Below are 57,671 nucleotides of genomic sequence, written 5' to 3'. Positions count from 1 at the left end.
CAGCATCTGGCTCCGTCCGGTGCAGCCGGAGAACACCCACTTCGCGATCCGGGACGCGCTGTTCGAGCTCAAGAATTTCGTCGAGAAGGGGATTTCAAAGGAGAACTTCGAACAGACCCGGAAGTTCGTGGTCAACTACTCGAAGCTCTGGTCCTCGACGATGAGCCGTCGGCTCGGATATCTGATGGACTCCGAATTCTACGGCTCCGATTATTATATCGACCGGATCGAGCGCGAGCTGGGCACACTCACCGTCGAAGAGGTGAACGCGGCGATCAAGAAATACCTGAATCCCGATAACATCAAGATCGCCGTCGTCGTCGACGAAGGAAAGGGCCAGGAGTTTTACTCCGCCCTGGCGAACAACACTCCCTCTCCGATCAAGTACGCCTCACCCGTATCGCAGAATATCCTCGATCAGGACAAATTGATCGAAGTGTTTCCGCTTTCGGTGAATAAGGCGAAGTCGAAAGTGGTCAGCGCGAAGGACCTGTTCGAGCGGTAAGCCGGGACGCGACCGTGAATGAAAATCAGCGTCCGCGTCAAGCCCAACGCCCGGAAAAACGAAGTAACAAAACTTGACGAGAAGACGTATCTCGTCAGCGTGACCGCTCCTCCTGTCGACGGAAAAGCAAACGCCGGGGTGATCGAGCTTCTCGCGGCGTATTTCCGCAAAGCCAAGTCCAGGATCGTCATCCTCAAGGGAGCCTCCGGACGCCAAAAACTCGTCGAGATCACCTGAGCCCCCGGCTGTCATCCTGAGCGAAGCGAAGGATCTCAGGTTTCGATAAGGAAGATTCTTCGTCGCTTCGCTCCTCAGAATGACAATTACCGCGGGCTGACCTTCAATGACCAAGACAAATCTCAAGGGCCTTACGCTTTCGGAGCTGGAGGAGTTCGCACTCTCCGTCGGCGAGCAGCGGTATCGCGGGAAGCAGCTCTTCGACTGGATCTACACCAAGGCGGCGGCCTCCTTCCACGAAATGACCCCGCTCTCCGGGACCCTCCGGGAGAAGCTGGCCGGACTGGCGTCGATCGACTCGCTCGAGCTGGTCGAAGAGCAGAAGTCGGGAGCCGACGGCACGACAAAGTTCTTGTTCGGGCTGGCGGACGGGAAGAAAATCGAAAGCGTGCTGATCCCGCCGCGAACCGCCTTCCGGGGCCGTGAGGCGACCGGAGAAGAGGAACAGAAGCGATTGACTCTCTGCGTCTCGACGCAGGTAGGCTGTCCCCTCGATTGCGCGTTCTGTGCGACGGCGACGATGGGGTTTCACCGCAACCTCTCGGCCGGGGAGATTGTCGACCAGGTGCTCCAGGCGCGGAAGCATTCGGAGACGCGCATCACGAATCTTGTCTATATGGGAATGGGCGAGCCCCTCATGAACTACGACCACGTGATGAATTCGATCGACATCATCACAACCGGGCTCAAGATCGCCGCGAAGAGGATCACGGTTTCCACGGCGGGCTGGGTCCCGAAGATCCGTCAGATGGCCGACGAGGGACGGAAGGTCAAGCTTGCCATTTCCCTCCATACGCTCGACGACGCGGCGCGCACGGAATTAATGCCGGTGAATTCGAAATTCGGACTCGATGAACTGCTCGATGCCGCGGCGTATTACTACCGCCGCGTCAAGCAGCGCATCACGTTCGAATATATCCTCTTCGACGGCTGGAACGACCGGGAAGAGGATATCGAGAGGCTGATCAAGCTGTCGAAGCGCCTGCCGTGCAAACTCAATATCATTCCGTTCCACGACATCATGTTTACGAACCCCACCGGACTGGCCGCGACGCTCCATCCCACGCCTCCCGCAAGAATCGAGCGGTTCGTCCGGCGCCTGAGGGACGCCCACATCACAGTCTTTGTCCGGAGCAGCGCCGGGGAAGACATCGATGCCGCCTGCGGGCAACTTGCGGTGAAACTCGAGGCCCGCGGCAGGACCGGACGCGGGGCGGCTCACCGGGCACGGCCCGCGCTCAAACCCGCATGACCTCGCGCGCCATCCCCCTGCTTTTCCTGTTTGTCCTCCCGCTCGCGCGGGCGCAGGAAAACGTCCAGCCCGTTTTCCATCCCGAGCGCGACCGCACATACCATGTCCTTCATTACAAGCTGAACATCACCGTCGACGAACAAGCAAAGACATGCGCCGGCGAGGTCGCCATCCGACTCGTTCCGCTCCGGCCGCTGTTCGACGAACTCCGTCTGGACGCCGCCGAGATGAAAGTCTCGGGAGTGAAGCTCGGCCGTGAATCGTGCGACTACCGCCTCGAGGGCGAAGGGCTGATCGTCGATCTGAAGAAGCCGTACGGCCCCGCGGACACGCTGGCGTTCGTTGTCTCGTACTCCGTCGCTTCGCCCCGGAAGGGGCTCTACTTTGTGGGGCCCGACAGCGGCTATCCGGACAAGAAATGGCAGGTCTGGTCGCAGGGCGAGGCGGAGGACAATCACTTCTGGTTCCCCTGCTACGATTATCCCAACGATTTCTCGACCAGCGAGATGATCGTCACCGTCAACGACCGGTTCACCGCCATCAGCAACGGCCGCCTGCTCGACGTGCGCCGCGACCGGAAGAGCCACACCGCCACGTTCCACTGGCTGGAGGGGAAGCCGCACGTTTCCTATCTGATTTCGCTTGTCGCGGGCGAATACGTCGAGGTGAAAGATTCGTGGGGGACCGTGCCGATCAGCAGTTACGTCACGAAGGAACAGGAGCCGGACGCGATGCGCTCGTTCGGAAAGACGCCGAAGATGATCGAGTTCTTTTCCGCGAAAACGGGGGTTCCCTACCCCTGGGAAAAGTTCGCCCAGACCGCCGTCGAGGATTTCATCTACGGCGGCGAGGAGAACGTCAGCGCGGTCACGTTGTCGGATGCCACGATCCACGACGCCCGCGCGCACCTCGACTACTCGAGCGACGGGCTGGTGGCGCACGAGCTCGCCCACATGTGGTGGGGCGATCTGCTCACCTGCCGCGATTGGTCGCACGCCTGGCTGAACGAAGGGTTCGCCACCTATTTTCAAAACGCCTTCACGGAATATGACCTGGGAAAGGACCGCGCGGCGAAGGAGATCCTGGACAACCAGGCGATCCTCCGGAATCTGGACGACCACGCGACCCGGAGGCCGACGGTCCTCAACAAATATGTCGCCCCGATGGAGCTCTTCGAGTCCCACATCTACGGCAAAGGGGCGGTTGTCCTGAACATGCTCCGTTTCATTCTCGGCGAGGAGCCGTTCTGGAGCTCGATCCGCCATTACGCGAACAAGTTTGCGTTCCGGAACGTCGAGACAAACGATTTCAAGGTGGCGATCCAGGAAGCGACCGGCGCGAACCTTCACTGGTTTTTTGACGAGTGGCTCTACAAGGCGGGGTATCCCATGTTCGACATCACATCGAAGTGGGATCAGGAGTCGCGGAGCCTCCGGATGACGGCGAGGCAAATTCAGCGCATCGATTCGCTTACCGGCCTCTTTACCACCCCTGTCGAAGTCCAGGTCTGGGTGCATGACGAGCCGGTGACGTACCGCATCACGATATCAAAACAGGAGGAGACGTTCTCCTTTCCGGCGTACCAGCAGCCGCAGCTCGTGATCTTCGATAAGGGGAGCCGGATCCTGAAAAAAGCGATCGAGCGGAAATCGCTTGAGGAGTGGATCTATCAGCTCCGCCATGCGGAAGACGGTGTGGACCGCTTTCTCGCGGTCGACGAGCTGCAGGGGTATGTCGACTCCGGGGTGGTCCTGAAGGCGCTCAGCCGTGCGATGCTCGACGACCGGTTTTCGGAAGTCCGGCGCGAGGCGGCCTGGGCGATCGGAGACGAGAAAGCCGTCGACGTGTCGGATACCCTGATCGCCGCGTACGGCGACCTCGACTCGAAGGTGAGGAACGCGAGCGTGACCTCCCTCGGCCGGTGGAAGGGGGAAAAAGTAGAGAGCATGCTGCGCCACGCCTTCGAACGCGATTCAAGTTACGATGTCGCGGCGTCCGCCCTCCGGTCGCTCGCGAAAGTCGATTCGTTCCACCGCAACAGCTACTGCGAAGCGGCGTTGAAACGGCCCTCACGGAACGAGGTGATCCGGATCGCCGCTCTTCAGGTGTTGTCGGAAGCGGGCGATGATAGCGCGTTCCAGATCGTCAAATCATACACCCGGTACGGCGTCGACCGGGCGGTGCGCATACCGGCGATCGGCGCGCTGGCGAGCGGGTGGAAAAAACGATCCGGTGTGGTGGACTATCTGATCGGCCTGCTGGGCGACCCGAGTTTCCATGCGCGGCGCGCGGTGATCGCGGCGCTCTCGGCGGCCGGCGACGCCAGGGCGGTCGAGCCGCTCCGGCAGAGGGCCGCGGCGGAGGCGGATGGACGCGTCGCGAAAGAAGCCCGCGATGCCGCGGCGAGGATCGAACAGCTTCTCAAAAAAGATTCCGGGAAGGATTCGAAATGAGAATCATATTATTGGGACCTCCCGGCGTCGGAAAGGGGACTCAGGCCAAGCTCCTCTCGCAGGAGCTGAATCTCCCCCATATTTCCACGGGCGACATCCTCCGGGAAGCGGTCGCCGCGGAAACGGAGCTGGGGGTGAAGGCCAAGACGCTGATCGATTCCGGACGCCTCGTTCCGGACGATATCATGATCGGCATCATCCGCGACGTGCTGGGGATGGAACGCTCCGCGGCGGGGTTTATCCTTGACGGGTTTCCGCGCACCGTGCCGCAGGCCATCGCCCTGAAGGGTCTTCTGGACGATCTGAACGTCTCCATCGACCGGGTAATCAACATGGAGGTCGACGAACAGGAAGTCGTGCGCAGGCTCGGGAGGCGGCTGATGTGCAAGACGTGCGGGCGCATTTATAATATCGCGGCGAACCGTTCCGGCACGAGGAAAAAATGCCAGAACTGCGGGGGCGAGCTAATTCAACGGGAGGACGACAAGCCCGAGACGGTCTTGAAGCGCCTCCGCGTCTATGCCGAGTCGACGGCGCCGGTGAAGGATTTCTATGCTTCAGTGGGACTCCTTCAGAATGTCTCCGCGAAAGGGAGCATCGAAGAGGTCAAGGCCGCCATCCTCGCGCTGCTCAACCATCGCTGATGTTCTCGTGGTCCGAACCTGACCGGCTTCCCCTGATAGTCGGCCACCGCGGTTCCCCCTCCCTCGCCCCGGAAAACACACTCGCATCGTTTCAACAAGCGCTCGACGACGGCGCCGACGCCGTGGAATGCGACGTCCGGATGACCGGCGACGGCAAGATTGTGGTGATCCACGACGCCGGCCTCCGGCGCACCACCGACGGCAGGGGGCTCGTGGCCCGGCACACTCTTCGCGAGCTCCGGCTGTTGAGCGCGGGGCGATGGTTCCACAGAAGATTTGCCCCGGAGCGGATTCCCGTGCTCGACGAACTCCTCGAATTGACCGCGGGGCGCTGCGGGGTGAATATCGAAATCAAAGTCGACGCGCGGGTCCCTATGGCGGAGGTCGTCGACCGCTGCTGCCGGATCGTCCGCGAGCACCGGGCGCAGGAGCGGGTGTTGATCAGCTCCTTTTCCCACCGCGTCGTCAGAAACGCCTCACTTGCCCGGCCCCGGATCGCCACCGGGCTTCTCTATCACCCCTTGCGTCATCTCGTGAAGCGGCCCGTGCTGTTCACGCGGTCGCTCGGAGCGCGCTACCTGATCATGAACGGAACTTCGCTCCGGAAGGGAATCGTGGCGGAGGCGCATGAGAGGAACCTCTTCGTCGGGGAGTACGTCGTAAATTCTGCGAGACGGTGGAACCGGTCCCGCCGCTTCGGCGTGGACGCGATCTTTACCGATTCGCCGGCGACTCTTCGACGAATGTCATCCTGAGCGAAGCGAAGGATCTCGCGTTTTTCTGGTTCCCACGCTCTGCGTGGGAACCCAGTCCGTGGCGCTCTGCGCCGCAACCTGGTTGGGGCGCGGAGCGCCCCAGTATGCGTTCCGCCGCGGAGCGGCGGAACGAGATCCGGGGTATAGGTAGCCGCAAGCTTTAGCTTGCGGGTTTTTGATCGTGGGGATGTGTCGTGGCGTCAAAAAGACCGCAGCCTAAAGGCTGCGGCTACCAAGGCCAAAGGCATTCGAACGCAATGGAAACGGAATAAACCCGTACCAAAAAAAAGTCCCGCTCGAAGCGGGACTTTTTTTTGAATCCATCCGAAGGATCAATTACCCGGAGGCGGCAGGAACAACTGCGTATAGAGCCGCAACTTGATCGTAAAATGAAGGCTCGACGTGCTGGCCGTGCCGGCCGCGACGATCGTGACCACCGGAAGCGTGTGCGATTCCCCGTATGATTTGAGGATCGCGATCAGGCGGGAAACCCCGGCCTGCACGAAGATCGGTCCGCCGGTGATTGTCGCGTCAAAAATCGACCGTTCGCTCGCGAACGCCGAGAGCGGGAGCCCGACGACATCGATAAGGCTGTCCCCGTCGATGAGCGCCGATCCGCTGAACGTTGTCGCCGGGTTGGTGCCCTCCGTGCTGTCGATTTGAAGCGTGATATTATAGACTTTGATGGAATCGATCTCTTTGTCGACATCGGAGGCCACTTCGCCGAGATCCACCGCCTCGACGGTCGCAAAGACCGATCCGACCGCATCCACCCTGAGCGTTCCGGTCACAGGCGGTCCGTCGAACAGAAGCGGATTGATACCGAGATCACAATTGAGGCCCGCCAGGGCGATCATCACCAGCGCAACGAACATCAGAAATTTAATTGTCATGAGTTTCTCCTCGTTTTCTTCAAGTGTTCAATCACATTCCAAACGCGATTCCACCGCTGACGACCGTCACTTTCCCGAGATTGATGTCGGCATTCAGGTGGAGGATGACGAGATCCAGGGTGACTCCCCCGGTGACGCGGAACTTATTTTCCCCGTCGATATCGAGATTCACCGTTTGCGGGGTTGTCGAGCCGGTGTAGGTGTAGTTCACCGTCAACGACGAGCTCTCATACTGCATTCCGCCGTAGAGAGTCGCGACTGAAAAAGACTTGCTGATCTGTGCGCCGAAGGCAAGGCCGTGCGCGTCGATGATGTCTCCCACGGTGACCTTGTCGTACGAGATTCCAGCCGAGAGATCGGCCGGAAACTCGGGAATATAGCGGCTGATGCTGTGTCGAACCCCTATTCCGAAGAGCGTCGTCTTCGGAAAGTCGCCGATCGAGGGGAGCGGCACGTAGCGGATGGCAGCCTGAGTCCCGTATATGTTCCCGATCGTCAATTGCGGGACGCCGAGAGGGATAATGCTCGTCTTCACTTCGCCGCTCTGGAATTGGTATTGGGTCCCGCCGGGCCCGGCAACAGTCGCACCTTGTCCCCCGAAGAGGGTGGCCGTCTGAACTTCGGTCTGCGGAAACGGCTTTGGAGGAATTGCGTTGTACACCTTCTCCGCATCGCCGACCAGCGTGCCCATTCCGACGATTCCGATCTGGAGATGGAGGCCCATATCCCCGATCTGGGCGCTGTTATAAAAGCCCGAATTGAGATTCGCGCCAAGTCCGTTCACGAACGGCTGCAGGTACCCCCGTACATTGTCGGAGGAAAGTTGTTTGATGGCGTCCTGGAACGGGTCCTGCGCCCTGCCGGCGGACCCGAACAGGATCAGCGCGCATGCGAGGGAGAAGAAACGTACAATCGATTGTCGCGTAGAGTTCATCGCGATATCCACTCCTGATTAATGGAGAGAAACTCCGGGTTTTGATTCCCTTTTGATTACGATTGGGAATGTACAAAAATCTCCCTCTAATGTAAACACTTATTATCGGGGGTATGACGCAGCTAACACGCCTCCCGGAGGCGCAAACCCGGGGGGCCGGTGTGACGCAGCACGCGGCGCCGTTGTTTGTTACCGGGGACTTTCCTATATTCCGTCCGTTTATAATGAAAACGCAGATTCCAAGTCGGGTGGCAGCTCTTTCTCTCGCGATCGTCCTGATCGTTTCGTGTACAATTGTGGTTTCCCCCGGATGCGGTCCAAGCAGGCGCGATCTCCAGGAGCAAGCGGCAGCGCAGGCCGCGATGGCCGAAAAAAACTTCAACGACAGAAAGTATTCCGAGGCCCTGGCCGCAACCCGGGAGGCCATCAGGCTCAACACCGACCTGAATGAAGATTCGGTGCTCGCGGACAATTATCTCCTCCTCGCGAACTGCCAGCGTCAGATGGGAGATTACGACAGCGCGCTTGTCGGCTTCCAGAACACGATCGAATATTTCCATTCTCTCAACGATCAGCACCTCGAGCGCCGGGCAAGAATTGCGCTGGCCGGCTTTTATGGAGAAATGTTCCGGGATGCGGATGCAATCACGATCGCTTCGGACGCGGCAACCTCCGCGAAGGTGTTCTCCGACTTCGGCGACGCCTACCGGGCTCTGATGATCGTCGCCAGATCGGCATACCGGCTGGGGCGGTATGAGGATGAACAGGCGGCCCTTGCGGAACTTGCCCGGATCGACACCCAGGCCCACGGCGGCAGGGACCGCCTCCTGTTGCTTCGCATGAAGATGGAAGCCTCCAGGGGAGCGGGCGATCCCGGTTCTTCGGGGGAGATCTTCAACCGGTGGAGGGAGTTTGCCGGGTCAAAAGGAGATACCGCAAGCCTTGCCGAGGCGTATTACCAGAGAGGATTGTCGTGGCTGGCGTCGGGCCGGGCCGACAGCGCCTTTTTCGCTCTCTCGAAAGGCTTCGGATTCGCGAGCAAACGGCGGAGTCTCCTGCCGCTCCAGGAAGAGATCCTCACGGCCCTTGGAAATCTGTCATACCGGGGGGAACGGTATGACGACGCGCGCAGGTACTACTCCGATGCGCTCGAGCTGGCGAAGAAAACCGACTCGTTTGCGCTGAGAACGATCCTCGGATTGGCGATCGTGGCGTGTGATTCAAAGCCGGGGGGGAGTCTCAGCCAGTCGACCGCCGCGGAGCTCGTAAAACGGTGCACTGTTGTCGCAGGGGAGTGCGGTCAAAACGGCTTCCGCCCGGGAGAAGCTCTCGCGAACTTCATCTCGGGCAGGTTATTGGAATCCACGGCCGATCAGGCCGCGGCGATGCCTGCTTACCGCCGGGCGTTCCTCCTTTCGGGGGAAGCTTCCGCCCCGCCGGAGGGAAGGGCGCTCGATTTCATCGACACCTACCTGGATGGAGAGGGGGCCTCCTGGGCTGATCCGCTCATACGCGCCTATTGCGGTTCCGGTCAGGCAGACAGCGCGTTTTCGGTTCTCGAGCAGAGCAACCTGGCCGACCTTTCGGATTTCTTTTCCCGGATCCAGTTCAAGCCCGCGGACCAGAAACTGAGCCAGGGGATCGCCTCGGTCCAATGGAACCTCTACGGCTTGCAGCTCCTCCGGCAGGATCTGCTCGAGGAGCTCAGCTCCGTCTATCGCCCGAATCCGGAGCGGCTCGCATCGCTCAACAAGGCCTACCCGGAGCGCGCGTCAAAGCTCAGCAGGTCTGTGGGCGAGCTCGCTGCCATCAATTCCAATTATCCCTGGCTGCTCCGTCCGGGCCGTCTCCAGCTCGCCGCCGTCCGGGACACGCTTCCGAACAATGCCGTTCTGGTCGAGTTCGCTCCGACGCGCGATGCGCTCTATCTGCTCGTGGTCAACCGCCGCGGCGCGGTGCTCCGGAAGGCCGCCGTCAACCGCGGATCCCTCCTCTCGTTTATTCGGGACTACAACCGGCTCGCCGGCGAGAACCGGCTCAACAGCAACGGGACATGGATTACGGACCCCGCGGTCCAGACGCGGCTCAACGGGCTTTCCTCGGGTCTGGGAAAATTGCTTCTCTCCCCGATCGTCCAGGATCTGGCGGGCGCCGAGAAATTGTACGTCGTGCTTCCGCAGGAATTCGGATGGCTCCCGTTCCACACCCTGCGGTGGGACGAACGGCCGCTCGCGGCCCGCATGAACGTCAGTTATCTTCCCACTGCGGCGGCATTGCTCTTTTCCTCCCTCCCGGAGCATCCCGCCAGGAGGGTGCTCGGGATCGGGCATCCGGGCCGGACCTCGTGGGATGTCGAATACGAGCTCAAGGATATCCGCGGCTTTTTTGAGGGGGCGCCGATGCTATTCAATTCGATGGCGACGCTCAATCACATGATGGATTCGCTCTACGACGTGATCCATATTTCGGCGGAGTTTCAACTCGACAGGGCGGTCCCGGAAAACTCAAAGCTCCTGCTCGCGGACGGGATCACCCCGTTCGGGGTGCGGGGAGCCTCTCTCGGAGAACTGCTCGCCGTGCCGAAGCCGCAGGCGCTTGTCCTGAGCATCATTTCCAACAGGCCGGGCGCGTTTTCCCGGTACGCTCCGCTCATTTTTCTTGCGAACGGAACGAGGACCATCGTCGCGTCGGAGTGGCAGGTCGACAGGAAGGCAAAAAAGTTTTTCGGAGAAGGCTTCTACACCGCGCTGCTGGGGGGCGTGTCGATGGGCGACGCGTACCGCCACGCGATAGAGGCTCTTCTCAAACAGGGGGAATTTTCGCTGCTGCAACGATGGGGGGCGTACTACCGGTTCGGGAGGTGAGCGGGGCTACTCTCTCACGATCTTCACGCTGCCCAGTCCGGCGTCGATCTTAATGTTCATCTTTCCCGCGGCCGTGCGGTAGTTCGAGCTGTAGTAATTGTTTTCCTGCAGTTCGGTGAAGTCGCGGGCCAGGTCGATGTGCGCGATCCAGCTCTTCTCGTAGATGATCCTGGCGCCGACATCCTCCGGAATTCTCACCGTGAGCGAGCCGAGCCCGACGTCGATGTCGACGTCCACCTCCTTCGTCAGCCTTCCCCCGAAGTCGAGCACGTAGCTTCCGACTCCGCCCTCGAACTTCATGTGGTTGAAGTTTGAGTTGCACAACCCCTCCGCGTTGAACTTGCTGAGGCCCGATTCGATCGTGAGGTCTTCGATGGTACTCTTGTTGGGGCGTTCGAACGTCATCCAGACCGAGCTTGCGCCCGCGGAGATCTTGAGGTCTTTCACCTTCATTCCCGAAAAATCGAACTCTCCTTTCCCGAGCCCCAGGCTGATATCGAAGGAAATCGGGACCGCATCCGTGAGGTTGATGTTCCAGGCTTCGGAATTGAATCCCTCAAAGTTGACGCTGCGCTTGTGCGAGTTCAGTTTCGCGTCCGTGTGGGTGTTGATGGAGACGTACCCGATGCGGTCCCGGACGGAGTAATCGATCAGGTCCGAGACGCCCTGTTCGCGGCTCGTTTCGACGCCGGCATCGAGGATGGTGGCCGACTCCCCTTTGGCGATTGCGACGTTGCCAAAACCGGCACTGAGGGTGACCTTCAGCTCCCGCTCGTCTCCGAGCGCAATATCCTTGTGATAGTGGTGCGAGGCGAGGAAGACGAAGCCGCTCACCAGGAGAATCGCCGGAATCGACAGGAACAACAGGGGAAAGGATAGGTGTTTTAGAGGCATACGATCTCTCTCCTTCTATGTTACGCCGGAGAGGGGCTCAAAGTTTCAATAATGCGTGATCTTGTCGCGCAGGTACTTGTTGAGGAGCTCGCGTGCCCGGAAAATGTGCGCTTTTACCGTTCCGATCGGAAGGTTCAGCATTTTCGCGATTTCGGCGTAGTCCCGCTCCTCCGTATGCCTCAGAATGATCACCCGTTTGTATTTTTCGGGGAGCGAATTGATCGCCTCCTCGATGATATTGGCCCGCTGGCGCTGGATAATCGATTTGTCGGGCTCGAACGTCGTATCCGGAAGCTCAAAGCGGTAATCGCCCTCCTCAAGCCCCACCGGCTTGTCGATCGAAAACGTGTCAAGCTTCCTCTTGCGGATATAATCGATGGTGCTGTTGGTGGCAATCTTATAGAGCCACGTGGAGAAGGCGAATTCTTCATTGAAGTTCTTCAGCGAGGCGAACGCCTTGACGAACGTCTCCTGGGTCAGGTCTTCAACCTGTTCCCTGTTGTGAACGATCCGGTAGATCAGGTTGAAGATCGGATCGTGGTACTTCTTCATGAGTTGTTTGTAGGCCGACTGGACTCCGCGCAACGCGTCGTGGATGAGCTTCGTATCTTCTTTGCGGGAATCCTGGCGGCCGGCCTCGGATCGCTTGTCGCGATCTTTCGGAGCGGGGGGTTGCTTCGGGGCGGGAGTCCCCGACGGCTTCTTTATGTGCTTCGGTGGCATTCCATGATGCTGTTGCTTCGAGCACCGTAAACATAAGGAAAAATCGACCGAGAGGCAAGGTCGGTAGTGCCTCCCATTGTCATCCTGAGCGAAGCGAAGGATCTCGTTGGTCCGACTGACGAGATCCTTCGGTCGCTGCGCTCCCTCAGGATGACATATATGGTGAAAGTGATGCACTACCCAGTCAGCACCTGAGTTGTATAATGTGCGGATTTTGGTTAATTTGAAGAACACAGTCACACGATCGCACGGCGAATGTTCATCAGCTTCGAAGGAGTCGACTATTCCGGCAAGACCACCCAGGCACAACTCCTCGCGGAGCGATTGCGCAAGGACGGGAAAGACGTGCTCTTTCTCCGGGAACCGGGGGGCACCGCTCTGTCGGAGAAAATCCGGTCGATTCTGCTCGACAAATCACGGCTCGATATCGCCCAGAAGACGGAACTGTTTCTCTTTTCCGCAGCGCGGTGCCAGCTTGTCGGCGAGGTGATCGTGAAGGCCCTCGAACGCGGTACGACGATCATTTGCGACCGTTTTTTCGATTCCACCACCGCCTATCAGGGGTACGGGCGGGGCCTGAGCCTTGAAGAAATCGGGATCGTGAACAGGATTGCGACGTCGGGGACATCTCCCGACCTCACCATTTTTGTCGATATCGAAGTGTCAGAGATTCCGAAGCGGCTGGCGGCCGCCGGACTTGCCAGGGACCGGATGGAATCGGCCGGGGACCGCTTCTATGAGAGGGTCCGGGAAGGGTATCGCGCGATGGCGGCGGCGGAAACGGGAAGGTTCGTCACCGTAAACGGGCAGAGGCAGGCCGGCGTGATCCACGAAGAGATTTGGAATGTGGTACAAAAGCGATTTAAATAAACTGGAGAGAGTCATGAGACGATGGTTTTCGGTACGGCCCCGGGTGGTCATGCTTGCGGTTGGCGCAGTCCTGCTCGCAGGGAGCGGGATCTTTGTCGGATTTGGGCTCGCCGACACGGATTACTTCTTCAAGATCAATAAGAGCATCGATATCTTCGGACGGGTTTACAAGGAAGTGACCCTGAATTATGTGGATGAAGTCGATCCGGAAAAGTTCATGGAAGCCGGCATCGACGGCCTCCTGGGCACGCTCGATCCCTATACCAATTTCATCAGCGAGAGCGAATCCGATGAGGTCGAGCTGATCACGACGGGAAAGTACGGCGGCATCGGCGTGACGATCGGGTTGCGCGACGGGAATATCACGGTCATCACGCTGATGGAGGGATATTCCGCCCAGCGGCAGGGAATTCAGCCCGGGGACCACATCATTGAAATCGACGGAAAGTCGATCGTCGGCTCCAAACCCGAGTCGGTCCGCTCGATGACGCGGGGCGAGCCCGGGACGGAGCTTCGCCTGAAGGTCGAACGGGAAGGCGAAGAGAAACCGCTGGAATTCGTGCTTGTCCGCGAGGAGATCCAGCTTCATAATGTCAGCTACTCCGATTTCGTCGGAGACGGAATTGGTTACGTCCGGCTGGAACGGTTTTCACGCGGCGCGGGCGACGAGCTGAGGCTCGCCATCAAGGAGCTGAAGCTCAAGGGACCGGTCAAGGGACTGATCCTCGACCTTCGCGATAACCCGGGCGGCCTCCTGGACGTCGCCGTCGATGTCGTGGAAAAATTTGCGGCGAAGGGAAGCCTGGTCGTGAGCACAAAGGGCCGGAAACCGGAGTCCGAGCGAAAATTCTTCGTCACGGAGGAGCCGATGCTCCCCGATGTGCCGCTGGCGGTTCTTGTGAACCGGAACAGCGCCAGCGCGAGCGAAATCGTCGCGGGAGCGATCCAGGACCTGGACCGGGGGATCATCCTCGGCACCCGCTCGTTCGGAAAGGGGCTCGTCCAGACGATCACCCCGCTTTCCTATAACACCCAGCTGAAAATCACGACCGCCAAGTATTATACGCCGAGCGGCCGCTGCATCCAGGAAATCGACTACATGCACAAGAACAGGGACGGGGTGTTCGCCACGACTCCCGACAGCCTCCGCCGGCTCTTCAAGACCGCGAAGGGCCGCAAGGAGTTTGAATCGGGCGGAATCCAACCCGACACCGCAGTGCCGGAACCGGTGAGGAGCGACGTCTACAGCGAGCTCCTCAGGAAATCGATGTACTTCAAATTTGCGACGCGGTTTGTGTCGAATCAAAAAGAGGCTCCGGCCGCACTGGACGGCGACAGCCTCTTCCGGCAATTCAAGGACTTTGTGGCCGGACAGAAGTTCACGTTTCAGGACGACGGCGGAAAGAAGCTCGCGGAGTTGACGGACGCGGCGCGGAAATTGCATTACAGCGAGGCGGTGATGGCCGAACTCGACAAACTCGGGAAGGATGTGGACCGCGAGAAATCGATGAGCCTCGACCGCGACCGGGACGGGATCGTCAGCGCGCTCAAGGTCGAAATCATGAGCAGGTACAAGGGGGAACACGGAAGAATCGAGACCTCGCTCCTCGACGACGTCCAGTTGAAAACGGCTCGAAGCCTGCTGACGGATGCGAAGGGGTACTCCCGGCTCCTGAGCGCCCAGCGCTGATCGATTGTCATCCTGAGGGAGCAAAGCGACCGAAGGATCTCATCCTGAACGCAGAGGTACGGGTAGCCGCGACCTTAAGGTCGCGGGCGGATGGACGCAGCCTAAAGGCTGCGGCTACCCGGTCCGGTAGCCGAGCTCCATCAGCTTCGCCTGGATCAGGAGGAGAATCCGGTTGAAGTCCCCCCGTTCGTGCACGAAGTCGACTTCATCCGAGGGGACGACGAGCAAGGGCCCGAGCCGGTAGGAGCCGATCCAGTCGTGGTAATGACCATTGAGCTGTTCGAGGTAGGAGCGGGGGATGGTCTGTTCGTACTCGCGCCCCCGTTTTGCGATCTGCGTGAGGAGGGTCTCGATCCGTGCGTCGAGATAGATCAGGAGGTCGGGGGGCTGGAGATACGCCGTCATCACCCCGTATAATTCCCGGTAGTTTGTGTAGTCGCGCGCGTCCATTTTTCCGATCAGGTGGAGGTTTTTCGCGAAGATCTCGGCGTCTTCGTAAATCGACCTGTCCTGGATGACGTCTTCCGATCCCTCGACGATGTTCTTGTGGTCATTGAACCGCTTCGAGAGGAAGTAGACCTGGAGGTTGAACGACCACCGGTTCATGTCAACGTAGAAGTCGGCGAGATAGGGATTGTCCTCGACGGATTCGTACAGCGCCTTCCATCCGTAGTGCTTGCTGAGCAGTTGCGTGAGGGAGGACTTCCCGGAGCCGATATTTCCCGCCACCGCAACGAAGATTTTCGACTTCTCCACTACACAATTCCCTTTCTGCCAAACGTCTCGATCTGCGAGACCGTGTAACCCAGATCCACGAGTATTTCACGGGTATGCTGGCCGAGGCGGGGGGGCGGAGAGTCGGCGCCGGATCGCCACCCGGCGGCCGAGAAAGGACTTCCGACCATCCTCAGCGCGCCACCCGCAGCACGCGGAATCGTCGACAGCATCTTCCGCTCGCGAAGGACGGTCAGCCTCAGGGCGTCCCGGATCGAATTGATCCGGCCCGCCGGCACGTCGGCCCGCTCGAGGCGCCTGATCCATTCCGCCACCTTCCTTGATTTCATGAGAGGTACGAGGATGCGCTCCAACGCGGCCCGGTGTTTCACCCTCTCCGCATTCGTCCTGAAGCGCGGGTCGCTCGCGAGCTCTTTACGCCCCGCGGCCGAGCAAAAACTCTTCCAGGCGGATTCGCTCCCCACGGCGACATTCAAATAGCCGTCCTTCGCGGCAAACGTTTCATAGGGAGTGATCGTCGGATGACGGTTCCCTTTGCGTGATACGGTATCGTTGGTCGACAAAGCGATTTGGGCCTGGTAGGCGAAGAGCGAAAGAAGACCGTCGAGGAGGCTGATGTCGACATGGCGCCCCTTTTCGGTCCATTCGCGATCGATCAGCGCCAGCAGTATTCCTTCGAACGCGAGCATTCCCGCGGTCACATCTGCGAGCGATATTCCGGCCTTCAGCGGCGGGCCTTTGGAGAATCCCGTGACATCCATCAGGCCTGATTCCCCCTGGATGATGAGGTCGTAGGTCGGCTTGTGGCTCTTGCTGCTCTTCTGGCCATACCCCGAGATCGAACAATAGATCATGCGCGGATTCATCCTCCGGACATCCCGGTATCCGAATCCAAGCGATTTCATGACCCCCGCCCGAAAGTTCTCAACGAGCACGTCGCAGAGTCCGATGAGCTCTTGCAATACGCGCTTGCCCTGTGCCGATTTCAAATTGAGCGTGAGGCTCCGTTTGTTCCTATTCACGCTCAGGAAATAAGCACTCTCTCCGTGAACAAAAGGAGGACCCCAACCCCGGGAGTCGTCTCCGCGCCCCGGCTGCTCAATCTTGACCACGTCTGCCCCCATGTCGGCGAGTTTCATGGTGCAGAAGGGGCCTGAAAGAATCCGCGTAAGATCAAGGACGCGAATACCGGAGAGAGGAAGAGAGCTCTTCACGCTGCGAGCTCTCGCCGGCTTTTGCCCATGAACCCGTAATAGGCGGCGAATGCGATTCCGAACCCCACAAACCAGGCATAGCTGTAGACGTGCATGAAGAACGGCCCGACCGAAGCCGCCGGCGCCGCCCCGATCGTCCCGAGGAATCCCGGCACGCTCGGCGCCACCCCGAGCACAAGGGCCGCGATCGCAGCCGGATTGTAACCCCCGCGGTACGTATAGGCGCCCGGATTCAGATAGAGATCGAGCGGCCGTAATTGCATCCTCCGTATGACGAAATAATCGCAGATGAGGATTCCGCCGATCGGCCCGAGAAGCGCCGAGTAACCGACGAGCCACGTGAAGATATACCCGCTCGGATCGGCGACCAGCTTCCACGGCTGAATAAGAATACCGATGATCCCCGTGATGAGCCCGCCCGTCCGGAAGCCGATTTTCGAGGGCCAGAGGTTGGAGAAATCGTTGGCGGGGCTGACCACGTTCGCCGCGAGATTGGTGGCGAGCGTGGCGAGACAGAGTGCAAACAATGATACCGCAAGGACAACGGGGTTGGTGAATTTCGTGATGAGAACCACCGGATCCCAGATCGGGCTCCCGCCGTAGATGACGATGGTTGCGGATGTGACCGCGACCCCGATGAAAGAATAGAGAGCCATCGTCGTCGGCAGCCCGATCGCCTGCCCCAACACCTGGTCCCGCTGGCTCCGGGAGTAGCGCGTGAAGTCGGGAATGTTGAGCGACAGCGTCGCCCAGAAACCGATCATGCCGGTCAGAGACGGGATGAAGACCGCCCAGAACTGACCTTCCTTCGGTCCCCCGGCGGCGAACTGCGACGGCTGGGAAAGCATCGGACCGAATCCTCCGGCCCGCTGATAGGCCCACCCAAGAAGGGCCAGCCCGAGGAGAATCAACAGAGGGGCCTTGATGTCGAGCAGGAAGCGGATCGACTCGATTCCCTTGTAGATGACAAACATGTTGATCCCCCAGAAGAGGAGGAAGCAGGCGAGCTGAGCGATGTTGATGCCGGAAAGGAATGTCGGGAGTGCGTCCCACGCCGGGACGTAGATCGTGACGATCTTGTAGATCGCCCACCCGCCGATCCAGGTCTGGATGCCGAACCATCCGCAGGCCACGAACGCGCGGAGGAGGGCGGGAATATTCGCGCCTTTGACCCCGAACGAAGCACGGCAGTAGACGGGGAACGGAATCCCGTATCGCGTGCCGGCATGGGCGTTGAGGATCATCGGAACGAGGACGATCGTGTTTCCGACGAAAATCGTGAGCACAGCCTGGTACCAGTTCATCCCCTCGGAGATGAGGGCCGACGCGAGCATGTAGGTGGGAATGCATGCCGACATGGATATCCAGAGCGCCGCAAAATCGTACACGCTCCACTTGCGCTGAGCGACGGTGGTGGGGGCTATGTCCGGATTGATCAGCGGGCTGTTGTTGAGCTGAGCGGTGTCGACTTCAACCAGCTCGCTTGATTCGGGAAATTTCATGACCGTGATGAGGTCCTCTGTGACGGCGCGCCGGGCGTCCCCGCGCGGGGTTTCCCTGGTTCGGCGATCACTTCGCCGCGGAGAGAATGCGTTTCAAACCGACCGCGTCGACTTTCAAAAGATCGACCTTCGGGAGCCGCGGGGTGAGCTCGATCCAGTTCGGATCCGCCTTGAACACCGCCTTAAACAGAGGCAGCGATTCCTCCAGCCTCCCCACGTTCACCAGGGCGACCGCGTGCCAGTATTTCATCTCGAGGTTGTCCGGAATCATTTTCTCCGCGGCGCCGTACTCGCGCAAGGCTCCTTCGACGTCGTGCTTTTCGACGGCGAGATCCCCGTTGTTTTCATGCTCGTAGGCGCGCCATATGTTCACCAGCCGCCGGAGCTCCACGAGGGGAGCGGCGTTGTCTTCGACGCGGAGATCCATCTTCCTGTCTGTCCAGGGCTTGCCGGTCGGTTTTCCGGCCACGATCAGGATGGCGGCCGACTGTTTTCCCCGGATATCGCCGCCGGCGGACTGCGCGGCGTCGAGCGCCGCGAGCATCCGGTCGGCAAGGTCTCCCTTTGTCTCGCGGTACGCCTTCGCCATCGCCGGCCAGACCTTGTCGTTCAGCATGAGATTGGCCTCGACCGTGAACTGTTCGCCTTCGATATGCCCCGCGGCGGGAATGCATTTGGACCCGGTGTGCGCCGCGACGCGCCCCATCGCGTCGACCATGGCGACCTGGCGGACCGCCTCGCCGGGATCGGAGGCAAGAATTCCGTCCAGGGCCTGCCGGGCGGTTTTGCCCGCCCGCATCATCTCGAGCCCCAACGGTCCGTACGCCGGATCGACAAACGATTGGGTCGCGACGGCGCCGACACCGGCCTCGGCCCACGGGACAAGGGGCCCGACGGAGAACCAGTGCGATTGCACCGCGACGCCCATTTCCCCCGTCACGGAATCACGGGCGACAATCGAAAACGTATGGAGAGGGCGGACCTGGCAGAATGCGGGGGCCGCAATCAGGAAAAGAACAACGTGAACGAACGAGCGGGACATTCGGCACCTCCGGTTGATTCGAAACTTCACCTCCACGCGCCGCCGAACGCGTCGCGTTTGATAAATTTCCCGCGCCCCGTCCGGCCGAGCCACTTTCCCTTTTCAATGATGACTTCGCCGCGGGAGAGAACGGTTTCGGTGTTTCCCTTGACTTTGAAGCCCTCGAACATCGAATAGTCGACGCGCATGTGGTGGGTCGATGCGGAGATCACATGCTCCGCATTCGGATCCCAGATGACGATGTCGGCATCGCTCCCGATCCCGATCGTGCCCTTCTTCGGGTACATGCCGAAGATCTTCGCCGGGGTGGTCGATGTGATCTCCACCCATCGGTTCACCGAAATGCGTTTCTTGTTGACTCCCCCCTCGAACAACAGGTGCAGCCGGTTTTCGACGCCGGGGCCGCCGTTGGGGATCTTGGTGAAATCGTCCCTGCCGATCTCCTTCTGTTCCTTGAAGCAGAACGGGCAGTGATCGGTGGAAACCACCTGGAGGGTGTTGTTTTTCAACCCATCCCAGAGCTTATCCTGGTGCCATTTTTCCCGGAGAGGCGGAGTGAAGACATACTTCGCCCCCTCGAAGTTCGGACGGTCGAGGTCTTCTATGGAGAGAAACAGATACTGGGGGCAGGTTTCCGCGTACGAGAGGAGGCCCCGGTCACGCGCTTCGGCCACCCGCTGGAGGGCGTCGTGAGAGGAGAGGTGCACGATATAGACCGGCACTCCCGCCATTTCCGCGAGCGCGATCGCGCGGTTGACCGCCTCGGCTTCGGCCGTCGTGGGGCGCGTGAGTCCGTGGTAGATGGGGGCTTTCTTTCCGTCGGCGACCGCCTTTTTGACGATGATGTCGATGGCGCTTCCGTTCTCGGCGTGCATGCAGATCAGGCCGCCGTTCTCCGACGTTTTTCGCATCGCTTTGAAGATGGTCGCGTCATCCACCATCAAGACCCCGGGGTACGCCATGAAGAGCTTGAAGCTCGAGACGCCGTTCCGCACCATATCGTTCATGTCTTCCATGTGGGCGTCCGGCAGGTCGGTGATGATCATATGGAGGCCGTAATCGACGCAGGCCTTTCCTTCCGCCTTCTTCCACCAGGTGTCGAGCGCCTCACGCATCTTCGTCCCCTTCGCCTGGATCGCGAAATCGACGAGCGTCGTGGTCCCGCCGAAGGCGGCCGCCCTCGTGCCGGTTTCGAAATCATCGCTGGAAACCGTTCCGCCGAACGGCATGTCGAGGTGGGTATGGACGTCGATCCCGCCGGGGATGGCGTACTTTCCCGCGGCATCGATCGTCTTGTCCGCCTTCATCGGAAGGTTTGTGCCGATTGCCGTTATGGTATCGCGCTCGATGTAGATGTCGGCAGGGTAGTCCTGCTCCGCCGTGATAATGCGCGCATTCTGGACAAGGACGGACATGGAGGATCCTCGCGAGCGGTGGTAAAATTCAGATTATTGCGTACGTGACAGGGGAGTTCGAGCCGGTCCTGATGGGGACAAAGATAGGAAACCCCGGCGTTAATGTCAATCAAGAGAGGGGGTCCTGATCAACACAACCTGCCGGGGCTCCTATTGTCTTCCGGGCTGATGCCCCCCTCAATGGGGGGGGCAAAGGGATTACCAGTCCGGCTGATCGTTCCGCTTTACGGCTCGAATTGTATCGGAATGTATGTGCCGGAAGGGGATGATGCGCCTACCATGCTCAGATATGCGGAGAGCTGACCCCGGTTTTGAACCGTGTCGATCAGCGCGCTCCATAATGCGTCGGCCCGCCTGGGCTCTCCCAGTTTCTTCGTCGGGGTAAACCCTTTGACCGGCTTTTCGAAATCGGCGTCGCTTGAGGCCTTCACTCTTTCGAGCGTTTCCTCGTGAACGCGCTTGTAGCTGGAGATGATCTCCGGAAGAGTGGCAGGAGCTTTGGGCCCGGGTTTGAGGTTGACAAGTCCCGCGACTCCCCCTCCGATCAGTTCCCTCTCCTCCGCGACGATCGTCCAGGCGATTTCCTTCGGGGATCTTGAGCGCTCCGTCGGCTTCAGATCCAGAATGTCCGTAGGAATTGCGCCCAGGACGGCGAGGTTCGTTTCATATTCCCGTTCCCATGCCTTCAGAAAGATCTGTTTCTCGGTCATAGCATGTGCCTTCCTTTCCTGATGGAAAGTGGTGGGTTTCAGTTGTTTTACGTCTACCGGTTCGAACTACCGCAGGCTCGCCGGGCCATCACCTCCTTGGAACCCCCTCAGAATTAGTAATATTATACGAACTTTCGTCAAAGATAGCGAATAAAGGCAGGATTGTCAATAGGCCTGAACGGAATGATTTAGGGGATTTTTCGAGGTGAATTGCCAAAAAGAACGAGTTTTGGCAATTCGTCCTGGTTGAGGAGGGACCCGGCGTGGGAAAAAAACCGGGTTTCAGTATCGGGAAATCGACCCGACCCTGAAACCCGGAATATTCAATCAGAATGCGGTCTTGTTACATCCAGGGCTCGTCAGCCGAGGGACCGTAAATGGACGGGACCCTTCCGCCGGCGATCCGCAGATAGACGGAGAGCTGTCCCCGGTGGTGAACCGAATCCATGATGCTGCTCCAGAGGACATCCGCCTTGCGCATGTCTCCTACTTGCTTCGGGCCTGTCGGGAACTTGATCATGTTATTGAACTCTGCTTCGGGCATCTGCCGTATCTTTTCGACCATCCCCGTGTGGGTTTGCTCGTAGGAGGAAATAATTTCCTGCAACGTCGCGGGCGCCTGCGGAAGGTTCTGGAAATCGATGTTTCCTTTCAGGGTGCCGCCGATCATGGCCATTTCCTCGGTGACGAATGTCCATGCCAGGTCTTTCGCGGTACGCGACTTCTCCGCCGGTTTCATGGCGAGCTTGTCGGCGGGGTATTCCTTCAGAACCTTCAGCGTCGTCTGGAACTCACGCTCCCAGGCCTGAATGAACTGATCCTTCTCTGTGATGGGCATAGCGGACTCCTTTCCTGGTTGGTGGTGGTATCGGTTGCCTCTCATCACTGAACGAGGGGATCCCCCCGGAAGGTTCCCGCCGAGGCGGGTCCACGGCTGCTCGTCCCGGCTCAGTGGATCTCGACGCCGTGCTTCTGCTGGAATTGCCGGAGGGATTCCCAGGCAAGCGGCTGGGGGAGCTTCTTCATGAGCTCGTTCCATGTGATCGCCTCGGAACCGTCGTCTTTTCTGACCATGGAAATGCACGATTCCACCGGGCAGACGAGGAAGCACAACGCGCACCCGACACAATCGGACTGGCGGACCCTCGGCTGGTTCTTTCCGTTGTGGGGCATCAGGTCGATGCACTGGTGGGCGCCGTCCTCGCAGGCGATGTAGCAGAGGTTGCACTGGATGCATTTCTTCTCGTCGATTTCCGCGACGGTTTTATAGAGCAGGTTCAGGTTTCCGAAATCGGTGACGCAATGCACGGCCCGTCCACGGAACTCTTCGATCGTGCGAAACTTCTTCTCCTCCATCCAGTTTGAGAGCCCTTCCACGAGGTCGTTGATGATCCGGAACCCGTAGTGCATGACCGCGGTGCAGACCTGAACGCTGGCCGAACCGAGCAGGATAAACTCCGCCGCGTCACGCCAGGTTGAGATCCCCCCGATGCCGGAGATCGGAAGACCCACCTCGGGATCCCCCGCGACCTGGGCGACCATATTGAGCGCGATCGGTTTGACGGCCGGTCCCGCATACCCCCCATGAGTGCCTTTTCCGTCCACGGAGGGGGTCAGTGTCAGGGAATCGAGGTCGATGCCCATGATGCTGTTGATCGTATTGATGAGCGAGATGCCGTGGGCGCCCCCCTTCTTCGCGGCGCGCGCCGGGAAGCGGACATCGGCGATGTTGGGAGTCAGTTTCACGAGGACCGGGATCGTCGAAACCTCCGTCACCCACTCGGTGATCATCGTGCAATACTCGGGGATCTGGCCCACAGCGGCGCCCATGCCGCGCTCGCTCATCCCATGGGGGCAGCCGTAGTTCAGCTCGATCCCGTCGCAACCGGTGTCGATCGTCCGCTTCACCATGTCGTGCCACACTTCGCGCTTCGATTCGACCATCAGGGATGCGATGACCGCCCGGTCGGGCCACAATTTCTTCGTCTCGGCGATCTCGCGGAGGTTCACCTCGATCGGTCGGTCGCTGATGAGTTCGATATTATTGAGCCCGATCAGCTTCTGTCCGTTAAAATCGATTCCGCCGTACCGGTTCACCGTATTCATGACGGGTTCCCCGATGGTTTTCCAGACCGCCCCGCCCCAACCCTGTTCGAACGCCTTGCACACCTGGTACCCGGAGTTCGAGGGGGGCGCCGAGGCGAGCCAGAACGGATTCGGGGACTTTATTCCACCGCAGTTAATTGAGAGATCGACCATAGCTTGCCTTTAAGTTGAAAATCCGCGTTTAGTTCGGGAAAAGATACTTATCAATGCCGTGCGCGGCGCGTTTTCCGTCCGCGGCGGCGTTGACCACTTCTTTTCCGCCGTTAATGCAATCGCCGCCTGCGAAGAATTTGGGATTTGAGCTCTGCATCGTTTCAGGATTGACGACCACCCGTCCGCTCTTCACGACGAGGCCGGGAATCTGGGCCAGGAGCGTTTCGCCCGTTTTCTGTCCGATCGCCTTGATTACCATATCGACCGGGATGCGGAACTCCGAGTCCGGCACCGGCTCGGCCGTCCGGCGTCCCTTTTCGTCGGGGGCTCCGAGCCTCATTTTCGTGCATTCAAGCTCCTCAACCGCCCCGTTTCCGAGAATCCGTTTCGGAGCGGTAAGGAAGTGAAACACCACCCCGTCCCGTTTCGCAAGGTCGAATTCGAACGCGTAGGCCGACATTTCCCCGGCGCTCCGCCGGTAGATGATGCTGACCTGTTCGGCGCCGAGCCGCTTCGCCTCGGTCGCCGCGTCGATCGCGGTATTTCCCGCTCCGATGACGGCGACACGCTTTCCGACGTCGACGGAGCTCCAGGTTCGCCTCGTCACGCGTTCGATGAACTCCAGCGCGTCGCAAACTCCCCGCAACTCTTCGCCCGGGACCTTCAGGTTCGGCGAATTGCCCAGGCCCACGCCCACGAACACCGCGTCGTGCGACCGGGCGAGATCGTCCATCGAGATGTTCTTCCCGACGGTCATCTCCGTCTTGATCCTGACGCCGAGCCCCTCCACCAGTTTCACCTCGTTGAGGCTGTCCTCATACGACATTTTGTACGGGGCGATTCCCCAGGTATCGAGGCCGCCGGGAATTTTCTTTCCCTCGTACACCGTCACATCGTACCCCATCAGGGCAAGCTCCGCGCCGCACGCGAGCCCCGCCGGTCCGGCCCCGATGATGCCGACGGACTTGCCGTTTTTGGGCGCGGGTGTGAAGAGAGGCGGCATCCCGCTTTCGAAGTACCGGTCGATCGCGAATCTCTGGAGGCGGCCGATCTCGATCGGGTGTTCCCCCCGGTCGTTATAGACGCACGCCCCCTCGCACAGGACGCTCACCGGGCACGCCTTGGCGCATGTCAACGCGATCCAGTTCGATTCCAGGATGGTTTTGGCCGATCCCTTCACGTTCCCGGTCGCGATCTTCTTGATAAACGTCGAAATGTCGATGTGCGTGGGGCATGCCTTCATGCAGGGGGAATCGAAGCAGTAGAGGCAGCGGTTCGCTTCGGCAACAGCCTGGTTCGGAGTGAACGCGGGGTGCAACTCCGAGAAGTTCTCCTCATACTGTTCCGGTGAAAGTTTCGGCGCGGGCTGTTTCATAAATGGGAGTGATGTTAGTAGATATTCGTTTCTCGTTTCCTGCCGGTGTAGTCAACGTAGACCGTCTTGAGTTCCGTATAAAACTCGAACACTTCGGTGCCGCATTCGCGCGGGCCGATCCCTGTGGCCTTGATGCCGCCGAAGGGCGCCTGCGCTTCTCCGCCGATCGTGGGAGAATTGATGTGCACCTTGCCGACCTCCGCGAGCTCCGCAAACTTCATGATCCTCGACATGTCCTGAGAATAGAGGGAGGCGGAGAGCCCGAACTTCGTATCGTTCGCGATCTCCACCGCCTGTTCGAAATCCCGCGCCCGGAGGATCCCGACGACCGGGCCGAATATTTCCTCCTGCGCGATCCTCATGCCCCTCGTCACTCCGCCGAAAAGCGTCGGCTCCACGAAATATCCCTCCCGGTACGCCCCGTCCGTCATCCGCTTCCCGCCTTTCAACAGGCGCGCGCCCTCGGAGGAGCCGATTTTGATATACTCGAGGACCGTGTTCATCTGCCGTTCCTCCACCGCCGGTCCCACGTCCGTCCCGGGATCCATTCCGTCGCCGAGCCGGATCGAATCCATCCGGGCGAGGAGCATCCCCGTGAATTTGTCCGCGACCGCTTCTTCGACGACGATCCTGCTGGAGGCGGTGCATCTCTGGCCGGTCGATCCGAATCCTCCCTGGATGGCGCCTTCGACGGCGAGCGGAAGATCCGCGTCCGCAAGGACGACGATCGGGTTCTTTCCCCCCATTTCACATTGGACCCGCACACCCCTGCGGGAGGCCTGTTCGTAGAGCGAGCATCCCACCTCCGTCGATCCGGTAAAGGAGATCCCGTGGATATCGGGATGGTTCACGATTTCATCGCCGACCGTACCGCCGCCCCCGAGCACCATGTTGAGCGTTCCGGGGGGAAAGCCGGCCTCCTCGAAGATTTCGACGATCTTGACCGCCGTGATAGGAGTGTAGGTGGAGGGTTTGAAGACGACCGTGTTACCGGCCAGGAGGGCCGGCGCGATCTTCCAGACCGGAATTGCCACCGGAAAATTCCACGGCGTGACGAGACCGATCACTCCCACGGGCTGGCGGATCGTATAGATGAAGGTATTCAATAATTCGGACGGGATCGTCGACCCGCGGAGCCGCCTTCCTTCGCCGGCGGTAAATTCCATAATGTTGATGGCGCGCTGCACTTCGCCGCGGGATTCCTTGGGGATCTTCCCTTCCTCGCGTGTGAGCGCCACGGCGACATCTTCCAGCCGTTCCTGCAGAAGCCTCATCGCCTTGAACAGGAGCCGCCCGCGGGTGGGCGCCGGAGTCGCTTTCCAGGCAGGGAACGCGCGCTTCGCCGCCGCGATGGCCGCACGGGCCTCTTCGCGGGTGGAGAGAGGGGTATGGTTCAGAATTTCATTCGTATGAGTGGGGTTGATATTCGGGACGGATTTCCCGGAAGCGGAGCCCACCCATGTTCCTCCGATGAAATTTTTGAGGGTGGCGATCTTCGCTCCGTTCCCGCCCGCCTCGGCCGGCGGGGCGGTCTCCACCGGAATGGAATTTCTCTGGCTCATCGTTCGCCTCAGCTCATCCAGTTGACTTGTGATTCCGGATTCCACTTGGTCGTGGTTTTCTTGAGTTGCGTAAAGAATTCGACGGAGCTTTTCCCGGTAATGTCGCAAGCGCCGAACTTCGAGTCGTTCCATCCTCCGAAGGAAAACGGCTCCCGGGGCACCGGGACGCCGATATTCACGCCGACCATCCCCGCGCTCGCATGCTCGATCACGTATCGCGCCATTCCGCCGCTCTGGGTGAAGACCGAGGCCGCGTTCCCGTACGGCGAGCTATTCTCGATCCGGACCGCCTCCTCGACCGACTTCGCGCGGATGATCGCGAGGACGGGGCCGAACACTTCTTCCTGCGCGATCTTCATATCGGGCCGCACATGGTCGATGACCGTGGGACCCACGTAATATCCGCCCTCCTTGCCGGGAACGACGCACTTCCTTCCGTCGAGAAGCACGGTCGCTCCGTCCCGTTCGGCTTCCGTGATATAGCGTTCTATCCGCTCTTTGGCCTGTTGGGAGATCACCGCGCCGAGGTTCTTGCCTGGCACAATCTTCCGGGCCTCGTCGCAGAGCCGTTTGATGATGTGATCGACCTGCCCGACGGCCACCATCGCGGACGCAGCCATGCATCTCTGGCCGGCGCAGCCGCTCATCGAGACGGCGACGTTCGACGCGGTCATCTCCTCGTTCGCGTCGGGAAGAACGATCAGGTGATTCTTCGCCCCGCCGAGACAGACCGCCCGCTTCATACGGGAGGTCGCGCGGGCGTAGACCAGTTTCGCGACGCGCGTCGAACCGACGAACGTGACCGCATTAATCCCGGGGTGATCGCAAATCGCCTCGACGACCGCCTGAGCCCCGTGCACCACGTTGAACACCCCCTCGGGAAGTCCGGCTTCCTTCAACAGGTCCGCGATTTTCATGGAGCTGAGGGGAACCTGCTCGGACGGTTTCAGGATCATTGTGTTTCCCAGGACGAGCGCGTTCGGTATCGTCCAGTTGGGAACCATGTTCGGAAAATTGAAAGGGGAGATCGAGGCGACCACCCCGATCGGGTGCCGGTCGATCCGGCATTCGACGCCCCGGCTCACCTCGAGGATTTCCCCGGCGGCGATCTGCGGCATCGAGCAGGCAAACTCCGTTACTTCGATCGATTTTTCGACTTCCGCAGCCGCTTCGCTCATTATCTTGCCGTTCTCCTCGTGCACGAGCGCCGAGAGCGCTTTGGCATCGCGCTCAAGGAGAGTCTTGTAGCGGTAAAACACCTGCGCCCGTTCCTTGATCGGAATGGCAGACCATGCCGGAAAGGCGGCCGCGGCGGCGCGGACGGCGGCGTCGACATCGGGAGCCGCAGAGAGGGGAACGGAGGCAATTTCTTCGCCGGTCGACGGGTTCGTCACCGGAAGGGAAGAGGCGGCAAGAGAATCGACGGGTTTCCCGCCGATGAAATTCTTCAGGGCGGGGGCGGGACTCTTGCGTGTTCCCGGCCGTTCGATTGTGTCGGATTGGGGCTGCATGGAGGTTTCCTCACGGGTGCTGCTGGTTGCAAAAATCGAGCCTTCCCGCCCTGGTGGGCGGGAGGGCCCGAGACTGGTTGTCATCCTGAGGGAGCGAAGCGACCGAAGGATCTCGGTCCACGAAAGCAGGGATCCTTCGCTCTGCTCAGGATGACAAAAGAGGTCACTTCATCACCACAAATTTCTTCGTCGATCTGTAAACGTTCGAAGCGAGGCCGTTCGGGCTTGTCGCCGTCAATTGATAGAGATAGACCCCGCTCGAAAGCTGCGATGCGTCGATGGTCGCGCGATACGAACCCGCATGCTGCTCCGCATCGACCACGCGCATCACCTCCTGGCCGAGAAGATTGAAGACCGTCAACCTCACGTTCGATGCGACCGGAAGATCGTAGTCGATATGCGTCGCGGGATTGAACGGGTTCGGATAATTCTGCCGGAGGGCGAATGAGCCGGGTATCCCGGGCGCTCGCTCCACCACCCCTGCGACTGTCACATTGACGATGATCCCTGTCTGGCCCGCATGCGCCGTAACGTGAGCGGAATTGTAGGGATAAGAAAGATATGCCGCCGTCACGTCGTAATTGTAGATTTTGTCCGACACATAGATAACGAAGTTCCCGGTGGCAGAATCGGTTGTGGCCTGCGCGTATGCCGTATCCGAGTTCGAGGCCTGAATCGCCAGCGGGAAGTTTGCCGGGACTCCGTTGATCTGCACCTGCCCTTCGATCGTCGAATTAGCAGTGTAAACGACCAGTGCATAATATAAGCTGTCCCCGAGGCCGATCGCCGGGACCGCCGCCTGCGCGATCAATTCGGAGCCGGTATTTCCGTTGTTACTATTGCTGTTACTCTGGAGGATCCATGTGTCGCTGGTGAGCTCGGCCGCAGTCAATCCGATCTGGAAAAACCCGGACCCGTTAACCCTGCCCGAGTGAAATATGAAGCTTCCGTATCTGTAAAGGTTCACGCCATTGTTCCCGGCGGGATTGCCAAACTCATCGTGTACGGTCCCTGCGACCTGTGCCGCTGCGGGGTATAACGTAAAATTGTATCCGGTGTGATTGCCGGTGACGGTGACGAACGTGTCTTGCGGCGAGATGATGGCGGGTGGATAGGGATTGTTTTCAATCCGCAGGTTCCACGGGTTTCCGGCCGTATCGGCGTCCATGGCGATCGTATAATCCCCGCTCGCGTCGGTATACGCGTCCCAGAAACTATTTTGGTTCCCCCCGTTCTGTTGAAGAACGACGTTGATATATTGGGAGCTTTTCCCGGCCGGGGGTGTGACGTGGCCCGATATTGTGTGAGCGGGAGAGGCGAGAGCCGTCACATTCCCCTCGATGCTGGCGCTCTGCGCATTAAAGGTGAACTTGAGTATGTAGTGGCCCGGGGCGACGCCCACCCGTTGGCCAAAAATGACAAATCCGTTTGCGGTTCCGTCCAGGTCGGGCGGGCCGCCGTTTCCGTTCGAATTGCCGTCGGTCTGCGTGAACGTGAATTTATTGACGTCGGTGCCGGGTTCAATAGTGCCGTTCGAGTTGACGTCGTACCAGATTTCTCCGGAGACCGTCCCTCCGGGTGTCGGGATATTGTAGGACCACTGTATCGTGTCGCCGGAGACCATGCTGAAGTTCGAGCCGACATGGTCCACGGTAAGGTTTGTTACCTGCGCCGCGGCGGGAAACAATGCGCCCGCGACCGCGGTTACCACAATCAATGTAAGAAATGCTCTCATCATATTGCCCTTCACAAGTGACAGGATTTGTTAATTAGCTGCTGCCTCGTCTGCAATCGAGAGTGCGGCGTCCAGCGCGCGGATTCCGGCATCGACCTCCTCTTTCGTGATGATCAGAGGGGGCGCGATCACGAAGTGACTCACCCACGCCTGGATAAACACTCCATTCTTCATCATTTCTGCGGCAACCTTGTCCACCAGAAGAGGAGTGCCGCTCACCTTGTCGCTGTACGAATTAAAGGGTTCCTTCGTCTTCTGGTTCCTGACGACCTCCACGGCCCAGAACATCCCGATGCCCCTCACCTCGCCGATCGAACGGTGCTTCGACTTCAGCCCGTCCAGTTGTTTCCCCATGTAGCTTCCCATTTCAACCGCGCGATCCATCAGGTTCAGCCGCTTGTACTCCTTGATGGCCGCGATCGCCGGCGCGAGCGTCAGGGGATGCGCCTCATAGGTATGTCCGTGCGAAAAATAATGGTCGTCGAAGAAATCGCCGATCTTTTTCGTCGTCGCGCAGAGCCCGAGGGGGACATATGCCGTCGTGATCCCTTTTGCGGTCGTGAGGATGTCCGGCAGGACGTCCCAGTGATTCACGGCGAACCACTTTCCGGTCCGTCCCCACCCGGTCATCACCTCGTCGGCGATCAGGAGAACGTTCCGCCTGGTGCAGATCTCCCGGAGGCGGGGCATGTACTCCCTGGGAGGAATGAGGACGCCGTTCGTGCCGACGACCGGCTCGACAAGCACGGCGGCCACATCGCTCTCGTTTTCGATCATATGATCGATATATTCGACGCACGCGATCTCGCACTCGGGGTAGTGATGGTGGAGAGGGCACCGGTAGCAATTCACCTCCGGCGCGAAGATGACCCCCGGAATTTTTCCGGCGGGCTCCATCGCCCACCGCCTGGGGTCGCCCGTCGCGGCGACAGACCCCATCGTCGAGCCGTGGTACGAATGGTACCGCGCGATGATTTTCGTCTTGCCCGTCACCATGCGCGCAATTTTGAAGGCCGCTTCGTTCGCCTCCGTCCCGGAGGTCGTATAAAAGAATTTTTCCAGGCCCCTGGGCAGGACGTCGAGCAGAAGCGTGCTCAGTTCCGCCCGGACGCCGGTCGCGAACCCGGGAGCGATGTAGGGAAGCGACGCCGCCTGGTCCTGGATCGCCTGTATCACCGCCTTATTCTTGTAGCCGAGCGTCACGCACATGAGCTGGGAGGAGAAATCGAGGTACTTCTTCCCGGCCGCATCGGTGAAGTAGCACCCTTCCGCGTCGACGACGTGAAGGGGTTTCCAGTTTTTCTGGAATCGCCACGTCCCGTAGGTCAGGGAAGCGGTGATCTCGGAGACTGTCGGAATCTGTGAGCCTGTTTTTTCCATGTCAGGGGAGCAATTCTGTCATTTCTTTGTAAATTTCCGGACGCCGGTCGCGATAGAACTGCCAGACGTTCCGGACTTCGGCGATCTCTTCGAGATTAAGGTCGGCCACAAGGAGTTCGTCTTTGTCGCGGCTCGCCTGGGCGATGATCTTTCCGCGCGGGTTGCAGAAGTAACTCTTTCCGTAGAACTCCCCGATGTTCCAAGGGGCCTCGGTTCCGACCCGGTTGATCGCCCCGACGAAATACCCGTTTGCCACCGCGTGCGCCGGCTGCTCGAGCTCCCAGAGATACTCCGAGAGGCCTGCGACCGTCGCCGACGGGTTCAGAAGGATCTCGGCGCCATGGAGCCCGAGGATCCGCGCCCCTTCCGGGAAGTGCCGGTCATAGCAAATGTACACGCCGATATCGGCATAGGCGGTCTTGAAAATGGGGTATCCCAGGTTTCCCGGCTTGAAGTAGAATTTTTCCCAGAATCCAGGTTCGACCTGGGGGATATGAGTCTTGCGGTACTTTCCGAGGTACTTGCCGTCCGCGTCGATGACCGCGGCCGTATTATAGTAGACGCCCGAGATCTCCGATTCGTAGAGCGGGACCACGATGACCATCGAATACTTTTTCGCGAGCTCCTGCATGAGTTTGGTGGTGGGCCCTTCCGGGACTTTTTCCACCATCGCATACCACTTCGTCTTTTGTTCAGCGCAGAAATAGGGTCCATAGAACAGTTCCTGAAGGCACAGGACCTGAACCCCTTTCTTCCCCGCTTCCTCAATCATTCGGACATGTTTGTCGATCATTCCTTGCTTGATGGTCTCGATCGGCTGCTCGGTTGAGGTCGAGAGCGTTGCCTGGATGAGTCCCCCTCTTACAGTGCGCGACATAATCAGAGTTCCTTCGATTTATTAGACCCACAATATAATAAAGTATGGGAACTAAATCACCGCTCCCCATGCCAAATCGCACGTCTCCCGGCAAAACCCCCATTTTCGTTGCTTCTTGGGGCAGTTTCACGTATATTGGCGGGACGCTCAAACAAGGGAAATCGTGGATAAATTCGTCATACACGGCGGAAAGAAATTAAGCGGGACGGTCACCATCGGCGGCTCGAAGAACGAGGCCCTCGCCCTGATGCCCGCGACCCTCCTTGCGAGCGGAAAATACCGTTTCACGAACGTCCCTGAGCTTCGGGATATCGCGACGATGGTGAAGCTCCTCCAGATGATGGGAGTGGACGCCGAGAGGGAGAAGGACGGGCTGACCCTGAACACGTTCCGCGTGAACAAATTCGAGGCCCCCTACGAGCAGGTGAAAAAGATGCGCGCGTCTGTCTACGTGCTGGGCCCGCTCACGGCGCGCTACGGGCATGCGAAGGTCTCGCTCCCCGGAGGATGCGCCTGGGGTCCCCGCCCGGTGAACCTCCATATCGAGGGGATGAAAAAGCTCGGCGCGAAGATCGAGATCGACCGGGGATATATCCTCGCGCGGGCTTCGCGGCTCCGGGGGGCGAAGATCGGATTCGACGTTTCGAGCGTGGGCGCGACCGGAAATGTGATGATGGCGGCCGCTCTGGCAAAAGGGACGACCGTCATCGCAAACGCCGCGACAGAACCGGAAATCACAGCGCTCGCCGTCTTCCTGACAAAAATGGGAGCGCGGATTGACGGCATCGGGACTTCACGGCTTGAGATCGAAGGCGTCGACACGCTTCATCCGGTCGACGAGCGGATGATTCCCGACAGAATCGAAGCGGGCACCTTCTTAATCGCGGCGGCGATCAGCGGGAGCACCGTGAAGCTGAACATGTGCAAGCCGGATCATCTGACCGCGGTCCTTGAAAAACTCCGCGAAGCCGGCGCAAGAATCGAAACCGGCGACAACTGGGTGAAAATGAAAGCCCCGCGGACGATCCGGGCGGTCGATGTGACGACCGAGATCTATCCCGGCTTCCCGACCGATATGCAGGCGCAATGGATCACCCTGATGTCCGTTGCCCGCGGCTCGTCCGTCGTCACGGACTCCATTTATTACGACCGCTTCAAGCATGTGCCCGAGTTGACCCGCCTCGGAGCCGACATCACGTTGAGCAGGAACTCGGCGATCGTGAAAGGGGTTAAAGAGCTGACCGGCACGAAAGTCATGTCGACCGACCTGCGCGCGTCGGCGAGCCTCGTGCTGGCCGGCCTCGTGGCGACTGGCCGGACCGAAGTGCTTCGCGTGTACCATCTCGACCGCGGCTACGAACGGATCGAGAAGAAACTCCAGCACCTCGGCGCTTCGATACGCCGGGTCGCGGGGAAGGAATTCTGAACTCTCCCGTTTCCATGGCCGCGGGTTTCCCCGGATGGAAATATTTCCTTCTGCTCTTTGTCGTCATAGCCGCCCTCTACTCCCAGACGGCGCGGTTTGACTTCGTCACCTACGACGATTACGACCTGATCGTCCAGAACGAAACGTTTCTCTCCTCCCTCCCGAATGTCGCGGGCGCATTTGCGGAGCAGGTGTTCGCAGGCCACCACGCGGAGAGCATCTATTACAGGCCGGTCATGATGGCCGGTTTCATCGTCGAATATCACCTGTGGGACCTCAATCCGCTCGGATACCACCTGATGAACGTCGTCCTGCACATCGCCACGACGCTCGTCGTATTTCTGTTGATTCAAAAAATAACCGGCAGTCTCTGGACCGCGATGGTCGGGGGATTGTTGTCCGCGGTCCATCCCGTGCAAACCGAGTCGGTGGCGTGGATCGCCGGCCGGAACGACCTCCTGATGGGCCTCTTCGTGGCCCTCATGATCTATTGCTACGTCTCGTCCCGGGATCAGGCCGGCCGCCCGGAGAGGGCCTTCGCGCTCTCGGTCCTCTTCTTCGCCCTTGCGTTGTTCACCAAGGAGGCGGCGGCATTCTATCTCCTGCTTCTCCCCGCATACGACCTCTGTCTCGGGGGCGCGACGGTCCGGACACTCCTGAGCCGAAAGTCGCTTCTACGCTATGCACCGATGGCCGGAGTTCTGGCGTGCTATCTGGTTGTCCGGTTCGCGGTTCTGGGGACGGTGGTCGGGGCGGAGGGTCTCTACGGAAACACCCCTCTTCTCCACCGGATTGAGGAAGTGCCCGCTATCGTGGCGGCATATCTCCGGCTGCTCGTCATCCCATCCGGGCTCAGCGTCGCCCATCCGCTCAGCCAGTCGCCATGGCTCCGGTCCCCGTGGCTGTGGCTCGCCTGGGGAGTGGTGATCGGACTCGTGTGGAGTATCCGCTGGACCTGGAAACGAGACAGGATCGCCTGCTTTGGACTCCTCTGGTTTGCGATCGGTTTGTTGCCGACGCTCGATATTATTCCGGTCGCTGTCCCCATCCTCGAACACCGTCTCTACGTTCCGATGATCGGGCTCGTACTCGCAGTCGCCCGGGGAGGGTTCCTGATCATCGGCCCGGAATCGCGTAGGCCGACGCTGAAATACCTTCCGGGGAGCCTGGTGCTGCTACTGTTTCTCCTTTCGTTGGAGAGAATCCCCGTCTGGCAGAACAGCGAGACTCTCTGGCTCGACACGATTGGGAAATCTCCAAACTACAGCCGGGCGTACTTCAACCTCGCGGGATATTATTTCAATCTCCGGAGATATGACGATGCGATCGGCCTGCTGGAGAAGTATGTCGAGCTAAAGCCGAACGAGTTTCTGGGCTATTCCAAGCTGCGTGAGACATATTACCTGGCAGGGCACTATGGGGAAGCGGCGCGCGTCTGCCGGGATATGATCGCCCGGTCGCCCCACGATCCGAACCGGTATCTCGAAACGTCCGAACTCTTCGAAAACCTCAAATTGCCCGACAGCGCCATTGCGGTCTGCCGCTCGGGACTCCGGGCCGATTCGACGCTCTACCAGCTCCACGAACACCTCGGTCTTCTCTATGCGGTCCGGGACAGCCTGGATGACGCGGAGCACGAATACCGGGATGCGATCCGGCTGAATCCGCACTACGCGCCCGCGCATTACGGCCTGGGAAAAGTCCGGGCGCTCAGGCACGAGAACCTCCCGGCAATCGAGTCGATCGAAGAGGGAATGAAATACGGCAACGCCCCTCCGGAAGTATTGCGGTTGTTGGCGTATCTCTATACCCAGACCGGTCAGGATGAAAAGGCGAGCGCCCTCGCCCAGCGTTACAATTTGTGACGCTCTGGGTAGCGTCATCCCGGCATGTTTCAGGCCGGGATCTTCATACCCTGGTTTCTCGCCACTCCGCACCCGTTGTGTGCCCGGCACGTGTCGAACATGAGTGACGCGGCTCCGCAAAAGCTAACCTTGAGGCTCCCCATCGCCGGAGGCCTCTTCCTCCTCCTTCTCTCCGTTCTTCTCATCCGGCTTCCGCTGCTCAACTATCTGGGATACGAGTTCTCGTTCGCAATTGCCCTCGCAATGCCATGGCTCGCAGGAATACCTGCGATCAGGTTGTTCCGGATGCGGGAACCGGGGGCGGGATTCAATCAAGCTGTCCGGCAATCTGTCCGGCAGTCGCTGATTCGGGGTTGGATTCTCCTTCTCGTGCCTCTGGCGGTCGGAACCGTGAATCTCTTCATCGTACGGAACTGCTCGTACGGTGAAGGGATGCTCTTTTATATCCTGATCCCCGGGATCACCGTCTTCTGGTCTGTCGGTCTCGCGATGGCCTGCGCGGTGATGGTCCGGCGCGCAGTTGTCGTTTACAGCCTGCTCATCGTTGCGACGCTCCTCTACGCGCTCTATGTAGGATATAGTTCCCCCCAGATCTATTCGTACAACTTCGTGTACGGGTTCTTCCCGGGGTTTTCGTATGATGAGGTCCTGACGATCACCCCCCGTCTGTTGCTCTTCCGGCTCGTCACGATTGTCGCCGGCCTCTTCCTCTTCGACCTGGCGGGTTTCGCCGGGCAAAAAGGAAGGGCGGCGCTTCCGAATCTTCCGGCAGGCAGGTGGAAGAAGGCGCGGTTGTTCGTCACAGGACTCCTTCTCCTTGCCGTCTGGTTTTTGCGCGTATCCCTCGGATTTGAAACGACCGGCGAATCTCTTGAACGAGAGCTCGGATCGACCTATTCCACCGAACACTTCCGGATCTACTACGCGCGGGATTCTTATTCCGCAACCGAAATCGGATGGATCGCCGCCCTGCACGAATACCGGTTCTCTCAGGTTGAAACGGCCCTCCAGATCCGGTTCCACGGAAAGATCACGTCGTACATTTATCCCGACGCCGACACGAAACTGCGGCTGATCGGGACCAGGACGACGAACATCGCGAAACCCTGGCGCCGCGAGATCCATCTCGGCAAGAGTTCCCTCGAAGGCACGCTCAAGCACGAGCTGGTGCATGTGCTGGCGGGGCAATTCGGAATGCCCGTCATCCGGGCGCATTATCACATCGGACTCGTGGAGGGGCTGGCCATGGCGGTCGACCCCGATTTTGGAAACCGCACGCTCGACCAGTATGCCGCGGCGATCAGGGAATTCAAACTCGTAGGCGATCCGCGGCCTCTCATCAGTCCGCTCGGGTTCGCGACGAGGGCGTCGTCGGTAAGCTATGTCCTGATGGGCTCGTTTTGCAAATACCTGATCGACAGGTACGGGATTGTCCTCTTCCGGGCTTTGTACGGCGGGAAATCGCCCGCCGACGTCTACGGAAAATCGTACGACGGCCTGGTCGACGAATGGCAGACGCACCTCGCCGCCACGTCCATTCCGGAATCGTGGCGGAAACACGTCGAATACTATTTCGACAGGCCCTCGATTTTCGCAAAGGAGTGTGCGAGGGAAGTCGCAAAACGGAACGAGGCGGGGTATCGGAACCTCGATCTGAACAACCCCGGCGCCGCCATTTCCGACTTTTCCGCCGCCCTGGTGACGAGCTGGAACACAGAGTCGTACGCCGGGCTCATCCGTTCCTCCTTTAACGCGGGGCGGTACGACACGGTGGTGGAGTTAATCAGGGCGCGGGCAACGGACTCGCTCCACCGGTCGAGCCTCATCAACCTCGACATCCTCTACGGAGACGCCCTCTGGTACCGGGGTGATGCGGCGGGAGCGAGGAAGGCCTATGGAGAACTCCTGGGGTTCGACATCTCCGAGAATCTCGACGATGCGGCCGCGATCCGCTTGACGGCGACGGAGGACGATGACCTCCGGGCCGCGCTTCCGGCATATATCGTCGGATCGTTGACGGACTCCTCCGCGCAGAAGCTTCTGGATGATCTTTCCCGCCGCTCGCGGGATCCCATCATCTCGTACCTCGAAGGGAGGCTCTTCTTCCGGCAGAAGAAGTACCGGCTGGCGGTCGAGCGTTTCCGCGCGATGGCTCGTGATTCCGTCATGCAATCCCGCCCCGGGGGGGCGTTCGAGCGTGCGATTCTGGATTCACGCCGGGAACAGCTGACGGGAGAGGCGTACTTCCGGCTCGGAGACTTTCAGCAGGCCCGGGTCCATTTCTGGGAGTCGCTCAATTTTGTTACGAATGATTTGACGGTGCAGCGGGTCGACGACTGGCTCGAGCGGTGCGACTGGTTTGAAAAGAACGGGGGGAGTTACATTGCATCTCGCCGGTGAGTTGCCTATTTTCGATGATGTCGCAGTTTGGGGGACTTTCTCTCCAACTCGTCATGCTGACATGCTTTAGGTCAGCATCTTGAAAAGCTTTTAGAAAGATCCCGACCTGAAACATGTCGGGATGACGGCATAGGATGAAACCGAGGCGCGATCCTATTTCCACTCATGCAAAAGTTCGACCGGATTCTCATATCGCGTATGAAGTTTATCGGCGACGTGGTGTTGACCACGCCGGTCGTCCGCGCCGTACGGGAGAAATTTCCATCCGCACACATCGCCTACCTCGCGGAGAAGCAAGCGGTGTCCCTTCTCGAGGGGAACCCGCACCTCAACGAGCTCATCGCATTTGATTTTTCGAAGCCGGGGTTCCTGGAACAACTCCGCGTGATTCAACGCCTCCGCAAGGGAAAATTCGACGTCTTCATAGATTTGTTCTGCAACCCCCGCACGGCCCTGCTCGCCCGATCGAGCGGCGCGCCTGTCCGGATCGGCAAGGAGGTGCGGGGACGCGGGCGATTGTATACCGAACGGATCGTGGACGACGGAAAGCCGAAAACGGCGATCGAATACCACTATCAGTATGTCCGACCTCTGGGCGTCGAACGCACTCACGTGCAAACGGAAATATTCCTGAGCGATGCGGAAAAACGCGAGGCGGGAATCTATCTCAAGTGGCAGGATGTGGATCTGGAGAAGCCGGTCGTCGGGTTGCACCCCGGCGCGACCTGGCCGGCAAAAATGTGGCCCGCCGAACGATTCGCCGATCTGATCGATTTGATCAAGGCAAAGCTCGATGTCCACGTGGTGGTGACACAGGGCCCCCGCGACGCCGCTATTATAGAGAAGATTTCGGCTCTGGCGGTGGGAAACGCGACATTTCTCAAGGCGGTGCCCTTGCGGCAGCTCGCCGCGGTGCTTTCAAAGTTCAGAGTGTATGTCGCGAACGACAGCGGACCCATGCATATCGCTGCCGCAGTCGGGACCAGGACGATCGGGATTTTCGGTCCGGGCGAGGAGAATATCTGGTTTCCGTACGTGCCGCCGTTCTACCCTCTTTCCGCCGGCCACACGGCACTTCGGAAGGACGTGCCCTGCCATCCCTGCCACCTCGATTACTGCAACCGTGAAGGCGAAGGGTACATGGAGTGCATGAATCTGCTCGGCGTGAAGGAGGTGTTTGAAGAAATCCGGAAACGATTATAGGTAGTGGCTTGTCATCCTGAGGAAGCGGAGCGACCGAAGGATCTCGTCGTTGGGATCCAAAGCACTCAGAGATCCTTCGTTGCGCTCAGGATGACAATCCTCCGGCCTTCGTTGCATTTCGTCCGGCTTTTGGCGATATTCAAGCACTTTTTCAGCCTAACCTCCCAATGGATACGACAATGACCACGATTACCGACGCCTATGCGCGGGAAATCCTCGACTCACGCGGAAATCCCACGATCGAAGTCGACGTTGTGCTGGAATCCGGCGTCCGCGGCCGCGCGTCGGTTCCGAGCGGGGCATCGACCGGCGAGCGCGAGGCGATCGAGCTTCGCGACGGCGACAAGATGCGCTACGACGGCAAGGGAGTCCTGAATGCCGTCGAGAACGTGAACGATAAAATCGCGGAAGCCATCATCGGCTTCGACGCGACGGACCAGGTCGGGATCGATCGTCTGATGATCGAACTCGACGCGACCCCGACCAAAGCAAACCTCGGGGCGAACGCGATCCTCGGCGTTTCCCTCGCCGTCGCCAGGGCAGCCGCGGAGGCGCTCGAGATGCCGCTCTACCGGTATCTCGGCGGGGCGAACGCCAAAGTGCTCCCCGTTCCGATGATGAATATCCTCAACGGCGGGAAGCATGCGGACAACAATGTCGATTTCCAGGAGTTCATGATCGTTCCCGTTGACGCGGTGAATTTCGCGGAGGCGCTCCGGATGGGAACCGAGACCTTTCATTCGCTGAAAGGGGTTCTCAAGAAAAAGGGGTACAACACGGCGGTCGGCGATGAGGGGGGATTCGCGCCCAACCTGAAATCGAACGAGGAAGCGATCGAGGTCATCCTCGACGCGATCGTGAAGGCGGGCATGAAGCCGGGAAAAGACATCTTCCTGGCGCTCGATCCCGCGGCGAGCGAGTTCTTTGAGAAGGGAAAATACGTCTTCAGAAAATCGGACAAGTCGGCGAAGAAACCGGAGCAGATGGTGAAGTTCTATGAGAAGTGGGTGAAGGAATATCCGATCATTTCGATTGAGGACGGGATGGCCGAGAACGACTGGGAGGGATGGACCATCATGACCGAAACGCTCGGAGAGAAAATCCAGCTCGTGGGGGACGACCTCTTCGTGACGAACACGGAGATCCTCGCGAAAGGGATCGAAAAAGGAGTGGCAAACTCGATTCTGATCAAGGTCAATCAGATCGGCACCCTCACCGAAACGCTCGACTGCATAGAAATGGCGAAACGGGCGGGATATTCGACGGTGATCAGCCATCGTTCGGGAGAAACGGAAGACACGACCATCGCCGACATCGCCGTCGCGACGAACGCCGGCCAGATCAAGACCGGTTCGGCGAGCCGCACCGATCGGGTCGCAAAGTACAACCAGCTCCTCCGGATCGAAGAGGAGCTCGATACGAACGCCATCTATCCCGGCCTGGGAGCGTTTTGAATAATATGGGATCGGCAATCAAATTCGGAACGGACGGCTGGCGCGGCAGGATCGCCGAAGATTACACGTTTGAGAACGTCCGCCGCTGCTCCCAGGGCTTTGCGGAATACCTTCGTTCGACGATGGCGCCGGAGAAGCTTTCCCGGGGCGTCGTTATCGGAGGCGACCGCCGGTTCAACTCGGAGCATTTCGCCGCCGCCGCCGCGGAAGTCCTCGCGGCAAACGGGATTCCCGTGCATTATTGCGGAGGAGGCGTCCCCACCCCCGTCATCTCGTTTAGCGTGAAGGCGCGGGGAGCGATAGCGGCGATCAACATTACCGCGAGCCATAATCCGCCCACCGATAACGGATTCAAGGTGCGGGACGAGACGGGGGGAGCGATCGCCCCCGAGGGATTGAAAAAGATCGAACAATCGATCCCTCCCGATGTGGCGGGGGTGAAGCGGATGAAGTTCGCCGACGCCCTCTCCGCGGGCACGATCAAAGAGTTTAACGCAGATGCGAAGTACCTCGAACAACTCGGGCATATGATCGACGTGGCGCCGATCCGAAATTCGGGGATGAAAATCCTCGTCGATCCGATGTGGGGCAACGGCGCCGGATGGTTCCCGCGGCTTCTCTCCGGAGGCAAGGCGGAGGTCGTCGAAATCCACAGCGAGCGCAACCCCGCGTTTCCAGAAATGAGCAGGCCCGAGCCGATTCCGCCCAACGTCGACGCGGGACTGGCGAAAGGGAAGCAGGCGGGCGCCGATGTCGTCATCATCACGGATGGAGACGCGGACCGCGTGGGAATCGGGGATGAGAAGGGGAGGTTTATCGACCAATTACGGGTCTATGCGCTCCTCGCGATGTACCTTCTCGACGTGCGCGGCATGCGGGGCGCGATCGTGAAGACTCTCTCCACGACTTCCATGCTCGATGCGCTTGCGAAGATCTACGGCATCCCCATTTATGAAACCGGGGTCGGGTTCAAGTACGTCGCACCGAAGATGACCGAGACGGACGCCCTGATCGGGGGAGAAGAAAGCGGCGGTTACGCGTTTCGCGGGCATGTCCCCGAGCGCGACGGGATTCTTGCGGGCCTCTTTTTCCTCGACCTCATGTGCAAAACCGGGCTTAAGCCCTCCCAGCTCCTCGACAGGCTCTTCGAAAAGGTCGGGCCTCACTACTATGACCGTATCGATATCGTGATCGAGGAATCCCAGCGCGACAAACTCCTCGGAAAACTGAAGGCCTCCCATCCGAAGCAGGTCGCCGGGATGGACGTGGTGCAAACGAACCTCTCCGACGGATTCAAGTACATTTTGAAGGACGGAAGCTGGCTCCTGATTCGTTTCTCGGGAACCGAACCCCTGGTCCGGATTTACTCGGAAGCCCCAAGCGAAGAAAGAATACGCGCAATCCTCGAAGACGGACGGAAACTGTTGCAGTAAGAGGGCGCACCCCCCCTCGCACCCAAACACGGGTCACCCTTTGGCATCCACCGGCGTAAAAACTCTTCAAATGGGGATCCGCCCCAACCTCCCCCAGTTCTCACTCCTCGTTCTCGTCAACGCATTCGTCGGCGCGATGGTGGGAATGGAACGGTCGATTCTTCCCCTGATGGGAGAACGGGAGTTTGGAATCGCGTCGCGCTCGGCGATCATCTCCTTTCTCATCACCTTCGGGATCGTGAAGGCGTTGAGCAATCTCGTCGCGGGGAGGTTCTCAGACCGTGTTGGCCGAAGAAAGATCCTGATCGCGGGTTGGATTGCCGGAATCCCGGTTCCGTTCCTGTTGATGGGAGCGCAGTCGTGGTCGTGGATCCTCGCGGCGAACGTTCTGCTCGGGCTCAACCAGGGATTGTGCTGGTCGACCACCGTCATCATGAAAATCGACCTCGCGGGACCCAGGAGGCGGGGGTTCGCAATGGGGCTGAACGAGTTCTCCGGATATGTCGCGGTCGCGGTTGCGGCGTTTTGTTCGGCGCTGATCGCCCAGAAGTACGGCCTCCGTCCCTATCCGTTCTTCCTCGGGGTTGGCGTCTCAATCACGGGATTTCTTCTTTCGTTCCTGTTCGTAAAAGAAACAAGCGGGTTCACGAAGGTGGAGTCCGGCCTCTCCGGGCGGCCCCGCGAGGAAACCGCGGAAGAGGCAATCTCCTTCAAGGAAGTATTTCTTCGAACGTCCTGGCAGGATCGTAATCTTTTCAGCTGCAGCCAGGCCGGACTCATCAACAACCTCAACGACGGCGTAGCGTGGGGCCTGTTTCCGATTTACTTCGCCTCGCTCGGATTCCCGGTCGCCGAAATCGGAATCCTCGCGGCTGTCTATCCGGGAGTCTGGGGGGTGACACAGGTCTTTACCGGGATCCTCAGCGATAACATCGGGCGAAAGTGGATGATCGCCGCCGGGATGTGGCTTCAGGCCGCGGCCATCTGGATGATACTCGGCGCCGGCGAGTTCGCGTGGCTCCTCGGAGCGTCCGCTCTCCTGGGGCTTGGAACCGCGCTGGCCTATCCGACATTACTTGCCGCCGTAGGGGACTCATCCAAACCCGCGTGGCGGGCATCGGCGGTCGGAGTTTACCGGCTCTGGCGCGATCTGGGATATGCGGCCGGGGCGATATGCATAGGGTTTGCCGCAGATACCCTGGGCCTCAGTCCCGCTTTTCGAATCGTCGCCTGTCTGACGTTCGTTTCGGGTGTGATCGTTGCCGCCGCTTACCGCGAACCGTCCGGATCCGGTTAGTATTTTTATCCGGGAATTCATACATTAATCACCTCAGTCAATCCACTCATTCAAATTCAACAAGGATACGAAAATGCCGATACGGACAGCGGACGCCGTTTGGGAGGGAGACCTCAAAACGGGGAAGGGGAACATGAAACTTGCGGGGGGAGCCTTCGACGGCCCCTATTCATTCTCCTCGAGATTCGAAGAAGGGAAGGGGACCAATCCTGAAGAGCTCATTGCGGCGGCTCACGCGGGATGCTTCTCCATGGCCTTCTCAGGCGGACTCACAAGAGCGGGATTTGCCCCCACAAGAGTGAGCACCAACGCCAAAGTGAAGATCGAAAAAGTCGGAGAGGGATTCAAGATAACGACGAGCGAGCTGACGACGGAGGCCGTGGTGCCCGGCATCGACGAGTCAAAATTCCAGGAAGTCGCCGAGGGTGCCAAGAAGAACTGCCCCGTTTCGCAGGCGCTCGCAGGGGTGAATATCACTCTGACCGCGAAGCTCTTGAAGTAGGGAATTCAAGCACAGATCATCGCGTTGGCCTTGAGTGATGAACCCGTAGGATCGAATCAAGAAAAGGTTTGAGCCGCGGGTTTTTGCTTTTTTGGCCGGCGGAGTACCGGCCTCTGCGACATCCGCAAAAAATTCGATTCGCCATGGAGTCCAGGAATCTTTTCGATATCAGTGTCATCATCAACGCTCCTCCCGGGCATGTTTGGGGGATCATGGCTGATGTTGAGCGGTGGCCCGAGTGGACCACGAGCGTGAGAAAGGTGAGACGCCTGCAGGACGGCCCTTTAACCGTGGGATCGAAAATGTGGATTTATCAGCCCAAGCTTCCTCCGGCACTCTGGCATGTCACCGCACTGGAGCACGAGTCGGGCTTTACAGGGACCACTTCCAGTCCCGGCGTAACGGTGACCGCCCATCATGCCATTTTGCCGGCTTCTGAGGGCTCGAGGGTAACTCTTTCGATTAGATTTTCAGGATTACTGGGGCCATTGCTCGCGAGAATGACCTCCAGCCTGAATAATCGATACCTAAAGCTTGAGGCTGACGGACTCAAAAAGAGGAGCGAGGAGACATACTCGTCATGATCGCGGAGCGAACGCATTGAAAACACTGGACGGACGCGAGATCGAGCTCAAGCAGGACAAGATCGATACCCTGAAGATGCGTCTGCGTGGCCCTGTGCTTCTTCCGGGCGGCGCCGGCTACGAAGATTCCCGGACGGTCTGGAATGGGATGATCGATCGCAGGCCCTCTCTCGTTGTCCGCTGCCTCGGTGTCGCCGATGTGATCGCGTGTGTTCAATTTGTGCGCGAAAACGGGCTTCTCCTCTGCATCAAGGGGGGCGGGCACAACATCGCGGGACTCGCCACCGCCGACGGAGCGCTCATGCTCGATATGTCTCTCATGCGCGGCGTCTGGGTAAACAAGCTGGAATCGATCGCCCATGCGCAGGCGGGCTGTCTCCTCGGAGATCTGGACCGTGAGACCCAGATCCACGGGCTCGCTGCCGTGCTTGGATTTGTGTCGCTCACCGGCATTGCCGGACTCACGCTGGGGGGAGGGTTCGGTTACCTGACACGGCGCTGGGGTTGGACGGCCGATACCGTCGTCGGAATGGACGTCGTCACTGCTGATGGACGGCTCGTGCGAGCGAGCGGAGACGAAAATTCCGATCTCTTCTGGGGATTGCGGGGCGGCGGCGGCAATTTCGGCGTCGTGACGGGATTCGATTACAGGCTTTTTCCAGTCGGCCCGGAGATTGTCGGTGGGCTCGTCGCGTGGCCGGGGACCGAGGCTCCCGCAGTGCTGGAATTGTACCGGAAGCTCGCCGAGAGTGCGCCGCCGGAGCTTACGCTCGTATTGGTGATTCGCCTGGCTCCCCCTGCGCCATGGCTTCCAAAGGAGTGGCATGGAAAGCTGATCGCGGGAATTCTTGCCTGCTATTCCGGCGATCCCGCAGAGGGAGAGAAACTTGTCGCTCCGATCAAATCGTTCGGGAAGCCGGTCGGCGATGTTCTCGTTCGCCGCCCCTATGCGCAACTGCAATCGCTCCTCGATGCGACTCAGCCTAAAGGGCTCCGGTACTATTGGAAGAGCGAATACGTTTCGCAACTCGATCCCGGGCTGCTGTCCGGGATTGTTCAGCATGCCGGCAGCATTCCGTCCCGGCACTCGGCGATAGGCCTCTTCCAGATCGGCGGCGCCCTCAACAGGCTCGATCGGGATCATTCCCCTGTCGGTAATCGTGACGCGCGGTATGTTCTCAACATTCCGGGGGCGTGGGAACGGGCGGAGGAGGACAAAACAAACATTGATTGGGTTCGGGGAGCATGGAACGATATGAAGAAGTATTCGACGGGGGGAACCTACCTCAATTTTCTGACCGAAGACGAAGGGACTGAACGCACCGACGCATCACTCGGCAACGCACTCAAGCGACTCGCTCAGGTCAAGAAGAAGTGGGATCCCGAAAACATGTTCCGCACAAACCGCAACATTAAGCCAGGATGAGAAACGAATCCATCACAGGCAGTCCCACTTTCCAAAAGAGCAAGGATATGAGAACACTTTATCTTTCTGTCGCGCTCTCCCTCGTAGCGGCGTCGATCTGCTCCGCTCAACCCTCCACGCCCGGTAGTCCCGGAAAGGCGCAGAGGGACAGCGTTGCCCACGCCAGAATGATTGCGGATTCACTGAGGATCGAAAAACTCGTCGCGATCTCCGAATACCCCTACCTCAAGGGTACCAAGTGGAGCGGGGTCGTACCTGTGGCCGATCCGACTGAAATTCCCGACCCGAACCGCGAGTACAAGCTGCTGTTCGGCGTCACCGCCAAGAATCCCGACTCTCTCGCCAAAGATATCAATAAGAGCCTGGACGAAGTCGCCCGGGTGCTCAACCTGCATGTCGCGTCGGGAATCGCGCCGAACAAAATCACTCCGGTTGTGCTGGTGTATGGCCCCGGCCTCGAGGCGCTCATGAGCAACGAGAGTTATCAGAAAAAGCATTCCGTGGATAACCCGAACATCAAGCTCATTCAGGATATCGAGAAGGCAGGAGGAAAGTTCATCGCTTGCGGGCAGGCCATGGCATTTTCCGATGTCAAAAAGGAGCAGCTTCTGCCCGAAGTGAAAATAACGCTTACGGCCCAGACGGTGTTGTCAAACTATCAGCTCCAGGGGTACGTCTTGTATTCGATCCGAGTGGATCGATAACGTCAACGCCGTCACTCGAGTCGATTGGGTGTTGGGGGGCACCTGAGTTTCATCCAAGGGCGTTGAAAGATGCTGACCAAAAGCATGTCAGCATGACGAGATGGAGAGATAGTCGGCAAAAGAGAGGCGCTACTGTTTGGTGAAAGGATTTGAGAATGAATGAGAATCCGGCCCTGCTGAAATCAATCGCGCCGCAATTCGTGGTTCCTGATGTGGTCAAAGCAGCGGAGTATTACAGGGACTTTCTTGGGTTCAAGATCCTTGGATATTGGCTCGACCCGCCGGTCTTTGCAATTATCAAACGAGGCGATATTACGATCCATTTGGGAAAAGGGGACACTGATATCGCCCAGGGAAATGTCACCCGTCGGGAGGGAGGGCTCGATGCGTACATTTACGCGGCGGGTGTTGATGCGTTGTTCGAGGAGTTCCGTAACCGGGGCGCCGACATTATCGACGGTCCGATTGACACTGTTTACGGCACCCGGGAAGTCCTGGTCCAGGATTGCTACGGCTTCGTCATCTCCTTTGGCGAGAATCGGACAACCGCGCCTCCACCTGCTGACAAGGAAAACCGATGACGAACGAACTCATCACCGTCCTGGCGAATCTTGCCCTCACGCTCTCATTCATCGTGGCGGTGATATTCGGTATCGCCCAGGTTCGGGCTGCGGGGCGGGATCGCCGTGAACGATTGACGCTGGAGACGGTTCGAAGTTTCCAAACCCGCGAGTTTTCCGAGTTGATGGTCCACATCAGCACCCATGACTTGCCGACCACCTATGAGAATTGGCAGGCCCTTCCTGCAAGTGATAAGACCGTTTACTTACAGTTTGCACAGGAAATGGAGTCGCTGGGGATTCTTGTCGCAGAACGGCTGATCAACATCGACCTCGTAGAGAAGACTCTCGGTTCCTTTGTCATAACTTCATGGGAAAAATATAAGCCGGCATTTTCAGAAATGCGCCAGAAACTTCCGGACCCCTATCTGGGCGAATATTTTCAGTGGCTCGCTGAACGGCTCGGAGTGCTCATGCGGAAAAAGCCGCGCAAGCCGTTCTATGAGACTTAGGCGGGTTGTCGCTTTCGACAGCGCCGTTTGGGGTAATTCATGAGTATGAAGGCGATACTCTTCGGGGCCACCGGGATGGTCGGTGAAGGAGTGCTCCATGAGGCACTCGACGATCCCCGGATCGATTCCGTTCTGGTGATCGGTCGAAGATCGTGCGATCTCAGGCATCCCAGGCTCATCGAAGTGCTTCACAACGATTTCTATGATTACTCGGCGATCGAAGTTCGTCTGGCCGGATACGACGCCTGTTTCTTTTGCCTTGGCGTTACTTCGGTCGGCAAGCGGGAGGAAGAATACCGCCGGTTAACATACGACCTGACGATGGCGGCAGCCCGGACACTGGTGCGTCTCAATCCACAAATGGTCTTCTGTTATGTCTCCGGAGCGGGGACCGACAGTACTGAGCGGGGCAAAAGCATGTGGGCCAGGGTGAAGGGCAAAACGGAAAATGATCTGATGAAACTCCCCTTCAAAGCGGTCTATGCCTTCCGGCCCGGATTTATCAAACCAATTGCAGGATCCAAAAGGAGCCTCACGATCTCAAAGGTCCTCGCGCCTTTCTATCCGGTCATGAAACTGCTCGCTCCGAAGTTCGTATGCACGCTTGAGGATGTCGGTCGTTCGATGATCCGTGCGGCAGCGGCAGGTTATCCTAAACCTGTATTGGAGTGCATTGATATCGCGGAACTCTCGCGAACGTGAAATCCATGCCAAAACCCAAGAGCGTCGACGCGTACATTGCCGCGGCTTCGAAGGATGCCAAAGGGAAACTGAAACAGCTTCGGAAGGCAATCAGAGAGACCGCGCCGGCGGCCGAGGAACGCATCAGCTACGGAATTCCCTACTACGGGTATAAAGGACGGCTGGTTTATTTCGCGGCGTTTAAGAATCATATCGGACTCTATCTCCCGGGCCCCGTTCTCGAGGAGCACAAGAATGAGTTGAAGGGATTTGAAACTGCCAAAGCGACCGTCCGCTTTCCATTGGACAGGAATCTCCCGATCGCACTCATAAAAAAACTGGTCAGGGCGAGAAAGAAATTGAACGAGGCCAAAGAGAAGAAATGAATCCTTCGCCGGACACCGGGGAGATTGCCGGAGCGGTTCGCCTGTGGCTGCGCCTGCCTGCCATCGTTCGGGCCGTCCTTACAGGCGGAATCGTCGCGGCAGCCGGCACAGTCCCGTGGGCACTTCTTGCAACGGCAAACACGAAATATTGGTCGAGCGTACCCTGGGCTCTGATTCCCACAATCCTCTATCTCTGGTTTTTCTGGTGGTACGTTCGCGGGGGAGGATGGCCGCAATCGACTTCAGGGTTCCGGCGGACGTATTGCCGCGCGAACCGTGTTCAGGGCGAGGTGTGGGGCGCTGCGATACTGGCCGGAGTTTTGGGCCTCATCTCCCTTGTTCTCTTCCAGAGCGTCATGAACCGCCTCGTCAGGCTTCCTCAACAGGAGCACCTTGACATCTCCCGGTATCCTCCCGTGACCGTGTTCATGTGGATTGTCATGAGCGCCATCGTAGCCGGCGTGGCTGAGGAAACATCATTCCGCGGTTACATGCAGAAGCAGATCGAAGAGCGGCATGGTCCGGTGATCGCAATCCTGGTCACCGGGGCCCTGTTTGGGTTTGCCCACTTCAGTCACCCGGAGGTCGGGTTGATCCTGATGCCATACTATATAGTAGTGGCTGCTGTCTATGGAGCGCTCGCCTACTTTACGAATTCCATCTACCCGAGCATGGTCCTCCATGCAGGGGGCAACATCCTGAGCACACTGGACCTGATCGGGCGGGGACGCTCGGAATGGCAGGCTTCTCCGGGCGCTTCACCGCTCATCTGGGAAACCGGTGTAGACGCATCATTCTGGCTATCGGTGATCGGTCTCCTCGCGGTGGGTGCCGGCGCTCTCCTGGCATACTCCGGATTGCGACGGGTTGCACGGAGCGCGGCCGGGGCTATTGCGCCGGTCTGAGAATGCGGCCTGTGACACTGATTCATTCATCTCTCCGGTGAGGAGTATGATATGAGCATCTCAATCTGCAAATTAACCCTACTCCAACTGCTGGTTGTATTGCCGTTATGCGGGCGGCAGAGCCCCCCGGCGGGAGAGGGGCGTCGCCCGGGCGAGGGCCTGTCAGGAAGCTATACGTGGAAACAACTCACGCCCGAGGCGGGCTACGCGAAAAGCTACAACTATCAATTGTTTTCGGACGGCGACATTGTCCGGGCTTTTCATCACGACGGCGTATGGTTTTCCCGGGATGGTGTTTCCTGGCAGAAGACAGCGCTTCCGGATATTGTCAACCGGCAGGCATTTCTGGATTACGTGAGGTTCAAAGGCGCGATCTACGCCCTCGGAACGTTCGACGGGAATATCGAGCGGTATACCCAGACAACCCAGATCGCGCGGACATCGGATTACAAGAGCTGGGAAATTCTTGCAAAGGAATCGACCCTCCCGAAACGGTTCTTCTACCATCCATTCGTATTTCAAGACAAGATTTGGATTATCGGAGGTGAGGACGCTGCAGGCGAGTACGACGATGCGTGGGTATCGTCGGACGCAGTACACTGGACGAAGATTGCCGACCGTCTACCGTTCGGGAAGCGTGCAGGACAACAATTTGTACTCTTCAAGGATAAGTTGTATATGTTGGGCTCCGATGCGTGGGTTTCATCGGACGGATTACATTGGGAGTTGCTTACGCCGAAGATTGCAGAGGGTAACATCTTCGGCTATTCGGTTGAGGTGTTCGATGGCAGGATCTGGTTGATCGGATGCAATCGGAATGGGATCTTCAGGAGCGAAGTCCTTACATCGGCGGATGGAGTGAAGTGGATCCCGCAGCGAGCCCCATGGACTCCACGCGGGGGGGTTGCCACATGCATCTTCAGGAACCAGATAATGATGACAGGCGGGAAATATGGCGGTCCTGGAATCGCCGGACAGACGGAATTTGTCTACAGCAACGACGTATGGGTGCTCAGGAGGCCGTGATCCGCCATGAACTCTCACAATCAATCGGAGTCGACATGAAGGCCAAGTCCTCCTACACGGTCAAGAAATGGGAAGAAGCGACATATCGCGAGATATCTTCTGAAAAGAAAATGACGAGGGCATCTGTCGTCTACGAGTTCAAAGGCGACCTGGCCGGCAGCGGCCATGTCGAATACCTGATGTTCTACCGGCACTTTGATCAAGCGGACCAGCACAAGGCAAGAGCTTCCTACGTCGGCCTCATCTATTTCGAGGGGAACCTGCTGGGGATGGAGGGAAGCTTTGTCCTCGAAGACACCGGCACATTTGAGGGCGGGGCTGCCAGCTCCTCCGTGAGGATTTCGGAAGATTCCGGGAGCGGGAAGCTGAAAGGCATCCATGGATCCGGAACGTATCTCGCGGACAAAGACGGATTTCGCATTGAATTGGACTATGCTCTCTAGGGCGCATGGGCGGCGCAGCAGCATCGAGGAGAAAGTGACAGGAAGAAAAAAAGCAAACAGAGGAGAATTCATATGGCGCATCTCGTAGCCGTCACCGGTGCATCCGGCAACATCGGGAGAGTTCTTGTCGAACGGCTCCTTCGGAAACAGGTGAGTGTTCGTGTCATCGGGCGAAGCCGCGACAAGCTGGCGCCGTTCGTCGCCCGGGGCGCCGAAGAACGTGTCGGAGATCTTCAGGACTCCTCGTTCCTGAACGAAGCGCTCCGGGAAGTCGACGCAATGTTTGCGATGATCCCCGAGCACCCGGACCATCCGGACTTCCTCGGGGACAAACGCCGCACCGCTGCGAGCCTGGCCGGGGCTATCCGTGCGGCGAGTGTTCCTCGGGTCGTCGCTCTGAGCGCGATCGGAGTCAGCCCGCCCTCAGGGATCGGGCCGGCCGCGCCGAACGGGGAATTTGAAGGATTGTTGAAGTCGATTCCGGGACTCTCGCTGGTGGTTCTTCGTCCCGCCTTCCTGATGGAAAACTATCTCGGCTCCATCCCATTAATGAAGGGCGCGGGGATGAACGGCGGTGCGATTCATTCAGAAGTCCCGTTTGCCATGATCTGTACCCAGGACATCGCCTCAGTTGCGGCGGACTACCTGATTGGGGCGAAGTTCCAGGGACAAACCGTCCATGAGCTGCTGGGACCCCGCGACTATACATGCCGTGAAGCCACGTCTATTCTGGGCGGGGCGATCGGCAAACCCGATCTGCCGTATGTCGAACTTCCCTATGAAGGTCTGCACAAAGGCCTTGTGGGAGCCGGCTTTTCCCGGAACGCCGCAACCGCTCTCGTCGAACTGCAGACGGCCTTGAACGAGGGGCGGGTCCAGCGTCTGGCAAGGCGGACAGAGTCGAACACCACGCCGACGACTCTGGAAGCGTTCGCGCGCGATGTCTTCGCCCCCGCATACCGGGCAAGTTGAGCCCCGAGAAATCCGGCGATGAAATTGGGAATTATGGGTAGTATTTCACATTCACCCCATATGTCATCCTGAGGGAGCGTAGCGACCGAAGGATCTCATCTATCCCCCCAGCGAGATCCTTCGCTTCGCTCAGGATGACAAATTGAGACATTACGGAATTTTGAGATGAATCTCCCATTGCGTACCTTTGCACGATGTTCCGTGGCGACCCCTTAATTCGTCACTCATTCAATCACAATCGAGAGTAGGAGAATCTCCATGCCCATGACAGGACTCACCGAACTCTGGCTACCGGTTCTGCTCTCCTCCGTCTTCGTCTTCATCCTGAGCTCCATCATCCACATGGCTTCACCCTGGCACAAGAGCGATTATCCCAAGATGGCGAACGAGGAGAAAGTAATGGATGCGCTCCGGCCGCTTGCGATTCCTCCCGGCGATTACATGGTCCCCCGCCCGTCAAGCAGGCAGGAGATGCGTTCACCCGAATTCATGGAAAAGGTGAAGCGAGGGCCGGTCATGGTCATGACGGTGTGGCAGGGAGGCGGTATGTCAATGAAGAGGAATCTTATCCTCTGGTTTCTTTACACCGTCGTCGTGGGGATCTTTTCCGGGTACGTCGCCGGCCGAGCGCTGCCCCCCGGGTCGGATTATCTTCACGTCTTCAGGTTTGCGGGAGTCACTGCGTTTCTGGCATACTCCGCCGCCCTCTGGCAGATGTCGATCTGGTACAACCGCGCCTGGACCACGACGATGAAAGCGACGGTGGACGGCTTGATCTATGCGCTATTTACGGCGGGGACGTTCGGATGGCTCTGGCCCCGATAGGTCCGGCGGTCCGGATGCGTTAACGGTCATTTCAAGACTTTATAGGCGTGCGTCCAGCGGTTCTCGAGGAACCCCGGGATGCACCAGAGAATACAGAGGGGTTCGATGGCGCGGGCGCCCTCGACCTTTCCCAGGTCTTCGATCTCATACCCGAACTGGTCAAGGATCTCCCTGACCGATTTTTTTGCGTCATCGTCGTTCCCGCAGATGAACATCGTCGGCCTGACGCCTTTGAAATCGGGATTCACCATGAGATTGTTGCCGACACAGCTGAATGCCTTGACGAAGCGCGCCCCGGGCGCAAGCTTCTGAAGACGCTCCATGAGGGAGTCGTTCATCGATGTGAAGTAGTGCAGGACGCCGTTCACCGGTGGGGCGTCGGAGATGGGGTTCGTCGTATCGATGACGGTTTTCCCTTCCAGGTTGGGAATGCCCGCAAGCCGCAAGGCTGATTCGGCGCCGGAGCCTTTGACCGCCAGCACGAGGAGTGCGCCGAATTTCGCAGCCTCCTCGAACGAGCCGATGTTGGCGAGACCCTTCGTTTTGCTCCGCAGAGTTTCCATTTTCGCGGGGCTGTTGGTCCCGATCATGACTTCATACCCGTGCCTGAGAAACCCGTTGGCAAGGGTTTGAGCGACCATCCCTGAGCCTATGATGCCGATTGCAGTAGCCATGTTGGTTCTCTCCTCTCATTGGCCGGCTGAAAGCAAATGATACTCAGAAACTCTAAAACTCACAAATCATCGACAGAGGTTTTCATGATGAAAACGATCGCCGCACGACTACTCCCGGCAGCGGGAATCTGCCTCATGAGCCTGCTGTTTAACTCCTGCAGCACCGTTCCCCTCACGGGAAGACAACAGTTGAATCTGATCCCCGGATCGGAGATGCTTTCGATGAGCGGGCAACAGTATAACGACTTCCTGAAGAGCAACAAGGTCATCCCCGCGACCGATAAACAGTCCGTCGCCGTAAAAACGGTGGGGAAGCGAATCCAGTCCGCCGTCGAGCAGTACGCATCTCAGAACGGAATGTCCCTGAGCGGATACAGCTGGGAATTCAATCTGGTCGAAAACAAGGAGAAAAACGCCTGGTGCATGCCGGGAGGCAAAGTGGTGGTCTACTCGGGAATCCTTCCGCTCACGGGCAACGATGTGGGCCTCGCGGTCGTGCTCGGACATGAGATTGCCCATGCCGTTGCCGGCCACGGCGCCGAGCGGATGAGCCAGGGTTTGCTGGCGCAACTCGGATCGACGGCTCTCTCCCAGGCGCTCTCCGAGAAGCCCCAGGAAACGCAGCAAATCTGGATGACCGCCTTCGGAGTCGGGGTACAGTACGGCGCGCTCCTTCCGTTCAGCCGCGTGCAGGAGAGCGAGGCAGACCATCTCGGTTTGATCTTCATGGCGATGGCCGGTTACGACCCGAATCAGGCGTTGACCTTCTGGCAGCGCATGGCGCAGGAGAACCAGGGTCAGGCTCCGCCGGAGTTTATGAGCACGCATCCCTCGGATGAATCGCGGATCGCGAAAATACGGGAAGAACTCCCCGAGGCGCTCCGGTATTACAAGAAGGGAAAATAATGGGAATATTTCGTATACTAAGAAAAATCGTGGGAATTCACTACGGGAGTCGTCGTTCATGAAGAAAACCACACTCATCATTCTACCGCTCGTCTTGTTCGCGCTGGCGATCGGGTCGGCCCAGGACAAGAAAAAGAAAGAAGCCAAGGATGTCACCGTCACCGGCGAGATCATCGACCTGAAATGCTATATCCAGGGGATGATGGGGGGAAAGGGGGAGGATCACAAGCAGTGCGCGATCGATTGCATCAAAGGAGGATTGCCCGTCGGAATTCTCGACGATAAATCCGACAAGGCGTATCTGGTCGTCCCCAAAGCCGGCATGAAGGGGGCCAACGAGGAGTTGCTCCCGTTTGCGGCCCAAAAGGTGAAACTCACCGGCACGTTCGCCGAGAAGGGCGGGCAAAAGGTTCTGATTTACACGAAGGTGGAAGACGCGAAGTAGCCTTTCATAATAAGAAGAGCAGGTCATGATCCATATCGCTCAGCGCATGAGCCGCCTCGGCACCGAGACGGCATTCGAGGTGCTCGCCAGGGCGCGCGCCCTCGAAGCACAGGGGAAAAACATCGTCCATCTGGAAATCGGCGAGCCCGATTTCGACACCCCGGTCAACATCAAGCTGGCTGCAAAGAAAGCGATCGACGACAACTACACCCATTACGGCCCCGCGGCGGGGCTGCCTCAGGCCCGGGCGGCGATCGCCCGTCACGTCTCCGAAACCCGGGGCATCGAGGTTCTCCCGGAGCAGGTCGTGTTCACCCCCGGCGCCAAGCCGATCATGTTTTTTACGATTCTGGCGTGCGTGGACGAGGGGGACGAGGTCATCTATCCCAATCCCGGTTTTCCGATCTACGAATCGGCGGTCGAGTTCGTCGGGGCCAGGGCGGTGCCGCTCCGGTTGCGGGAAGACAAGGGGTTCGGGTTTGATCTCGAAGATCTGAAGCGTCTTGTCACCCCGAAGACCCGGATGCTCATTCTGAATTCGCCGCAGAATCCGACGGGGGGAGTCTTGAGCGAGTCCGACATTCGGGGGATTGCCGAAGTGGCCCTCGCCCACAACCTCATCGTCCTCTCCGACGAAATTTACGGCCGGATCCTGTACGACGGCACCACGGCGTTCAGCATTGCTTCGCTTCCGGGAATGCAGGAGCGGACGGTCATTCTGGACGGATTTTCGAAGACATTTGCCATGACCGGCTGGCGGCTCGGCTATGGAGTCATGCCCGCGGAGCTGGCAAAATACGTCACGCAGCTCCAGGTCAACAGCACGTCCTGCACCACCTCGTTTTCACAGATCGCGGCGATCGAAGCCCTCACGGGGCCCCAGAAGGATGTAGAAAGCATGCTGGAGGAATTCAAGCGGCGCCGCGACATCATCGTCGCCGGACTGAACGCGATTCCCGGCATCCGGTGCCACAAACCGCTAGGCGCTTTCTACGTCTTTCCGAACATCACCGGGACGGGCAAGACATCGCGGCAGCTTGCCGACCAGCTGCTGACCGATGCGGGTGTGGCGTGCCTCGCCGGAACCGCATTCGGCAAATTCGGCGAAGGGTACCTTCGGTTTTCCTACGCAAACTCGATCCCCAATATTGAAAAAGCTCTCGGGCGGATCGAACGCTCCCTGAAGCCGGAGAGCGTTTCAGTCGGATAGTTTCCAAAGGTGAACGCTCATGTCCGCACGGGATGAGCCAGATGTGCAGCGGGAAAAGATCTTCGTCAGGGCCCTCGATGTGGCTTCGGCGTACGATCTTCACGGCGCCCGGAAAGTGCTTGAGGACGATCTCAAGGGAACAGTCCTCGAACATACGCCTCTTCTCGTTCAGTTGGCCCCCCGGAAACTTGTCGCCCTGTTCGATTACGGGTCGATCGTTTTTTTCAACGTGGAATCCCCCGAACAAACCTCCCTCGTCCAGAGCCTCATGCCGTTCACTCAGCGGCCCAACAAGATTGTGAGCGACGACGACTTCATCCTCTACCTCGGAACGCAGTCAAAGGATCCGGAAGGAACCGACGAGCTGACGATCCGGGAGCTGACAAGGGATATCGCGCTCCTTGTGGGCGCGGTGTTGAGCCGGTCGGTGTCGGTGGAGTACTACGAAAAACTCGTAGAAGACGCGCTTGCGCAGCTGGAGGGGCCGATCGCCTCGCTTCAGTCCACGGGAACGATTCCCTACCGGCAGCGTGAGCTCACAAAAAAAGTGGGTTTCGCGCTCGCGGTCGAGCACGAACTGGCCTATACGCTCTCGGCGTTTGACGACCCGGCGATTGTGTGGGACGGAGGCAAACGGATCGAAGACCTCTACACGGGCTTGAAGCGGCAGTTTGACCTGGAGGACCGGATCAGGATCATCGAGCAAAAAGTCTCACTCATTTCGCGATCAGGGATGTTCATCATCGCACGGCTCGAGGGCCGGCGGGCGACGGCCCTCGAATGGATCATCATCCTGCTAATCCTGGCGGAGATCCTCATCGTGATATTCGAGCGGATGGCCTGAAGGTTGAGCCGGGTGATCGAAGAGGGGATGGTTGATGTTGACCGAGGAGCTGATCGGTTTTAAGGCCGGGAAGGACCGGAGAAAGTTCTGCGGAACGAGCACGCGCTGCTTCCGCTTGACGAGATGCCTCAATTGAAATCCGTTGACGAGTGAATTTGCCTCCGGATCGTTATGGAAAATGACGAAGGTGGATTCGGCGATTTCCCTGACCTTCTCGATCAGGGCTGTTAGCTGCTCCAGTTCGCGCTGGGAATAGTAATAATGATACCGGTCGCTCACGACGTGAGCGCCGTCCCCCTCGAGACGCCAGGGATTCTTCCACGATTCGGAATTCCTTCCCATCATCCTGAAATACCCCGCCCCGCACCAGGAAAGGGACGTTAACGGGACATGCTGTTTGATCTGCGGCAGGTCGACATTGATCAAGTGAAGCCTGTTCTCCTGGAAGAAATTGTACATCAAAGGGCTATACCACGACCGGTGGCGCACTTCGAGGAACAGGGGGTACCGGGAGAACAGTCTGCTCAACTGCAGGAGGTAGAGGCGGTTTTCATGCCGGTTCGTAAACAGGTAGGGGAATTGAAGGACGAGCCCTCCCAGCATGCCTCGTTCGTGCATCGGATCGAGCATCCGGTGAACCGAGATGACATCCGCTTTCGTCGCATCGTACGTATGTGTGAATCCCCGGAAGAGCTTTGCGGTAAAAATAAAATTCTTATTTGCCGAGACGTCGCTCAGCCACCTCCTGGTGTTGAGAGCCGAGAGGGAGGGGTTGTAAAACGTCGAATTTATCTCGACGCAATCGAAGAATTGGCTGTAAAATTCAAGCTTTCTGAAATTGCCCCTGGATTTCTGAGGATAGAAGTAGGTGTTGAAGGGATGAAGATCCCATCCGCCCATTCCGATGTGGACGACATGCGGTTTTCCGTCTGGTCTCGTATGCTGCATTGCTTGAAG

53 protein-coding genes (1 of these 53 running past the window's edge) are annotated in these 57,671 nt (G+C 58.9%); 33 read left to right on the top strand and 20 right to left on the bottom strand.

Going from position 1 to position 57,671, the window contains the following annotated elements; genetic code table 11:
- The 6 genes from VI215_05955 to VI215_05930 form a co-directional block, all read left to right on the top strand.
- Positions 1-505 carry the end of a pitrilysin family protein gene (locus VI215_05955; GenBank protein HEY6191857.1) on the top strand. It extends 1,022 nt beyond the left edge of the window, so 505 of the gene's 1,527 nt are visible here — the last part of the coding sequence; the start codon falls outside the window, past its left edge; it ends in the stop codon at positions 503-505.
- An 18-nt stretch (positions 506-523) separates the two neighbouring features.
- Positions 524-742: a DUF167 domain-containing protein gene (locus tag VI215_05950; protein HEY6191856.1), complete on the top strand. Its 219-nt coding sequence runs from the start codon at positions 524-526 to the stop codon at positions 740-742.
- Between the two features lie 106 nt (positions 743-848).
- Positions 849-1,994, top strand: coding sequence for a 23S rRNA (adenine(2503)-C(2))-methyltransferase RlmN (gene rlmN, locus VI215_05945; GenBank protein HEY6191855.1), 1,146 nt, complete (start codon positions 849-851; stop codon positions 1,992-1,994).
- Entirely contained in the window at positions 1,991-4,447 is a 2,457-nt protein-coding gene (locus VI215_05940; protein HEY6191854.1) for a M1 family aminopeptidase, read from the top strand. Before rlmN ends, VI215_05940 begins: the two co-directional genes overlap by 4 nt.
- On the top strand, positions 4,444-5,091 hold the full coding sequence (locus tag VI215_05935; protein HEY6191853.1) for an adenylate kinase: 648 nt from the start codon (positions 4,444-4,446) through the stop codon (positions 5,089-5,091). Before VI215_05940 ends, VI215_05935 begins: the two co-directional genes overlap by 4 nt.
- The gene (locus VI215_05930) at positions 5,091-5,846 is read left to right on the top strand and encodes a glycerophosphodiester phosphodiesterase family protein (GenBank protein HEY6191852.1); all 756 of its coding nucleotides are present in this window, start codon (positions 5,091-5,093) and stop codon (positions 5,844-5,846) included. The genes VI215_05935 and VI215_05930 overlap by 1 nt, the downstream gene beginning before the upstream one ends.
- 332 nt (positions 5,847-6,178) lie before the next feature.
- On the opposite strand, the gene VI215_05925 is transcribed toward VI215_05930, so the two are convergent.
- A complete protein-coding gene (locus VI215_05925) occupies positions 6,179-6,739 on the bottom strand; it encodes a hypothetical protein (GenBank protein ID HEY6191851.1) in 561 nt (186 codons plus the stop codon).
- Between the two features lie 31 nt (positions 6,740-6,770).
- Complete coding sequence (locus VI215_05920; protein HEY6191850.1) at positions 6,771-7,673, bottom strand: DUF6588 family protein; 903 nt, start codon at positions 7,671-7,673, stop codon at positions 6,771-6,773.
- A 362-nt stretch (positions 7,674-8,035) separates the two neighbouring features.
- Between VI215_05920 and VI215_05915 the strand changes: the two genes are divergently transcribed.
- Positions 8,036-10,537, top strand: coding sequence for a CHAT domain-containing protein (locus VI215_05915; protein HEY6191849.1), 2,502 nt, complete (start codon positions 8,036-8,038; stop codon positions 10,535-10,537).
- Between the two features lie 6 nt (positions 10,538-10,543).
- Here the strand turns inward: VI215_05915 and VI215_05910 are convergent, their stop codons facing one another.
- Together VI215_05910 and VI215_05905 are read right to left on the bottom strand one after the other, a co-directional pair.
- Positions 10,544-11,431, bottom strand: coding sequence for a LiaF domain-containing protein (locus VI215_05910; GenBank protein ID HEY6191848.1), 888 nt, complete (start codon positions 11,429-11,431; stop codon positions 10,544-10,546).
- Positions 11,432-11,476: 45 nt separating this feature from the next.
- The gene (locus VI215_05905) at positions 11,477-12,154 is read right to left on the bottom strand and encodes a sigma-70 family RNA polymerase sigma factor (GenBank protein HEY6191847.1); all 678 of its coding nucleotides are present in this window, start codon (positions 12,152-12,154) and stop codon (positions 11,477-11,479) included.
- 255 nt (positions 12,155-12,409) lie between these two features.
- Between VI215_05905 and tmk the strand changes: the two genes are divergently transcribed.
- Complete coding sequence (tmk, locus tag VI215_05900) at positions 12,410-13,024, top strand: dTMP kinase (GenBank protein HEY6191846.1); 615 nt, start codon at positions 12,410-12,412, stop codon at positions 13,022-13,024.
- 13 nt (positions 13,025-13,037) lie between these two features.
- Positions 13,038-14,714 carry a S41 family peptidase gene (locus tag VI215_05895; GenBank protein ID HEY6191845.1) on the top strand — a complete coding sequence of 559 codons (1,677 nt, stop codon included), beginning with the start codon at positions 13,038-13,040 and terminating at the stop codon, positions 14,712-14,714.
- Between the two features lie 114 nt (positions 14,715-14,828).
- Here the strand turns inward: VI215_05895 and VI215_05890 are convergent, their stop codons facing one another.
- The 14 genes from VI215_05890 to VI215_05825 all read right to left on the bottom strand — a co-directional run bounded on the left by VI215_05890 (position 14,829) and on the right by VI215_05825 (position 32,031).
- A complete protein-coding gene (locus VI215_05890; protein HEY6191844.1) occupies positions 14,829-15,470 on the bottom strand; it encodes a deoxynucleoside kinase in 642 nt (213 codons plus the stop codon).
- Positions 15,470-16,663, bottom strand: a complete 1,194-nt coding sequence (locus VI215_05885; protein ID HEY6191843.1) for a CoA transferase — start codon at positions 16,661-16,663, stop codon at positions 15,470-15,472. Before VI215_05885 ends, VI215_05890 begins: the two co-directional genes overlap by 1 nt.
- Positions 16,660-18,165: an NCS1 family nucleobase:cation symporter-1 gene (locus VI215_05880; protein ID HEY6191842.1), complete on the bottom strand. Its 1,506-nt coding sequence runs from the start codon at positions 18,163-18,165 to the stop codon at positions 16,660-16,662. Before VI215_05880 ends, VI215_05885 begins: the two co-directional genes overlap by 4 nt.
- A 67-nt stretch (positions 18,166-18,232) precedes the next feature.
- Entirely contained in the window at positions 18,233-19,207 is a 975-nt protein-coding gene (locus VI215_05875) for a DUF1028 domain-containing protein (protein HEY6191841.1), read from the bottom strand.
- A 26-nt stretch (positions 19,208-19,233) separates the two neighbouring features.
- Positions 19,234-20,622, bottom strand: a complete 1,389-nt coding sequence (hydA, locus tag VI215_05870; GenBank protein ID HEY6191840.1) for a dihydropyrimidinase — start codon at positions 20,620-20,622, stop codon at positions 19,234-19,236.
- Between the two features lie 224 nt (positions 20,623-20,846).
- Positions 20,847-21,332 carry a DinB family protein gene (locus VI215_05865; protein HEY6191839.1) on the bottom strand — a complete coding sequence of 162 codons (486 nt, stop codon included), beginning with the start codon at positions 21,330-21,332 and terminating at the stop codon, positions 20,847-20,849.
- Between the two features lie 343 nt (positions 21,333-21,675).
- On the bottom strand, positions 21,676-22,170 hold the full coding sequence (locus VI215_05860; protein ID HEY6191838.1) for a DinB family protein: 495 nt from the start codon (positions 22,168-22,170) through the stop codon (positions 21,676-21,678).
- Between the two features lie 110 nt (positions 22,171-22,280).
- Entirely contained in the window at positions 22,281-23,591 is a 1,311-nt protein-coding gene (gene preA / locus VI215_05855) for an NAD-dependent dihydropyrimidine dehydrogenase subunit PreA (protein ID HEY6191837.1), read from the bottom strand.
- A gap of 28 nt (positions 23,592-23,619) precedes the next feature.
- On the bottom strand, positions 23,620-24,966 hold the full coding sequence (locus tag VI215_05850; GenBank protein ID HEY6191836.1) for an NAD(P)-dependent oxidoreductase: 1,347 nt from the start codon (positions 24,964-24,966) through the stop codon (positions 23,620-23,622).
- Positions 24,967-24,980: 14 nt separating this feature from the next.
- On the bottom strand, positions 24,981-26,528 hold the full coding sequence (locus tag VI215_05845; GenBank protein HEY6191835.1) for an aldehyde dehydrogenase family protein: 1,548 nt from the start codon (positions 26,526-26,528) through the stop codon (positions 24,981-24,983).
- Positions 26,529-26,536: 8 nt separating this feature from the next.
- Positions 26,537-28,039, bottom strand: coding sequence for a CoA-acylating methylmalonate-semialdehyde dehydrogenase (locus tag VI215_05840; GenBank protein ID HEY6191834.1), 1,503 nt, complete (start codon positions 28,037-28,039; stop codon positions 26,537-26,539).
- A gap of 163 nt (positions 28,040-28,202) precedes the next feature.
- Positions 28,203-29,777: a T9SS type A sorting domain-containing protein gene (locus VI215_05835; protein HEY6191833.1), complete on the bottom strand. Its 1,575-nt coding sequence runs from the start codon at positions 29,775-29,777 to the stop codon at positions 28,203-28,205.
- A gap of 27 nt (positions 29,778-29,804) precedes the next feature.
- Positions 29,805-31,154 carry an aminotransferase class III-fold pyridoxal phosphate-dependent enzyme gene (locus VI215_05830; GenBank protein ID HEY6191832.1) on the bottom strand — a complete coding sequence of 450 codons (1,350 nt, stop codon included), beginning with the start codon at positions 31,152-31,154 and terminating at the stop codon, positions 29,805-29,807.
- A 1-nt stretch (position 31,155) separates the two neighbouring features.
- Positions 31,156-32,031, bottom strand: coding sequence for a nitrilase-related carbon-nitrogen hydrolase (locus VI215_05825; GenBank protein HEY6191831.1), 876 nt, complete (start codon positions 32,029-32,031; stop codon positions 31,156-31,158).
- Between the two features lie 163 nt (positions 32,032-32,194).
- On the opposite strand from VI215_05825, the gene murA reads away from it, so the two are divergent.
- The 20 genes from murA to VI215_05725 all read left to right on the top strand — a co-directional run bounded on the left by murA (position 32,195) and on the right by VI215_05725 (position 52,635).
- Entirely contained in the window at positions 32,195-33,457 is a 1,263-nt protein-coding gene (murA, locus tag VI215_05820) for a UDP-N-acetylglucosamine 1-carboxyvinyltransferase (GenBank protein HEY6191830.1), read from the top strand.
- 14 nt (positions 33,458-33,471) lie between these two features.
- Positions 33,472-35,322 (top strand): tetratricopeptide repeat protein, encoded by a 1,851-nt coding sequence (locus VI215_05815; GenBank protein ID HEY6191829.1) that lies wholly within the window; start codon positions 33,472-33,474, stop codon positions 35,320-35,322.
- 129 nt (positions 35,323-35,451) lie between these two features.
- Positions 35,452-37,722, top strand: a complete 2,271-nt coding sequence (locus VI215_05810; protein HEY6191828.1) for a hypothetical protein — start codon at positions 35,452-35,454, stop codon at positions 37,720-37,722.
- 198 nt (positions 37,723-37,920) lie between these two features.
- Positions 37,921-38,925 carry a glycosyltransferase family 9 protein gene (locus VI215_05805; GenBank protein HEY6191827.1) on the top strand — a complete coding sequence of 335 codons (1,005 nt, stop codon included), beginning with the start codon at positions 37,921-37,923 and terminating at the stop codon, positions 38,923-38,925.
- Between the two features lie 179 nt (positions 38,926-39,104).
- Positions 39,105-40,379: a phosphopyruvate hydratase gene (gene eno / locus VI215_05800; protein ID HEY6191826.1), complete on the top strand. Its 1,275-nt coding sequence runs from the start codon at positions 39,105-39,107 to the stop codon at positions 40,377-40,379.
- Between the two features lie 5 nt (positions 40,380-40,384).
- Positions 40,385-41,812 (top strand): phosphoglucomutase/phosphomannomutase family protein, encoded by a 1,428-nt coding sequence (locus VI215_05795; GenBank protein HEY6191825.1) that lies wholly within the window; start codon positions 40,385-40,387, stop codon positions 41,810-41,812.
- A 70-nt stretch (positions 41,813-41,882) separates the two neighbouring features.
- Positions 41,883-43,109, top strand: coding sequence for an MFS transporter (locus tag VI215_05790; protein HEY6191824.1), 1,227 nt, complete (start codon positions 41,883-41,885; stop codon positions 43,107-43,109).
- A 73-nt stretch (positions 43,110-43,182) separates the two neighbouring features.
- Positions 43,183-43,611 (top strand): OsmC family protein, encoded by a 429-nt coding sequence (locus tag VI215_05785; GenBank protein HEY6191823.1) that lies wholly within the window; start codon positions 43,183-43,185, stop codon positions 43,609-43,611.
- Between the two features lie 143 nt (positions 43,612-43,754).
- The gene (locus VI215_05780; protein ID HEY6191822.1) at positions 43,755-44,195 is read left to right on the top strand and encodes an SRPBCC family protein; all 441 of its coding nucleotides are present in this window, start codon (positions 43,755-43,757) and stop codon (positions 44,193-44,195) included.
- Between the two features lie 16 nt (positions 44,196-44,211).
- Positions 44,212-45,621, top strand: a complete 1,410-nt coding sequence (locus VI215_05775; GenBank protein HEY6191821.1) for an FAD-binding oxidoreductase — start codon at positions 44,212-44,214, stop codon at positions 45,619-45,621.
- Positions 45,622-45,668: 47 nt separating this feature from the next.
- A complete protein-coding gene (locus VI215_05770; GenBank protein HEY6191820.1) occupies positions 45,669-46,325 on the top strand; it encodes a DsrE family protein in 657 nt (218 codons plus the stop codon).
- 155 nt (positions 46,326-46,480) lie between these two features.
- The gene (locus VI215_05765; GenBank protein HEY6191819.1) at positions 46,481-46,906 is read left to right on the top strand and encodes a glyoxalase superfamily protein; all 426 of its coding nucleotides are present in this window, start codon (positions 46,481-46,483) and stop codon (positions 46,904-46,906) included.
- Positions 46,903-47,397 (top strand): hypothetical protein, encoded by a 495-nt coding sequence (locus VI215_05760; GenBank protein HEY6191818.1) that lies wholly within the window; start codon positions 46,903-46,905, stop codon positions 47,395-47,397. The genes VI215_05765 and VI215_05760 overlap by 4 nt, the downstream gene beginning before the upstream one ends.
- A gap of 39 nt (positions 47,398-47,436) precedes the next feature.
- Positions 47,437-48,099: an epimerase gene (locus VI215_05755; GenBank protein ID HEY6191817.1), complete on the top strand. Its 663-nt coding sequence runs from the start codon at positions 47,437-47,439 to the stop codon at positions 48,097-48,099.
- Positions 48,100-48,104: 5 nt separating this feature from the next.
- A complete protein-coding gene (locus VI215_05750) occupies positions 48,105-48,464 on the top strand; it encodes a DUF1801 domain-containing protein (GenBank protein ID HEY6191816.1) in 360 nt (119 codons plus the stop codon).
- Entirely contained in the window at positions 48,461-49,369 is a 909-nt protein-coding gene (locus tag VI215_05745) for a CPBP family intramembrane glutamic endopeptidase (GenBank protein ID HEY6191815.1), read from the top strand. The genes VI215_05750 and VI215_05745 overlap by 4 nt, the downstream gene beginning before the upstream one ends.
- Before the next feature lie 51 nt (positions 49,370-49,420).
- Positions 49,421-50,395, top strand: coding sequence for a hypothetical protein (locus VI215_05740; GenBank protein ID HEY6191814.1), 975 nt, complete (start codon positions 49,421-49,423; stop codon positions 50,393-50,395).
- Positions 50,392-50,838, top strand: coding sequence for a DUF3224 domain-containing protein (locus tag VI215_05735; protein HEY6191813.1), 447 nt, complete (start codon positions 50,392-50,394; stop codon positions 50,836-50,838). Before VI215_05740 ends, VI215_05735 begins: the two co-directional genes overlap by 4 nt.
- 72 nt (positions 50,839-50,910) lie before the next feature.
- The gene (locus VI215_05730; GenBank protein HEY6191812.1) at positions 50,911-51,810 is read left to right on the top strand and encodes an NAD(P)H-binding protein; all 900 of its coding nucleotides are present in this window, start codon (positions 50,911-50,913) and stop codon (positions 51,808-51,810) included.
- A 258-nt stretch (positions 51,811-52,068) separates the two neighbouring features.
- Entirely contained in the window at positions 52,069-52,635 is a 567-nt protein-coding gene (locus VI215_05725) for a hypothetical protein (GenBank protein ID HEY6191811.1), read from the top strand.
- 26 nt (positions 52,636-52,661) lie between these two features.
- On the opposite strand, the gene VI215_05720 is transcribed toward VI215_05725, so the two are convergent.
- Positions 52,662-53,309 carry an NAD(P)-binding domain-containing protein gene (locus tag VI215_05720; protein HEY6191810.1) on the bottom strand — a complete coding sequence of 216 codons (648 nt, stop codon included), beginning with the start codon at positions 53,307-53,309 and terminating at the stop codon, positions 52,662-52,664.
- Positions 53,310-53,396: 87 nt separating this feature from the next.
- Here VI215_05720 and VI215_05715 point away from each other — a divergent pair, with 87 nt between their 5' ends.
- Genes VI215_05715 through VI215_05700 form a run of 4 tightly spaced genes read left to right on the top strand, consistent with a single transcriptional unit; the run spans position 53,397 to position 56,714 of the window.
- Positions 53,397-54,215: a M48 family metallopeptidase gene (locus VI215_05715; GenBank protein HEY6191809.1), complete on the top strand. Its 819-nt coding sequence runs from the start codon at positions 53,397-53,399 to the stop codon at positions 54,213-54,215.
- A 58-nt stretch (positions 54,216-54,273) separates the two neighbouring features.
- Positions 54,274-54,660: a hypothetical protein gene (locus tag VI215_05710; protein ID HEY6191808.1), complete on the top strand. Its 387-nt coding sequence runs from the start codon at positions 54,274-54,276 to the stop codon at positions 54,658-54,660.
- 25 nt (positions 54,661-54,685) lie between these two features.
- Positions 54,686-55,870 (top strand): pyridoxal phosphate-dependent aminotransferase, encoded by a 1,185-nt coding sequence (locus tag VI215_05705; protein HEY6191807.1) that lies wholly within the window; start codon positions 54,686-54,688, stop codon positions 55,868-55,870.
- A 43-nt stretch (positions 55,871-55,913) separates the two neighbouring features.
- On the top strand, positions 55,914-56,714 hold the full coding sequence (locus tag VI215_05700) for an RMD1 family protein (protein ID HEY6191806.1): 801 nt from the start codon (positions 55,914-55,916) through the stop codon (positions 56,712-56,714).
- Here the strand turns inward: VI215_05700 and VI215_05695 are convergent.
- Positions 56,667-57,671: DUF72 domain-containing protein (locus VI215_05695; protein ID HEY6191805.1), on the bottom strand; the 1,005-nt coding region annotated here is incomplete at its 5' end. The genes VI215_05700 and VI215_05695 overlap by 48 nt on opposite strands.

This window comes from Bacteroidota bacterium (assembly GCA_036522515.1).
GTDB lineage: Bacteria > Bacteroidota > Ignavibacteria > UBA10030 > SZUA-254 > VBOC01.
Note: the sequence above shows the minus strand (reverse complement) of the source record. Positions and strands in the feature narration are given on the sequence as shown.

Excerpts from the sequence above, each read along its gene's own strand:
- VI215_05815 (HEY6191829.1), top strand. The coding sequence starts at position 33,472 with ATGGCCGCGGGTTTCCCCGGATGGAAATATTTCCTTCTGCTCTTTGTC.
- VI215_05805 (HEY6191827.1), top strand. The coding sequence starts at position 37,921 with ATGAAGTTTATCGGCGACGTGGTGTTGACCACGCCGGTCGTCCGCGCC.
- VI215_05845 (HEY6191835.1), bottom strand. The coding sequence starts at position 26,528 with ATGAGCCAGAGAAATTCCATTCCGGTGGAGACCGCCCCGCCGGCCGAG.
- VI215_05710 (HEY6191808.1), top strand. The coding sequence starts at position 54,274 with ATGAAGAAAACCACACTCATCATTCTACCGCTCGTCTTGTTCGCGCTG.
- VI215_05825 (HEY6191831.1), bottom strand. The coding sequence starts at position 32,031 with ATGTCGCGCACTGTAAGAGGGGGACTCATCCAGGCAACGCTCTCGACC.
- VI215_05850 (HEY6191836.1), bottom strand. The coding sequence starts at position 24,966 with ATGAAACAGCCCGCGCCGAAACTTTCACCGGAACAGTATGAGGAGAAC.
- VI215_05880 (HEY6191842.1), bottom strand. The coding sequence starts at position 18,165 with ATGAAATTTCCCGAATCAAGCGAGCTGGTTGAAGTCGACACCGCTCAG.
- VI215_05740 (HEY6191814.1), top strand. The coding sequence starts at position 49,421 with ATGAGCATCTCAATCTGCAAATTAACCCTACTCCAACTGCTGGTTGTA.
- VI215_05915 (HEY6191849.1), top strand. The coding sequence starts at position 8,036 with ATGGCCGAAAAAAACTTCAACGACAGAAAGTATTCCGAGGCCCTGGCC.
- VI215_05895 (HEY6191845.1), top strand. The coding sequence starts at position 13,038 with ATGAGACGATGGTTTTCGGTACGGCCCCGGGTGGTCATGCTTGCGGTT.
- VI215_05730 (HEY6191812.1), top strand. The coding sequence starts at position 50,911 with ATGGCGCATCTCGTAGCCGTCACCGGTGCATCCGGCAACATCGGGAGA.
- preA (HEY6191837.1), bottom strand. The coding sequence starts at position 23,591 with ATGGTCGATCTCTCAATTAACTGCGGTGGAATAAAGTCCCCGAATCCG.
- VI215_05950 (HEY6191856.1), top strand. The coding sequence starts at position 524 with ATGAAAATCAGCGTCCGCGTCAAGCCCAACGCCCGGAAAAACGAAGTA.
- VI215_05755 (HEY6191817.1), top strand. The coding sequence starts at position 47,437 with ATGAGTATGAAGGCGATACTCTTCGGGGCCACCGGGATGGTCGGTGAA.
- VI215_05770 (HEY6191820.1), top strand. The coding sequence starts at position 45,669 with ATGAGAACACTTTATCTTTCTGTCGCGCTCTCCCTCGTAGCGGCGTCG.
- VI215_05875 (HEY6191841.1), bottom strand. The coding sequence starts at position 19,207 with ATGTCCCGCTCGTTCGTTCACGTTGTTCTTTTCCTGATTGCGGCCCCC.
- VI215_05780 (HEY6191822.1), top strand. The coding sequence starts at position 43,755 with ATGGAGTCCAGGAATCTTTTCGATATCAGTGTCATCATCAACGCTCCT.
- VI215_05940 (HEY6191854.1), top strand. The coding sequence starts at position 1,991 with ATGACCTCGCGCGCCATCCCCCTGCTTTTCCTGTTTGTCCTCCCGCTC.
- VI215_05790 (HEY6191824.1), top strand. The coding sequence starts at position 41,883 with ATGGGGATCCGCCCCAACCTCCCCCAGTTCTCACTCCTCGTTCTCGTC.
- eno (HEY6191826.1), top strand. The coding sequence starts at position 39,105 with ATGACCACGATTACCGACGCCTATGCGCGGGAAATCCTCGACTCACGC.
- VI215_05745 (HEY6191815.1), top strand. The coding sequence starts at position 48,461 with ATGAATCCTTCGCCGGACACCGGGGAGATTGCCGGAGCGGTTCGCCTG.
- VI215_05795 (HEY6191825.1), top strand. The coding sequence starts at position 40,385 with ATGGGATCGGCAATCAAATTCGGAACGGACGGCTGGCGCGGCAGGATC.
- VI215_05925 (HEY6191851.1), bottom strand. The coding sequence starts at position 6,739 with ATGACAATTAAATTTCTGATGTTCGTTGCGCTGGTGATGATCGCCCTG.
- VI215_05840 (HEY6191834.1), bottom strand. The coding sequence starts at position 28,039 with ATGCAGCCCCAATCCGACACAATCGAACGGCCGGGAACACGCAAGAGT.
- VI215_05715 (HEY6191809.1), top strand. The coding sequence starts at position 53,397 with ATGAAAACGATCGCCGCACGACTACTCCCGGCAGCGGGAATCTGCCTC.
- VI215_05865 (HEY6191839.1), bottom strand. The coding sequence starts at position 21,332 with ATGACCGAGAAACAGATCTTTCTGAAGGCATGGGAACGGGAATATGAA.
- VI215_05920 (HEY6191850.1), bottom strand. The coding sequence starts at position 7,673 with ATGAACTCTACGCGACAATCGATTGTACGTTTCTTCTCCCTCGCATGC.
- VI215_05835 (HEY6191833.1), bottom strand. The coding sequence starts at position 29,777 with ATGATGAGAGCATTTCTTACATTGATTGTGGTAACCGCGGTCGCGGGC.
- VI215_05785 (HEY6191823.1), top strand. The coding sequence starts at position 43,183 with ATGCCGATACGGACAGCGGACGCCGTTTGGGAGGGAGACCTCAAAACG.
- VI215_05830 (HEY6191832.1), bottom strand. The coding sequence starts at position 31,154 with ATGGAAAAAACAGGCTCACAGATTCCGACAGTCTCCGAGATCACCGCT.
- VI215_05930 (HEY6191852.1), top strand. The coding sequence starts at position 5,091 with ATGTTCTCGTGGTCCGAACCTGACCGGCTTCCCCTGATAGTCGGCCAC.
- VI215_05905 (HEY6191847.1), bottom strand. The coding sequence starts at position 12,154 with ATGCCACCGAAGCACATAAAGAAGCCGTCGGGGACTCCCGCCCCGAAG.
- VI215_05725 (HEY6191811.1), top strand. The coding sequence starts at position 52,069 with ATGCCCATGACAGGACTCACCGAACTCTGGCTACCGGTTCTGCTCTCC.
- tmk (HEY6191846.1), top strand. The coding sequence starts at position 12,410 with ATGTTCATCAGCTTCGAAGGAGTCGACTATTCCGGCAAGACCACCCAG.
- VI215_05720 (HEY6191810.1), bottom strand. The coding sequence starts at position 53,309 with ATGGCTACTGCAATCGGCATCATAGGCTCAGGGATGGTCGCTCAAACC.
- VI215_05760 (HEY6191818.1), top strand. The coding sequence starts at position 46,903 with ATGACGAACGAACTCATCACCGTCCTGGCGAATCTTGCCCTCACGCTC.
- VI215_05705 (HEY6191807.1), top strand. The coding sequence starts at position 54,686 with ATGATCCATATCGCTCAGCGCATGAGCCGCCTCGGCACCGAGACGGCA.
- VI215_05935 (HEY6191853.1), top strand. The coding sequence starts at position 4,444 with ATGAGAATCATATTATTGGGACCTCCCGGCGTCGGAAAGGGGACTCAG.
- VI215_05860 (HEY6191838.1), bottom strand. The coding sequence starts at position 22,170 with ATGCCCATCACAGAGAAGGATCAGTTCATTCAGGCCTGGGAGCGTGAG.
- rlmN (HEY6191855.1), top strand. The coding sequence starts at position 849 with ATGACCAAGACAAATCTCAAGGGCCTTACGCTTTCGGAGCTGGAGGAG.
- VI215_05765 (HEY6191819.1), top strand. The coding sequence starts at position 46,481 with ATGAATGAGAATCCGGCCCTGCTGAAATCAATCGCGCCGCAATTCGTG.
- VI215_05910 (HEY6191848.1), bottom strand. The coding sequence starts at position 11,431 with ATGCCTCTAAAACACCTATCCTTTCCCCTGTTGTTCCTGTCGATTCCG.
- VI215_05750 (HEY6191816.1), top strand. The coding sequence starts at position 48,105 with ATGCCAAAACCCAAGAGCGTCGACGCGTACATTGCCGCGGCTTCGAAG.
- hydA (HEY6191840.1), bottom strand. The coding sequence starts at position 20,622 with ATGTCCGTCCTTGTCCAGAATGCGCGCATTATCACGGCGGAGCAGGAC.